This window comes from Sphingobium algorifonticola (assembly GCF_004005485.1).
GTDB classification, from domain to species: Bacteria; Pseudomonadota; Alphaproteobacteria; order Sphingomonadales; family Sphingomonadaceae; genus Sphingobium; species Sphingobium algorifonticola.
Map to the genome: position 1 here is coordinate 282037 of NZ_RZUL01000002.1, position 57671 is coordinate 339707.

Sequence of the window (57671 nt, forward strand, 5' to 3'; positions counted from 1 at the left end):
TGTCCGATCCGGCGAGCCGCGCCAGCGTGTCGGCGATGCAGCGTTCCGCCCCTGCATGCGTCACGATGGCGACCAGCACGCCCCTCTGGTCCGGGCTGTCGTCCGCCGTCGCCGTGCCGCGCTGGATCATGCTTTCGATCGACACGCCCGCGTCGCGCGTTGCGGCGGCGATTTCCGCCAGTACGCCGGGCCGGTCGGCGACACGGAAGCGCAGATAGCTGCGGCCCGTGCGCGCGCCCGTATCGGCTTTCGGCGCAGCGATCAGGGATGCGACGGGCATGGCGAAGGCGTCGCCATATTCGTCGCGCGCCACGTCGATCAGGTCGGCGACCACGGCGGATGCGGTCGGTCCGTCGCCCGCGCCCGCGCCCTGAAAGAACAGACGGCCGACGAAATTGCCTTCCGCCACCACGGCATTCAGCGATCCGTCGACATGGGCCAGCGGATGGTTGAGCGGCACCAGCATCGGATGAACCCGCTGGAAAAGGCCGTCCGGTCCGTTTTCGGCCATGCCGACCAGGCGGATGCGATAGCCCAGCGCCGCCGCCTCGGCGATATCGGCGGCGATCACATGGCGGATGCCGGTGATGTCCACATGGTCGAAGGCAAGCTGCGTACCGAAAGACAGGCTGGCCAGGATCGACAGCTTGTGCGCCGCGTCCACTCCGTCGATGTCGAAACTCGGGTCCGCTTCGGCATAGCCCAGCGCCTGTGCGTCCTTCAGCACATCGGCAAAGTCGCGCGGCTGCCCGGCGTCCTTCGCCTTTTCCATGGTGGTGAGGATGTAGTTGCAGGTGCCGTTCAGAATGCCATAGACGCGGCTGATCTCGTTCGCCGCCGCGCCTTCGCGCAGGCCCTTGATAACCGGGATGCCGCCCGCCACCGCCGCTTCATATTTCAACGCGACACCCGCGCGCTCCGCCGCCGCCGCGAGGCTGAGGCCGTGATGCGCGATCATCGCCTTGTTTGCGGTGACGAACGGCTTGCCAGCGGCCAGGCACTGGCGGGCCAGGGTGAGGGCCGGGCCGTCCGATCCGCCGATCAGCTCCACGACGGCATCGACATCGCTGCGCGTGACGAGGCGCGTCATGTCGTCCACCCATTCATAGGATGAGAGGTCTATGCCGCGATCCTTGGCCCGGTCCCGTGCGGAGATGGCCACGACCTCGATCGGCCGGCCCGACCGGCGGGCCAAGAGAGCGGCGTTGGTTTCCAGCAAGCGGATGACGCCACCGCCCACGGTGCCAAGGCCCACGATCGCAACCCGCAATGGCTTGGGCGCATGGGCCTGCTGTTCCGTCATACTCTGTCCCGTCCCCGCATTCCGTTCGACTGGCGGCGCTGATAGACGCGGGCCTGCCGATTTCCAAGGGCTATCGCCCCGATCCGCCAGCGCCCGATCCGCCAGCGCCCAATCCGTCAGCGCCCGGGGCGGGTGCGGCCGCAGGGACCCAGGCCGTCGATCACGACGCGATAGTCGGCGCGCGCCGCCTCCGCGTCGGCAACCGCCAGCGTGCGGACCGACGCCGCGGGCAGCGCAGGCGGCAGGAAGCAGGCAAGCCGATACCATAGCAGGCTGTCCCGTTTTGGCGCAGCGGCCGCCTCATCCACGATCTCGCCTAGCGCAACCGCCCATTGCGGTGCCTGGCCGGGCCGCCGCACGATGGAAAGCGACACCGGCTCACCGCTGTCCGTTTTCAGGAAAATCTGCGTTTCGCCCTCGCCCTGCACGGTGCCTGCGACATGAAATGCCTCGCCAAGGCCGGTGATGACGGGCGGCGTGCGCGCGCCGAGCAATTCGCCGGTGATCGCCCGCACCATCGATTCGCGCGGTTGAGTCCAGCCGATCTGCGCATCGGGCGCGATCAGCTGTATCTCGCCGGGCCGCCCGCCCGGCTGCGCAAAGAGCAGGACCGGCTGCTTCTTCAGCTTCGGCAGCTTGCCGCGCGAATCCAGCTGGATGTCGTAGAGATAGGAAAGATTCGGTGCCACGCCGCCCTCGCCGCGAATCAAGGCGACGGTACGGACCGTGATATAGGCGCGCCGGAAGCCCGCCGGAACGGTTCCCGCTTGGGCTGGCTTGAGCGGAATGACCTGTGTGATCTCACCCTTTAAAATGAGAGGTGCGCGCACCGCGAGGTCCGCCATGTCGGCATAGCCCGGCCCTTCGCGGGGCGCGCTCCCGACAGCTTGGGCGTTAACCGTCTGAGCCGTAGCGGCATGCAGCAAAAACTGCGGAAATGCTGCATTTGCGGCCAAAACAAGGCAGGCGGCGAGTGGGGCTGTAGACCGTTTCATGGTGGATTGTTTCCGCCTCTTCGTTCGACCTGCTGGAAGCCGTGGCGCTTGTGCCACAGGCAAGTCATTTTATCGTTTCCGGCCTGAGCGCGAACAGGCCCTCGATAAAGCGTTTGCGTCACGCGTTTGCTCGCGATAGGAGTTAGCGCGATAGCAAACAAGCGGACTGGGACCAAAAAGATGGACGGGTACTCCCGCTCACCTGCTGGTCTATGTTGGCCATAGGTCGTCAATTTTCAAGAAGCCGAGTTAAGGAGTGTCATTGCTGAATGGCTTATGCTGACCACTCAGAGGGTTCGAGTCGGACGGTTTCGATCGTCATCGTTGCCCTGATCCATGCTGTTCTCGGTTATGCTTTCGTGTCCGGTCTTGGCATGCAATATGTCAAAAAGGCGGCGGAGCAGCTTAACGTCGTGGACGTTAAGGAAGAACCGCCACCACCCGACGAAGAGCCGCCGCCGCCGCCGCCAGATCAGCCGATCGAGCCGCCGCCGGTCGTAGCACCGCCGCCGATCGTCCAGACGCCGGCCCCGGCGCCGCCGATCCAGACCGTGCGTACGCCACCGCCGGTGTTCAACCCGGTACCGGTCGCCGCACCGCCGCCCCCGCCCCCGCCCGCGCCACCGCGCGCAGCGGAAAAGGCGAAGCCGCGCGGCCAGCCGGGCAGCTGGGTGACGGACGCCGACTATCCCAGCCGGGCGCAGCGTGAAGAACGTTCCGGCACGACCGGCTTCCGCCTCGAAATCGGCCCAGATGGCCGCGTGACCAACTGCACGGTCACGTCGTCGAGCGGTCACCCGGACCTGGATGCCGAAACCTGCCGACTGCTGCCGCGCCGCGCACGTTTCACGCCGGCGAAGGGCACGGACGGTCAGCCGATGGCGGACTCGTTCAGCAGCCGCATCGTGTGGCGTCTGCCGCAATGATGGCAACGCTTTGAAGCTGATGTTTTAACTTACCGGGGCGATCCCGCCGCTCAGCGCAGGATCGTCCCAATTTACCGAACCCATTGAGAGGGAAGTCACGATCATGTTGATGTCTATCGCAGCCGCCGCAGCCGCCGCTCCCAAACCGGCAAACCCCTATGGCCTTATGGAAGCCCTTGAGCAGGGCGGTGTCATCGCCTGGTCGGTGTTCATCATTCTGGTGGGCATGTCCATCGGCACCTTCTTCATCCTGTTCACCAAGCTGATCGAACAGCAGAAGGTCATCAATCAGTACAAGAAGGTGCGCACCACCTTCTGGCGCTCGAACAGCCTCAAGGAAGGCGCCGCCAAGCTGGAAAAGAACACCGCCTACAAGCAGCTTGTCGACGACGGCATCGCCGCGCAGGAACAGCACAGCAAGCTGACCGATCCGGTCGAGGCGCATGACTGGCTGCACGGTTCGCTGGCCCGTTCGGAAAATGCCATCAACTGGAAGCTGGGCGGCGGTCTCGCCTTCCTCGCTACCGTCGGTTCGACCTCGCCGTTCGTCGGTCTGTTCGGGACGGTTATCGGTATCTACCGCGCGCTGATCAAGATCGGCGCATCGGGTCAGGCATCGATCGACGCCGTCGCCGGTCCGGTCGGTGAAGCGCTCATCATGACCGCGCTCGGTCTGGTCGTCGCGGTTCCCGCCGTGCTTGCGTACAACTTCCTGCAGCGCCGCAACAAGCAGATCGCGGAAGACCTCAGCTCCTTCTCGACCGACCTGCTGGGCTACATGGTGTCCAACGGTGCGGTGAAGCCGGTGGTTTCAGCGACGCCGACGGCCGCCACGCCGACGGCAAAGCCCGCCGTCGCCACGCCGACCAAGGCCTGATCGTTTCGGGCATCCGGGCGCGACCGGCTGCGGCGCGCCCGGACGCTCCGGTTCCCAAAGGGGCCGGAGTCTAGAAGACAGACATGTTAGGATACTGATACATGGCTATGAGCGTTGGACCCGGCGGCGAAGATGCCCCGATTAACACGATCAACACGACGCCGCTCGTGGACGTCATGCTCGTGCTGCTCATCATCTTTCTCATCGCCGTTCCCGTCGTGGTGCAGACCGTTGAGCTGGAATTGCCCAAGGTGGCATTCGAAGTGACGACCACCAAGCCGGAGAATGTCTCGCTCTCGATCAACGCGGGCGACGACGGCAGCTGTCAGGTGTACTGGAACATGACCAAGGTCGATTCCAGCGAGCTTCTGAACCGTGCCGTCGCGAAGCTGGAAGCGGATATCGCGAAGGTGGGCGGCATCGAGAACATGACGCCGGAAGATCTGCCCGAAGTGCATATCCGGGGCGACATCAACACCCCGTATCGCTGCATCGGCGGCACGATCTACACCATGCAGCGCGCGGGCTTTCCGAAGGTCGGCTTCATTTCCGAACCCGATCCCGGCTCGCTCAGCATCCAGCGCCTCTGATCGGGTGCGAGACGCATAGCGGGCGAAGCGGTCGCCGGATATAATTCCCTCCGTCCTGGGCATCGGCATGACTGCCGGAACAGGGCGGAGGACGCAGACAGGAGTTTAGACCATGGCAATGTCAGGTGCCACCGAAGACGGTGAGCCGATGATGGAAATGAACACGACGCCGCTCATCGACGTCATGCTCGTGCTCCTCATCATGTTCATCATCACCATCCCGATCCAGACGCATGCGGTGAAGATCGATCTGCCGCAAAACGCGCCGCCGACCGACAGCGTCGTCGATCCGATCAAGAACAAGGTGGCGATTGACGCGGCCGGCACGATCACGTGGAACGGTTCGCCGATCGATCTGCTGACGCTGCGCCTGTATCTCAAGCAGTCGCTGGCCATGCCGGTCGAACCCGAATTGCAGTTCCAGCCTGACGCGCAGACGCGTTATGTCGTGGTCGATCAGGTGCTTGCGGAAATCAAGCGCGCCAACGTGACCAAGATGGGTTTCGTCGGCAATGAGCAATATGGCAATTTCTGACCGGCCTTAAGCCACGCCACGGGCGTGGTGCATCATCCTGCCAGATCGAAAAGGGGGAGCAGCTGCGGCGGCTCCCCTTTTTTTTATGTGGATGCGCCGGGTTAACGGCTTGTTGAGGGTCGTTGGCTAGGTTCTGGCAATTGGTGACAGGCAGTGCGTAACGACCATGGGTATCCATAAGACTTTTACGACAGAGACCAGTCGCTCGGACCAGCGACACAATGTGCTGATCGGTGTCAAGCTGCGGCGGCCGGGTGAAACCTGGTTCACCAGCCGGGTATCCGATCTCTCGCCCACCGGCTTCCGCATCCAGACCTTCGTAAAGCTCGCGCCCGGCATGGACCTGTGGATCATGCTGCCGGGGTTCGAAGGTCGCCGCGCACAGGTGATGTGGGCGCGCGATCATGAAGCCGGCTGCAATTTCGAGCGCCCGCTGCACCCCGCCATTTTCGATCACATCATCCGCCTGGCGAAGGTGCGCAACAGCACGGCATCGAAACCGCTCTGACCGGCCGCGACGCCGCGATGCGCTGCCGCCGGTGCCTTAGCCTATCGCGGGTATGACCTCGGCCACGCAGGCACCGAATCCGATCGGCACATAGTCCGCCGCCTGCGCGCGCGCCCGCATGATGATGCGATCTCCATCCTCCAGGAAGCTGCGGCGCTCTTCACCCGGCAATCGCACCGGCGCGCTGCCGCCGCGAGTCGCCTCCAGCAGACTGCCAAGGCCGCTGTCGTCGGGGGTGGAGATCGTCCCCGTGCCCAGCAGGTCGCCCGGCATCAGGTTGCAGCCGTTGGAGGCGTGGTGCGTGACGATCTGCGCCGCCGTCCAGTACATGTTGCTGGCCGGTCCCTCGCCCAGAATGAAGGGCGGCACAGCGGCGGCGCGCATCGCGGCGGTCTCGATTGCGACGGACAGTGTTAGGCCCAGCGCTCCGCCGGACTGGTCCGCCGCATCCCACAGATAGGGTAGCGGCGCGGGATCACCCTCAGGCCGGGCAGGCTGCGCTTGCCGAAACGGCGCAAGGGCTTCCGCGGTGATGACCCAGGGGGAAATCGTCGAATGAAAGTTCTTCGCCAGAAAGGGGCCGAGCGGCTGATATTCCCAAGCCTGAAAATCCCGCGCCGACCAGTCGTTGAGCAGGCAGAAGCCCGCAATATGCTGCGCAGCATTTTCGATTCCGATCGGCTCGCCCAGCGCATTGCCGGGGCCGATCCAGATGCCCAGCTCCAGCTCATAATCGAGGCGGACGGAGGGGCCGAATATCGGCGTATCGCCCTCGGGACTCTTGCGCTGCCCGGACGGGCGGCGAACCGGAACACCCGACGGGCGGATCGATGAGGCCCGGCCATGATAGCCGATCGGCACATGCTTGTAATTGGGCAGCAACGGATTGTCCGGTCGGAACAGGCGGCCGACATTGGTGGCGTGGTGAATGCCCACGTAGAAGTCGGTATAATCGCCGATCGCAGCGGGCAGGCGCATCTCCACGGTGGCCGAATCGTGCAGCATCGGCCGCAGCACGTCAGCCTGCGACGGATCGGAGAGGAGCGCACTGAGCGCCTGCCGCAGCGCGCCGCGTTCGGCCGCAGGCAAAGCGAACAGAGCGTTCAGCACAGGCTCCGCCAGCGCCGCCTGAACCGGCTCCGGGACCAGCCGCGCCGCGCTCAGTGCCGCAAGGTCCAGCACGCAGTCGCCGATGGCCGTACCGATGCGGGGACGGTCCGATCCATCCGGCACGAAAACGCCGAGCGGCAAGTTCTGGATCGGAAAGTCCGCATGCCCATTGGCACTCTCGACCCAGCTTTTCCGGGCGGGATCGTGCGTCTCGTCAATGCGCGGAAGGGCAGGGGTCATGGCGACGATGTCTCCGGTGCTGCGGTGGCCGCCCCGCTTATCGTCAAATCGCATTTGGTGTCAAATGTTACTATGTGAAGCGGTCCAATCCGAACCGGTACGCACGGGGAAGCATACCGGTTCGGAAGGCGCCGTCAACGGGCGACGAAGCGGATCGCCTGCCCGCCACCGGGCGCCAGCACCAGCGACAGGCGGTCGCCGCGCCGCACCTGACGCGTCTCGATCACATGATGGTGCCGCGTATCGGTGCGGTAATCGGTATCGTCGGCATCGCGATAGATTTGGGCGGTATAGGTCTTGCCTGCATCCAGGAAGTCCAGCGTCACGTCGATCGTGCGCCCGTTTTCGTCGGTCCCCGCGCCCAGATACCAGTCGGCACTGTTGCGGTCCTTGCGGGCGATCGTGACATAGTCGCCGATCTCGCCGTTCAGCACGCGGCTGTCTGCCCAGTCTGTCGGCACATCCTTGATGAACTGAAACGGCTTCATGACCTTGGCATAATTTTCCGGCAGATCGGCCGCCATCTGGATGGGGCTATAGAGCAGCACATAGAGCGCCAGTTGCCGTGCGACCGTGGATTGCAGCGGCTGGCCGCGCCCCTCCAGGCTCAGCACGCCCGGCGTATAGTCCATCGGTCCCGCCAGCATCCGCGTGAACACCAGATTGATTTCATGTTCGGGCGGATTGGGCGGCGATCCCCAGGCGTTATACTCCATGCCCCGTGCGCCTTCCCGTGCGACCCAGTTGGGATAGGTGCGGCGCAGGCCGGTATCCTTGATCGGCTCGTGCGCGTTGACCGCGATGCGGCGCTTGGCCGCTTCGGTGACAACCTTCAGGTGATGGCGCGCGCTCGCCTGCCCGTCGTGCCATTCGAAACGCACCACACCGTCCGCCCCGCGCACCTTCATGCCGCCCGCATCGGCGACATAGCCGGTCTTGATGCTGTCGATGCCAAGCCGCCGGTCGAGATCGAGCGCCGCCTCAAGCTGGTCCTCATAATGGGCGACATTGGCCGAAGTCTCATGATGGCCGATCAGGTGGACACCCTTTTTGAGGCCATAGGCGCTCAGGCCCTCTATATCGAAATCGGGATAGGGCTGTGTGAAGCTGAAGGTCGATCCGTCGGCGAACCAGTCACCGTCCCATCCCTTGTTCCACCCTTCGACCAGCACGCCACGCATCCCGTTCTTGGCGGCGAAATCGATGTAGCGTTTCGTGTTGGCGGTGGTCGCGCCATGTTTCGCGCCGGATGCCCAGCTTTCGGTATCGAGATGCATGCCCCACCACACGCCGACATATTTATAGGGCTTCACCCAGCTGACATCGCCCAGCACATTGGGATCGTTCAAGTTGAGGATCAGGCTGGAATCGACGAGGCCACCCGCCGTGTCGCTGATCTGGATCGAGCGCCATGGCGTGTGGAAGGCACCGTTGCGGACGACCTTCGCCGGGCCGGAGGAAGGCGAGAGCGTCGCCTTGAACCGCACACCTTCGACATGCTGCAACCACATGGCCGAATAATCCACCAGCGCGGCTTCGTGAAACGAGACATGCGTGCCGCTGTCCAGCTTCATCGTCACCGGCGTATGCGCGCGGCCGATCTCGCTCACCTTGGTGCGATTGTAGAGATATTCGTAGCGGTTCCATTCACCGGCCGGGATCCACCATGCGGTGCCGTTCTCGGCCAGATTGAACTCGGTCAGCTCCTCGGCGATGTTCGCGGTCTTCAGCGCGTCCTGCTGCGGAAAGACATAGCGGAAGCCGAAGCCATCGTCATGGACGCGGAAGACGATGCTGATTTGCCGCCCCAGCGTGGTCTTTTCCTTCAGCGCCACTTTCAGCTCATTGTAGCGGTTGCGGATCGTCTTGCGCTCGCCCCATGGCTGGTCCCATGTTTCGTCAAAGGCGTTGGTCGCCTGGCTGGCAAGGGTGAAGTTGCGTTCCAGCTTGGGCGCGTCGGTCAGCAGGAAACCGAGGCGCGAAGGGGCGATCAGCGGCTTGCCCTTGTGCATCACCGCGTAGCTTGGCCGACCATCATTATCCAGATCGACGCTGACGGTGATGCTGCCATCGGGCGAGGCCGCCGTCGCCACTGTCTCCGCTGCGGCGGGGCTGGCCAGTACGCCTGCAAAGGACATGACTGGAGACAGGGCTAAAGCCCATGAAAAAGCGCGCATGATCGTAAACTCCTGATTTTTAACCAATAACGTCCGCAACCACCCCGCCGAAACCGGGCAGGCTGTCCAGAGTCGCACCGTTGACGCTTTCAACGATACGCAGATTGTTGGCGCCGGCCGGTGACCAGTCCAGCGGTGCCGCGCCGAAATTGAATGCGCAGAGCATCGTCTGCCCCTCGAATACCCGCTCGATCACCAGCAGGTCGTCGCTGGCGCGCAGCACGTTGAGCCGCCCCCATTTGAGCGCCGGTGTGGCGTTGCGCAGGGCGAGGATTCGCCGCGTGAGATTGAGCATCGATGCAGGATCGGCATTCTGCCGGTCGACCGCCAGCGCATCATGATCCGGGCCGGTAGGCAGCCAGGTATCGGCGCTCTCGCTGAAGCCCAGCGCGACCGCATCCGCCTGCCACGGCATAGGGGTGCGCGCGCCGTCGCGGCTCAAGGTCAGCGGCCAGTTGGCGATCGCCTCGGGATCCTGAAGCCGCTCGAACGGTATCTCCACCTGCGTGAGGCCCAGTTCCTCGCCGTAATAGAGGAAGATGTTGCCGCGCAGACAGGCGAGCAGCAGCATCTTCATCGCGGCGAAGGCGTGGCGCTGCTCCGGCGTGGCCCAGCGGGATATGGCGCGCGGCGCATCGTGATTTTCGAATGCCCAGCTCGGCCAGCCCACCCCCGGTTCGTCGGGCCATTGCGCCATCACATCGGCGATCACCTGCGGCGTGAGTTGCGGCGCATAAAGAAAATCGAAGCCATAGGCACTGTTGAACCGGCTCTCGCCCTGCGTGAACAGCTTCATTTCGCGGTCGGCATCGTCCCCGCCCACCTCCGCGACGGTAAAGCGCGCGCCATAGCGATCCGTCAGCGCGCGCAGTCGCTCGATGAAGCGCGGGATGTCGGCATGGCTCTGGTTGTAGATTTTGAGCTGATAATCGAACGGGCGCGTCCGCACCGCGCCCGTATCCGGCGCGGGCGGATTGTCGCGCATATCGAGGTCATGCATCGCGAAGTTGATCGCATCGACGCGAAAGCCGTCCACCCCGCGATCCAGCCAGAATTGCGCGGCATCGAGCAGCGCCTGCTGCACCTGCATGTTGTGGACGTTGAGCTGCGGCTGCGACGCGAGGAAATTGTGCAGATAATATTGCCGTCGTCGCCCGTCCCACGTCCAGGCCGGACCGCCGAAGACCGACTGCCAGTTGGTCGGCGGAGAGCCGTCGGCTTTGGCGTCGGCCCAGACATACCAGTCCGCTCGTGCGTTGACGCGGCTTGATCGGCTTTCGCCGAACCAGGGGTGCTGATCCGATGTATGGGCATAGACCTGATCGATGATGACTTTCAGGCCCAGCGCATGGGCGCGGGCGATCAGCGCGTCGAAATGATCGAGCGTCCCGAAAATCGGATCGACGCCGCAATAATCCGACACGTCATAGCCGAAATCCTTCATCGGCGAGGGGAAGAACGGGGAAAGCCAGATCGCCTCCACCCCCAGCGATGCGACATGATCGAGCCGCGCGGTAATGCCGGGCAGGTCGCCGATGCCATCGCCATTGGAATCGGCGAAGCTGCGCGGATAAATCTGATAGATGGCGGCGCCGCGCCACCAGGCGTCGGCAGCTTCGCTCTGTATCTCCGGCATGGCCTTGGCCGTCATCGTCATTTCCCCGCTTCGCACATGAGATAACCCAGCGCCGGGATCGAGAGCTTCACGCTGCCCGGTGCGACCGGGGCCGCGGGGCAGGTGCCGATCAGGGGCGCGAAGGATGCCGATTCCGGTGCCACTTCGACATGGCCGTCAAACTGGGTCGTTGCCGTGTTGAACGCAATCAGTATCTCCCGGCCGGTTGCCGGATCGATGCGCGAAACGGCAAATATGCCGGGTTTGTCGCTGTAGTTGCGGATGATCTGCTTGCCCCGGCGCAGCGCCGGGTGCGCGCCACGCAGCTTGGCGAGACGGGCGATCGCCTGATACAGCGGATGACCGGTGTCGAAGTTGGCGTCGGCCGTGGTCTTGTTCGTGCCCAGCAGGACATTGTCGTTATAGACCGCGACCTTGCTGGGGAACATGTCCTCGCGCGAATCCTGATCGTTGCCGTCCCCGGCAAAACCCTGTTCGTCGCCCGAATAGATGGTCGGCACACCACGCAGCAGCAGCATCATGGCGTGCGCCAGTTCGGTACGCTGCAATATCTCCGCGTCGCTCGCCTGCGGCAGCGCCTTGCGCGCATAAAATGCGAAGCGGCCCGCGTCATGATTGCTGACGAAGGTGGGCAGGCGATTGGCGGCGTCCGTGCCGCCTTCGTACAGCGCATCGCCGAAATAGAGCCGCTCGAAGATGCCGCTGCCCTGGGTGCCGCCTACCGCCTGGATGACTGCCGCCCGGAACGCAAAGTCCAGCACGGCCGGAAATGCGTCGACGCGGGTGTGACGCGCCAGCGTGCCGGGGTCCATCGCATCCTGCGCGACTTCGCCGAAAATATGGAAATGGGGAATGCCCTTTGCCTTGGCACGATCCAGCATCGCGGGGACGAACGCGGCCCAAAACTCCGGGTTAACATGGCGCGCGGTGTCGATGCGGAAGCCATCCACCCCATATGTGTCGATCCACGCGCCGTAGATATCGATCATCCCCTGCACGACGCGCGGATTTTCGGTCATCAGATCGTCGAGACCCACGAAATCGCCCATGGTGGAGCTTTCGCCCGAAAAGGTCGTGTTGCCGCGATTGTGATACAGAAGCGGATCGTTGAGCCAGGCGGGCGTCTTTGCGTTTTCCTCGCCTTTGGGAATATAGGGGGAATAAGCGAAACCCGGGTCCGTCAACTTGGCAAAATTGTCCTGCGTCAGGATGCGGTCGCCCGCGAAACCCGCGTTGATCGGCGCACCCGTCACGCCGCCCTTGCGCGCATAGGGATAATCCGCCCGGCTGCGATAGGGGCAGGCGTCGGTTTGGCATTCGCGATAGGCGATGACGTCGGCGGTATGGTTGGCGATGATGTCCATATAGACCTTCATGCCGCGCGCATGCGCCGCGTCGACCAGCGCCTTCATGTCCGCGCCGGTGCCGAAATGCGGATCGACCTGCGTGAAATCGGTGATCCAATAGCCGTGATAGCCTGCGCTTTCCTGCCCTCGCCCGCCCTGTACTGGCTTGTTCTTGAAGATCGGGCCAAGCCAAATCGCCGTCGCGCCCAGCCCTTGGATATAGTCGAGCCGCTGGATCAGACCCTTCAGATCCCCGCCGTGGAAAAAGCCCTTGGATGCCGGGTCGAAGCCGGTTTTCATCCGGTCGCCTTTGAAACCGCCTTTGTCGTTCGCCGTGTCGCCATTTTCGAAACGGTCGGGCAGCAGGAAGTAGATCGTTTCATCTTCCGGCAGGCGTTCGCGGTAACTGCTGGCGCGATAGTCCTGCGCGGCAAGCGGCGCTGCAAGGGTCGTCAGGAACAGGGTAGCGAGCAGGTGCTTGGGCAACATCAGGCGGGTATCCTTTGGGGTATCGGGGCCGCGCAGTGGGCGGCGATATAGGCTTCGTGCGTCGGCAGGGCAGCAGCCTGCTGGCTGGCCTGCGCCTTCGCCAGCATCATGAACTCGGCAAGGTCCGCCTCGCTCAAAGCATCGGCCAGCGGATGCCAGCCGCGTGGCCGGATGCCCTGACCCCAGAGCACCTGCAACCAGCCGGTTTCGGTGAACAATTCTTCGTTGAAGCGGGCGATGCGGCCATTGGCGCGGAACAAAGCGATCTTCTGGGCAAGGCTGTCGGGCAGGGCCATCTCCCGGCAATGCTGCCACATGGGCCCTTCCCGCTCGGTGGCGTGATAGTGCAGGATGATGAAGTCACGGATCGACGCAAACTCGAAATCCATCTGCGCATTGAAGGCGTCGCGATCCGCCGTATCGACCGTTTCGCCCGGCAGATATTGCAGGAAGCGGGCAATCCCAGCCTGGATGAGGTGAATGCTGGTCGATTCGAGCGGTTCCAGAAACCCGCTGGCAAGACCCAGCGACACGCAGTTGTTCTTCCATATCTGCCGCCGCTTGCCGGTGACGAAGCGCAGCGGTCGGGGATCGGCCAGCGCCGGGCCGTCGAGATTGTCGAGCAATATGCGCGCGGCCTCATCGTCGGACATATGGTCGCTGCAATAGACATGGCCGTTGCCGATGCGATGTTGCAGCGGGATGCGCCATTGCCAGCCTGCCGCGCGCGCGGTCGATTGCGTATAGGGCGTGATCGGCGACACCGATTCACACGGCACCGCCAGCGCCCGGTCGCACGGCAGCCAGTGCCGCCAGTCCTCATAGCCGCTGTTGAGCGCACCTTCGATCAGCAGACCGCGAAAGCCGGAGCAATCGACAAAGATGTCGCCTTCGACGCTGAGGCCCCCGTCGAGCGTCACGCTGACAATATCGCCGCTCGCGCTGTCCTGCGTGACGTCCACCACCTTCCCTTCGATCCGCTCGACCCCGCGCGCTTCGGCATAACGGCGGAGATAGGCGGCGTAGAGCGACGCGTCGAAATGATAGGCGTGAGCGATCGCGGGCGCAGGGCCGAAGCGGTTCTGCGCCGCCGCCTGTGCCGTCGCGGAAAAGGCCCAGAGGTCATCGGCCCCGTCTTGCACGCAATGCCGAAGCCAATAATGGTGAAAGGCAATCAGCCCCAGCGGTCGCCCGATGCCGCCGAACGCGTGGATATAGCGATGGCCGGGACGCAGCCAGTCGGCGAACACGATGCCCAGCTTGAAGCTGCCTTGCGTCGCGCGGACGAAATCGGCTTCGTCGATGCCCAGCCCTGCGTTGAAATGCTGGATCTGCGGTATGGTCGCTTCGCCGACGCCGACTGTCCCGATGTCCTCGGATTCGATCAGTCGGACGTACCAGCCTTCCCCCAGAAAGCGGGAGAAGGCGGCCGCCGCCATCCACCCCGAAGTGCCGCCGCCGACAATGACGATCCGCCGGGGGAGGGGAGCGGGCTGTCGAGTCTGCTCACGCATGGCGGCGGTCCTCCGGGGCTTGGACGGCCTTCCCCCGTGCAGTGGGAAAGGCCGTCCAACTGGTCATCAGAACTTGTAGCTCGCCCCCAGCAGGAAACGGCGACCATAGGACTGATAATCGATAACCTGGTTCGGCGCACCCGGATCGGTGGTGACGAACGGTTCGTTGGTCAGGTTCTGCCCTTGCAGGAAGATCGACAGGCCGTGCAGCGCGCTGCCTTCCTGGAAGTCATAACCAAGCTGCCCGTCGACGATCATTTCGCCGCGCGCCCGGCGGCGGGTACGTGCCGCGCCGAACCCGGAAAGCTCGCCCACGAAGGTCGAACGATAGCGGACCGAGCCACGCGCGTTGAAGCCCCATTTTTCGAAGAAGGCGGTGCCGTTGACGACCCACTTCGAATAGCCGGGCAGGTCGCGGGAATCCGAACCGGGCGTCGGCGCGATGCGCGTCTTGGTATAGGAACCGCCGCCGGTAATGCCGAAGCCGTCGAGCGCCTCGGTAATGCTCGAGAACGGGAAGGTTCCGGCAATTTCAACGCCGTAGAGCTTGCCGCCTTCGCCGTTGACAGGGATATTGAGGATACCGAAGGGCAAGATGGTAACGCCATTGCCCGGATTGGACAGCGGAATGGTCGATGTGTCGAACACCACGTCCTGATTGTAGATGTAGCTTTTAAGCTGCTTGTAGAAGAACTGGGCGGCGACATAGCCCTGACGGCCGAAATATTTCTCGAACGTCAGGTCGATGGCATTGGCGCGCCAGGGGCGCAGGTCGGGATTGCCTGTGTTGCCGCTGAGCAGCGCGGTGTTGTTCTGGATGTTGAAACCATAGCTCAGCGAAGCCCGCATGTCGTCAAGACGTGGGCGGATGATTTCGCGTGCCGCCGAGAGACGGATGACGAAGTCGCTTGCCGTGCGGAGCGAGAGATTGACGCTGGGCAGAACGTCCAGATAGTCGGTGCTTTCGCGCCGTGCAGTGGCGCCGATGTTCGGCGAACCATTGGCGTTCGTGCCAAGGAACGTCGCCGTCCCCCCATTGCTGTTCTGGTCGGTCCAGTTCGCCTGCACGCCGAAGTTGCCGGTGAGTGTTGAGGAGCCAAGTTCCGCCTTGATGTTGCCCTGCAGATAGGCGGTCATCACCTTTTCGTGAATGTCATAGGCCTTGACGACGACGTCGCCATAGGGGTTCTTCACCAGCCTGTAGATGCCTGCATCCAGAAGCTCGCGCGGATCATAGCTGATGACCGGGCCGAGGCCCAGGAAACCGAGGTTGGACGTGCCCTTGCGGAACTGCTCGGGCACCGTCACGCTGGTCAGGCCATCGGTGTTGGCGACAAGACCAAGGAAGGATTCGTCGGGCGTCAGTGCCTTTGTGCGGTCGGTATAATTCAGGCCGAACTGCACGCTGCGCAGGAAGCTGTTGTCCAGCTCCTTCTCGATTTCCAGCCGATATTGCTTCAGCTCATCCTTGATGAGGCGGTTGTTGTAATAGCCGTCCTGCCCGTTGAGGATCGCCGAACCATCGGGCGCGATCTGCGTGCCGCCCCAGCCGAGCGGGCTGGTCAGGCGGATAACGTTGTAATCGCCGTAATTCAGCGTCGGGTCGAACACCGTGCCGTTACGGCCGCTGGTGAAGCTGATCGTGTCCTTCGCGCCGACATTTTCGCCGCGCGCGGTGCCGGCGTTGCTTTCCAGCACCAGCTCGTTGCGGTCAGTCTTGGACAGGCTGAGGTCGAGGGTCACGTTCCAGCCGTCGTCGCCCTTCCAGCTGTTGTTCCAGCCGAAGGAGTAGAGCTTCGCCTTGCGCTCGAACACGTCGTTGCGGACGACGCCTTCGATATTGTTGAAGGTGCCGGAATTGACGAAGCCGTTGCTGACGGTGGTGTTGGTCAGCGTGACGAGATTGTTGCCGAACGCCAGTGGCAGTTCGACGCCGCGCTTGATCTGGTCGTCCTTGAAATCGGAATAGAAGGCGTCGACCGTAGAGGTGAAGTTGGGCGACGGGCGCCATTGCAGCGTGCCTTGCAGGCCAAGGCGGGTAAGCTGGGTGGATGTGATATAGGATTTCGATCCGCCGATCACGCGCGGTGCCGCGGCGCTGCCGTCACCGGCATAGCCCCAGGCGTTGAACTCCTGGATCTGATAAGGCTCGTCGAGATAGCTGGCCGACAGGGCGATACCGATGGTGTCGTTGGCGAACTGATCGACATAGCTGGCGTTGACGCGATAGCCCGTGTCCTTCGACCCCGCGTTGAGCTTGCCGATGTCGGTATAGGTGCCGCGCCCGCCGATCGAGATTGTCGGCTTGGCATAATCGAGCGGGCGAATGGTGCGCAGATCGACGGTGCCCGACAGGCCCTGACCCACGATGCTGGCCATCGGCGTTTTGTAGACGAGAACCTGGCTGACGACTTCCGAAGGATACTGGTCATATTCCACCGCCCGGTTGTCGCCTGTTGACGTCTGCTCGCGGCCGTTGAGCAATGTGGTGGAGAAATCCGGGGCGAAACCGCGGATCGAGATGGCGTTGGAGCGGCCCGAGACGCGCTGCGAGGTAAGGCCGGGCAGGCGCGCGATCGATTCGGCGATGGACGCATCGGGCAGCTTGCCGATGTCCTCTGCGGAAATCGATTCGACGACCTGATCGCGATCCTTCTTCGCGATGACGGCGTTTTCAAGGGATGCGCGGAAGCCGGTGACGATGATCGCGCCTTCTTCGGAAGGCTGTTCCTCGGCGGCCTGGGGCGCGGCGGTCGTGGCGGCGTCCTGCGCCTGCGCCAGACTGGCGGTCGCCATCGCAAAGGCGCACACCCCGATCGAAGCGACGGTCTTGACGGATAAAATGCTGCGGTTGTTCATGCTAGCCTCCCCTGCGTCCCCTCTGCTTCCGGCGCTTCGCGCGGCGCCGTTTCATCGGTGGGACTTTTTGAAACATCCAGTGCCGGGGCGCATCGCGACCCGATGGCTGTCATCTGCCTGCCGACTGTCGATCGGGCAATGAATGTGCATACGAATACGCTATGCATGCATGGCGGGGCGGTATCGTCGGCGCGGGTTTGCCCGCGGCTTCGTTATCTGCCACAATCGGTTCGCCGCCGCAGAGCGGGCATATGGGGATGACGAAAAGGCCGGGCCGATGACTGCGCCGCGCAAGGCGACTTCCTTCGATATCGCGCAGATTGCGGGCGTATCCCAGCCGACGGTGTCGCGCGCATTGCGCGGCAGCCCCTCGATCAGCGAGGAGACGCGCAAGCGCATCGCGGCCATCGCGCATCAGCTCAACTACAAGGTCGACAAAAACGCATCGAGCCTGCGCAGTCAGCGGTCGAATACGCTGGCTCTGCTGTTCTTCGAGGATCCGACGCCGGATGATTCGCACATCAACCCGTTCTTCCTCTCGATGATCGGATCGATCACGCGCGCCTGCGCGAAACGCGGTTTTGACCTGCTCATTTCGTTCCAGCAGTTTTCGAACGACTGGCACACCGAATATGAGGACAGCAACAAGGCCGATGGCATCATCCTATTGGGCTATGGCGATTATGAGGCCTATCGCGGCCGCCTTGAGCAGCTGGTGCAGCAGGGGACGCATTTCGTGCTGTGGGGATCGAGCAAGGACGGGCAGCCGGGCGTGACCGTGGGCTGCGACAATCGGCAGGGCGGCCATGATGCGGCGATGCACCTGTTCGGCCAGGGGCGGCGGCGGCTCGCCTTCATCGGCAACGCGACCAGCCATTATCCCGAGTTCTTCTCGCGCTGGCGCGGCTATGCTGAGGCGCATGCCGCGCGGGGCCTGGCCTGCGATCCCGCCCTCCAAGCCGACGCCCTCAATCTGGAGGAGGACGGCTATGCCGCGATGCGGACGGTCCTGTCACGCGACGTGCCGTTCGACGCCTTGTTATGCGCCAGCGACACGATTGCCATCGGTGCGTTGCGGGCGCTGCACGACGCGGGCCTGCGGGTGCCGGAAGATGTGGCGATCGTCGGTTTTGACGACATTCCCGCTGCGCGCCTCGCCAGCCCCCCGCTCAGCAGCGTGGTGCAGGACCAGAGCCTGGCTGGCGACGTTCTGGTCGAAACGCTGGTCCGCCAGATCGACGGTGAACCGGCAAGCGACACGGTGCTGCCCGTGCGGCTGGTGGTGCGGCAATCCTCTGGCGGGTGAGGTGCCCGGTGCGACCGCAAAGGCCGTTCACCTCATCGTTGTACCGACAGCTTATACACCATCACATGACGATAAGGTTTTCCGGGATCGACTCGGGCCGAAACGAAGGCGGGCTTGTTGGGCGTGTCGGGAAACTTCTGCGGCTCCAGCGCGATGCCGTCTCCCATGCGATAGAGATGGCCTCGCTTGCCGACGAGCGTGCCGTTGAGAAAATTGCCGGCGTAGAATTGCACCCCCGGTTCGGTCGTGAGGACGTCCAGAACCCTGCCGGACGCAGGGTCTTCCAGCCGGGCCGCCAGCTCCGGGGTCCGCGTGAGGCCCTTGTCGAGCGCGAAATTATGGTCATATCCGCGCCCCGCCACGATCTGCGGGTCCTTCCCGTCGCGGATGCCGTCGGCCACGGTACGCGGCGTGCGAAAGTCGAAAACCGTTCCGGCCACCGGCTGCAACGCACCCGTCGGAATCAGGGTGGCATCGACCGGCGTATAGGCCTTGGCCGGGATCGTCAGTCGATGCTGAAGGGCACCCTGGCTCGCCCCTTCTCCCGCCAGGTTGAAAATCGCGTGATTGGTCATGTTGACCACCGTGGGCTTGTCGGTCACCGCGTCGAACGCGATGGTCAATGCACCCGCTTCGTCCAACGTGTAGGTCACGGTCACGTCGAGCGTTCCGGGATATCCCGCATCGCCATTGGGGCTGCGATGGGTCAGCACGACTTCGGCGACCGGCCCGCCCTTTGCCGAAACCACCCGCCACGCGACCCTGTCAAACCCCTTGTCGCCACCGTGCAGCGACTGTCCGTTGTTGTTGGCCGGAAGCGCATAGCGCCGCCCGTCGAGCATGAATGCGGCATTGCCGATACGATTGGCGTAGCGGCCGATGGTGGTGCCGAAATAATTGGGGTGATCGACATAGCTTTTGAGATCGTCATAGCCGAGCAGGACATCCGCAAACTTGCCCTCGCGATCCGGCCCGATCAGCGATTGCAACGTCGCGCCATAGCTCAGGATTCGGGCGCTGACCCCGGCGCCGTTGCGCAGCGTCACGGCTTCGATCTGAGTACCGTCGGCCAGCGTTCCGGCAGGCTCGCGTTTCACTTCGCCTGCAAGCGCAGGCAGGCTTACGCCCAAGGCGATCGCCGCTATGGCCATCCGGTCGATGTTCATGGTCCTCATCCCCGCCAGGCGCCGGTTGACGCACCCTTTGCGCTTATATAGTCAGACAAAATAAGCCGGAGCAAGTCGTTTGACGTACGATATTGTCCGAATCAGAGGAGCAGGCAGTGGCAGCACCCGTTAATTTAGGTAGCCCCGTGGCGGCACAGCCGCCGACGACGGGGACCAGTTATCGCGCCGCGTTGACGCTGCTGGCCAGCCTCTTTTTCATGTGGGGCTTCATCACGGTCATCAACGGCACGTTGCTGCCCCATCTGCGCAGCGTGTTCGATCTGTCCTACACGCAGACCACCTTGATCGAATCGGTCTGGTTCATCGCCTATTTTTTCGCATCGATCCCGTCGGCCAAGCTGATCGAGCGGATCGGTTATCAGAAATCGATGGTTGTCGGCCTTGCGATGATGGCGGCAGGCGCACTGGTGATGGTGCCCGCGGCCCGCATCCCCTCCTATGGCGTGACGCTTTTCGCGCTGTTCGTTATCGCGTGCGGCATCACGCTGTTGCAGGTCGCCGCCAACCCCTATGTCGCGGTCGTCGGCAAGCCGGAAACGGCATCGTCCCGGCTGAACCTGGTGCAGGCGTTCAACTCCGCTGGTGCGACGCTGGCACCGCTGTTCGGCGGCTATCTCATTCTCGGTCGCACGACATCGGGGACAGCCGCCGCCGGGGCTGCGGCGCTCACCCCGGCCGAGCGGCTGGCCGACGCGCAGTCGGTCGTGCTGCCCTATATGATCGTGGCGGCGGTGCTGGCCGTGCTGGCGGTAGTCATTGCGCGTTTTCCCTTGCCTGCGATGGGCGCTGCGACGCAGCGGTCGGCGAAGGCCGATCGCAAGGATCAGTCGCTCTGGGCGCATCGCAATCTGGTGTTCGGCGTCCCGGCGATCTTCATCTATCTGATCGCGGAAATCGGCGTCGGCAATCTGTTCATCAATTTTGTCAGCCAGCCCGACATCGGCAATCTGACGCATCAGCAGGCGTCAAATTATCTGTTCCTGCTGTGGGGCGGCATGATGGTCGGCAGGCTGATCGGCGCGTTTGCGATGCAGAAAGTCGATGCGGGCCACGCGCTTGCCGTCGCGAGTATCGGGGCGGCGATCGTCATGCTCGTTGCGACGTTCACCACCGGCCATGTCGCGATGTGGGCCCTGATATCAGTGGGCCTGTTCCATTCGATCATGTTTCCCACGATCTTCACGCTCGGCATTCGTGGTCTCGGCCCGCTGACGGAGGAAGGATCGGGGCTGCTCATCATGGCGATCGCGGGCGGCGCGCTGGTGGTCGTGCAGGGCTGGCTGGCGGATATTTACGGTTTGCAGACGTCATTCCTGCTGACCGCGGCCTGCGAACTCTACATCCTGTTCTATGCGCTGTGGGGGTCAAAGCCCACCGCGGCTTTGCCCGAACAGCGGTTGTAACGCCGCACCGGCGCTATTGCGCCATCGAAGTCTGGGTGTCGTCCAGCGCCTGATCGACCAGCAGGCGCATGGCCTCGGATGCGGCCGCAGCATCACCGGCGGCAATGGCGTCCAGCACCGCGCGGTGATCGGGTATCGGATTGCGTGGCAATATGCGGGCGCGCAGTTTGAACTGTGTGGTCCAGGTGACGGCTGCTCCAATGCTGGCGCTCAACACCATCAGCGCATCATTGCGCGTCGCCCGCAATATCGCATCGTGGAAATCGCGGTCGGCCGCCCGCCCGGCGTCGGTCGCCAGCGAGTGACGCGACATGCCTGCCAGCGCCTCCTTCATGGCTTTCAGATCGTCGCGCGTGCGGCGTTCGGCGGCCAGTGCGGCGGCGGCCGGTTCGATGATTCCCCGCAGTTCGAACAGCGACCGGATGAAGGTGATGTCCGGCTCCCCGGCAAAGGCCCAGGCGAGCACTTCGGGATCCAGAAGGTTCCAGCGGCTGCGCGGCAGCACCCGCGTCCCCGCCTTGGGGCGGCTTTCCACCAGCCCTTTGGCGGTCAAGACCTGCACCGCTTCGCGATAGGCGCTGCGCGATACGTCGAGGGCTTCGGAAAAAGCGACTTCGCCCGACAATATGTCGCCCGGTGCGAATTCGCCGGACAGGATGGCGACTCCCAGTTTGTGGGCGATGGCACCGTGCAGACGGCGCCCAGTACCACGCGGCTTTTTCGTCTTCACTGCGTCCGCGTTGCTCACCCCGTCTGCCTCCTCGGCCTGTGCCTATCACCCGTGCCACGCAATCTCAAACATGGCATAGGGGACATGAGAGATTGCAATACCGCCGCCGAGACAATATGTCCGAGTAAATAGAAGAGGATTTCATGAACGATCAACATGTAACCGAACGCGCCGTATTTCATTCGGTGGATGCCGCGACCGGAGAGGCCTTTGGTCCCGGCTTTGCGGTGGACGATGCCGCCGCCGTGGATGCGGCCTGCGCGGCTGCCGATGCGGCATTTGACGTCTATCGGGCCACGGACGCGGGCGCGCGCGCCGCGTTTCTCGAACGCATCGGCGAAGAGATCGTCGGGATCGGCGACGATCTGATCGTGACGGCGATGCGCGAAAGCGGTTTGCCGCGGGCGCGGCTGGAAGGTGAGCGCGGGCGCACCGTCGGCCAGCTCAAAATGTTCGCCGGGGTGCTGCGTACCGGTGCGTGGCAGGGGGTTCGCATCGATCCTGCGCTTCCCGACCGCCAGCCGCTGCCCCGGCCCGACCTGCGCCTGCGCATGGTTCCGCTCGGTCCGGTTGCCGTATTCGGCGCATCGAACTTTCCGCTCGCTTTCTCGACCGCTGGCGGCGACACCGCCGCGGCACTCGCGGCCGGTTGCCCCGTCGTCGTGAAAGGCCATCCGGCCCATCCGGCGACCGGCGCATTGGTTGCCGACGCGATCCGCCGGGCCGTTGCCGCAAGTGGCCTGCCCGAGGGGGTGTTCGGCCATCTCGTTGGCCCCGGCAATGATCTGGGCAGTGCGCTGGTCAAGGATCCACGCATCACCGCCGTCGGCTTTACCGGTTCCCGCGCCGGCGGATTGGCGCTGGTCAGGCTCGCGCAGGCGCGCGACGTGCCGATCCCGGTCTATGCCGAAATGTCGAGCATCAATCCCGTCCTGCTGCTGCCCGAAGCCCTACGGTCGCGCGGGGCGGCACTGGGCACGGCCTTCGTCGGCTCGCTGACCATGGGCGCGGGCCAGTTCTGCACCAACCCGGGCATCGTGCTCGCCATCGAAGGCGAAGGGCTGGACAGCTTCATGACGGCGGCGGCCGAGGCTTTGGCCGGGGCGAATGCCGCGACGATGCTGACCGGCGGGATCAAGACAGCCTATGAATCGGGTGTCACGCACTTGGCGCAGCATGATGCGGTCGAAACTGTCGCACGGGGCTGCGCGCCTTGTGGCACGGGTGAGGCGCAAGCCGCCCTGTTCGCGACGGGGGCGAAGCAGTTCCTGGCCGACAGCGCGCTCGGCAACGAAGTATTCGGCGCGTCCTCCCTTCTGGTGCGCTGTGCCGATGAACAGGAATTGCGCAGCGTTCTGGGCGCACTCGAAGGACAGCTCACGGCCACGGTGCAGATGGATGACGGCGATACCGATCTGGCTGCGCGGCTGCTCCCCTTGCTGGAGAGAAAGGCCGGGCGCATCCTGGCCAATGGCTGGCCCACCGGGGTCGAGGTGGCGCATGCGATGGTGCATGGTGGCCCGTTCCCCGCGACGTCGGATGGGCGCACGACATCGGTCGGCAGCCTGGCGATAGACCGTTTCCTCCGGCCGGTTTCCTACCAGAATCTGCCTGCGGCGTTGCTGCCTGCTTCCGTGCGCGATGACACCGCCGTGCCTCGTATGGTCGACGGCGTTTTCACGCGCTGAACGGTACAAGGTGACCGTAACGGCGGCACCGATCTGGGAGAAGAGCATGACCTTGCGCCTGCTTCAGCACCGTTCCGAAGATGGTAGGCGATCGGTGATCGCCGCCACTAAGGCCGGTGCCTGGTTTCTGGCGGGCGCAACAACCGTGCGTGCGCTCGCGGCCCGCGCGATCGCCGAAGGGATTACCCTCACTGACGTGGTTGCCGCGACGGCACCCGGTCCGGCAGTGGACATCGCGGCCGAACTGGCGGCTAATCGCCTGATCGCGCCGATCGATCATGAAGACCCGGCCCATCTGGTCATGAGTGGCACGGGTCTCACCCATCTCGGCTCGGCGGAGGGTCGCGACCAGATGCATCGTGCCGCCGCTGCCGCCGCCCAATCCGGCACGGCGTCGTCAGGGGCGGGGCAAACCGATTCGATGCGGATGTTCCTGGAAGGCGTCGTCGGCGGGAAGCCCGCTGCGGGCGAGACCGGGCAGCAGCCCGAATGGTTCTATAAGGGCGATGGCACCGCCCTCGTAGCGCCGGGCGCGCCGCTCAGCATGCCCGCCTTCGCGCAGGATGGCGGCGAGGAGCCGGAGCTTGCCGGCATCTATCTGATCGGGCCGGATGGCACTCCGTTCCGCCTTGGCCTCTGCGTCGCCAATGAGTTCAGCGATCACGTCACGGAGCGGCACAATTATCTGTGGCTGGCGCATTCCAAACTGCGCCAGGCGTCGCTCGGCCCGGAGTTGCTGGTGGGTGCCGTGCCGGAACATGTCGAAGGCACAAGCCGCATCCTGCGCGACGGGGCCACGCTCTGGGAAAAGCCGTTCCTGTCCGGCGAGGCGAACATGTCGCACAGCTTCGCCAATCTGGAGGCGCATCATTTCAAATATCCGCTGTTCCGTCGTCCGGGCGACGTGCATGTCCATTTCTTCGGCACCGCGACGCTCTCCTTCTCCGATGGCGTGAAGACGCGCGAAGGCGATATGTTCGAAATCGAAGCTGCGCCGTTCACGCTCCCGTTGCGAAACCCGCTTGCACGCGCCGCGTCCGAGACGGTTCAGGTGCAGGTGCTTTGATGGACCCGATCCGTATTGCGGTCGTCGGCATGGGCAAGATCGCGCGCGATCAGCATTTGCCCGCGATTTCGGGCAATGTCGCGTTCGGGCTTGCGGCGACCGTCAGCCCCGATGACGCGGGCATCACCGGGGTCCCCCATCACGCCTCGCTCGATGCTCTGCTGGCGGACGGACCGGCCGTTGACGCCGTCGCGCTCTGCACACCGCCGCAAGTGCGTTATGCGCTCGCATCGCAGGCGCTGGCGCGGGGCATGCATGTGTTCCTGGAAAAGCCACCCGGCGCAACCTTGTCGGAAGTCGCCGTGCTGGAGGATCAGGCGCAAAAGACGGGCGCAAGCCTGTTCGCGGCCTGGCATTCGCGCTTTGCGGCCGGGGTTGCCCCGGCACGCGCCTGGCTGTCCGACCGGCGCGTCGATCGTGTCACGATCGTCTGGCGCGAAGATGTGCGGGTGTGGCATCCGGGACAGGCCTGGATATGGGAGCCCGGCGGCCTCGGCGTGTTCGACCCCGGTATCAATGCGTTGTCGATTGCCACATGGATTCTGCCCCGTCCCTTTTTCCTCGAATCGGCAACGCTCGCCCTGCCGGGCAATCGCGCCGCGCCGATTGCGGCCGATATCCTGTTTCGCGATTCGCGCGGCGCGCCGATTACGATGGACCTCGACTGGCGGCAGACCGGCCCGCAAAGCTGGGATATCGTCGTCGATACCGACGCAGGGACGCTGCGGCTGGCCAATGGCGGGGCGGTGCTGACCTTGCCCAGCGGCACCGACCATGCCGAGGATCGTGAATATCCCGGCCTCTACGCGCGTTTCGCCACGCTGATCCACACCGGGCGGAGCGAAGTCGATACCGCGCCGCTGCGGCTGGTCGCCGACGCGTTTCTGCGCGGCACACGTCTTGCCGTCGAGGATTTCGATGATTGAGTGCATCCGGGCAGCGTGCTTGCCGGTCCGGCATTCCGGTGTCGCATATGATCGGCACGCCCTAGCTATCCGGCGGGCGCGACGGATTCGCGTTATTGCTTTGGAATGCGGGCGGAGCTCCAGATTTCGGATTGCTTCGTGTTGACGGTCCTCTGGTCTGACGAGGGTTAACGAGGCCTCGCTGTCCGACGATCGCGATCCTGATGCATCCGGCGGGCCGGGAAAGGCGGCAAGACCGGTTCCTTCGCCGGGGGCCGTTCAGTGCATGGTGTTCGGGCGGCCGTCCAGCCGCCGTCCGATCCAGACACACAGATAGATAAGCGGCGGCACCAGCAGCGCAGACAGCGTGACCTTCGCAATCATCTGGCCCAGCATCAGTTCACCGATGGGAAAGACGCCCCAGAAGGCCAGGCTGATGAAGATCAGCGTATCGACTGCCTGGCTCAGCACCCCGGCAATCGCGCCGCGCAGCCAGAGCAAGCCGCCTTCGCCGCGCCGCAGCGCGTCGAAAATCGTGACATTGAGCGTCTGCGACACGCCATAAGCGGCAATCCCCGCCAGCATCAGGCGCGGCGACTGGCTGAGTACCAGCTGGAACCCTTCCAGCCGCGCGGCTTCCATGCTGGGCGCGGCAGGCAGAGCCAGCACCAGCTCGAACAGCACGATCGCGAAGATTAGCGGAATGAAGCCGAACCGTACCAGCCGGTTGGCAATAGCGCGGCCATGCAGTTCCGCCATCGCGCTGGAGATGACGACCAGCAGCAGGAAGGCGAAGATACCCGATTCGACGGACAGCGGCCCCACGCTGGCCTGCTTGTTTCCCAGCACACCCGCGATGCAGGTCATGCCGCCATACAGCACGGAAAAGACGAAAAGCGAGCGCGGCACAGTAGCAGCGGCTGCGGAAACGGGAGCGGACATCCCCGTTTCATATCGGCTTTTGCGGAAAGGGGAAGGGCGGGGGTGCAACTAAGCCCTTCTCCTTCAGGGGAGTGACACCCTCTAAAACTCCCCTCCCTTGAAAGGGAGGGGCCGGGGGTGGGTGCGATGGCACAGCAATTGCTGGCGAAGCCAATTGGTGCCGCGGACATCCCCCACCCCGACCCCTCCCCTGAAGGGGGGAAGGGCTCAATCTTTGGGCACTAGCCCAATCGGCGTCGCCCTGTATAAAACGCGTACTGCCGGGGGCACCGGCGCTGTTCCGTTCCGTCGCATCCGAAAGCATCCATGACCAGATTTCTGATCGGCCTCGCTGGCATCGCGCTTATTCTTGCCATTGCCTTTGGCCTGTCGTCCAACCGCCGCGCGATCCGTCTGCGCATCGTCGGCGCGGCCTTCGCATTGCAGGCGGGGATCGCCGTGCTGGTGCTTTACGTACCTGCGGGCAAGGCCGTCATTGCAGGCATGTCGCGCGGCGTCGCCAATCTGCTGGGCTATGCGCAGGCGGGCACGGACTTTATCTTCGGCCCGCTCGCGAAGCCCGAAATCGGCGGCGCGAGCTTCGCCATCGCTGCGCTGCCGGTCATCATCTTCTTCGCCAGCCTCGTCTCGATCCTCTATTATATCGGCGTGATGCAACTGGTGGTCCGCTGGGTCGGCGGCGCGATTCAGTGGGTGATCGGCGTGTCCAAGGTCGAATCCCTGTGCGCGGCCGCCAATATCTTCGTGGGGCAGAGCGAAAGCCCGCTCGTCATCCGCCCCTATCTGGCGGGGCTTACCCCGGCGCAGCTTTTCACGGTGATGACGTCGGGCATGGCGGGGGTCGCGGGAACGATCCTCGCTGCCTACGCCTCGATGGGGATCAAGATCGACTATCTGCTCGCGGCCAGCTTCATGGCGGCGCCCGGCGGCATATTGATGGCGAAGATCATGATGCCGGACAATCCCGACGATCCGCAGGTCGATCCCGTCATCCTGCCAGAAGGGAGCCATGACGAGGAGCGCGCGGCGAACATCATCCAGGCTGCGGCACAGGGGGCGCAGACCGGCGTGAAGCTGGCGGTAGCCGTCGGCGCGATGGTGCTGGCGTTCGTGGCGCTGGTGGCGCTGGCCAACGGCCTGCTCGGCGGGGTCGGCGCATGGTTCGGCTATCCGGCGCTCAGCTTCCAGCAGATATTGGGCTATCTCTTCTCGCCGATCATGTATCTGCTCAACATTCCATGGACGGAGGCGCAGGTGGCTGGCGGCCTGTTCGGCACGAAAGTCGTGCTGAACGAGTTCGTCGCCTATATCCAGCTCGGCACGGTGCAGGGCACGCTGTCGCCCGCGACCGTCGCGATCGTCACCTTTGCGTTATGCGGTTTCGCCAATTTCAGCTCGATCGCGATCCAGATGGCAGTCACAGGTAACTTGGCCCCCAACCAGCGCCCGATGATCGCGAAGCTGGGGATCAAGGCGCTGGTCGCAGGCAGCCTCGCCAATCTGATGAGCGCGGCACTGGCGGGCATGATGCTGGGGATGGGATAGGCCTGCCTCACAAAGGTCGTCATGCTGACGAGAGTAGTTAAAGCTTCCCGTATTTCGCTTCGAACCCGGCGACATCGCCCGCCGCCAGATATTTCGCCTGGTCGATCCACTGGTCGCGAACCGGGCGCCCCTTGAAATTGCCCAGTTTGGCGTCGATCGCGGCGAGGTCCGCATCGGTCCATGCGGCGATCTGCGCGAAGCGGGTAACGCCAAGGTCGGTCAGCAGCGCGGCCAGTTTCGGGCCGACACCCTTGAGTTGCAGCAGATTGTCGACCCCGTCCGTCGATGCAGCGGGCGCCGGTGCAGGCTCGGGCGCCGGACGGGCCGGGGTCGGATCGATCTGAACGGACGGAGGCGGTGCGGCGGCGGGGATCGGATCGATGACCGGCGGCACGGGGGTGGGCGTTACCACCGGCGGCGGCGCGCTTTCCACCTGCGGTTCGACAGCCTTCGACGGCTCCGCACCGTCCTCGGTCTGCGCCTTGTCCGCCGAGGCCTTGCTCGACATCAGATAGGTGATGGCGATGACGATCAGCAGAGCGATCACCAGCCACAGGCCATAGGTGGTCAGAAACTCGGTCATATTGTTCTCCTGTTTCGTATCTTTTCAGGCCCTGTTTTTCAGGCCGCGTCCTCGCGCGCGACTTCGCGCCAGCCGATGTCGCTGCGGGCAAAGCCGTCTGCAAAGTCGACGACCGAAAGCGCCTTATAGGCCTTCGCCTGCGCCGCGCGCACCGTCGGTCCGCTGGCCGTCACGTTGAGCACCCGGCCACCCGTCGAGATCAGCGTTCCATTGCGCATCGCCGTGCCTGCGTGAAACACTTTGGCACCGTCGGCTTCGGCGTCGGCGATGTTGCCGATCGTCCCGCCTTTCTTCGGCGTGCCGGGATAGCCCTGCGCCGCCATCACGATCGTCAGCGCCGGATCGGGCGAGAGCGTCACCGGCGGATGCGCCGCCAGCGTCCCCTGCGCCACCGCCAGCAGCAGCGTGACGAGATTGTCCTGCAATCGCATCATCAGCACCTGGCATTCCGGGTCGCCGAAGCGCGCGTTATATTCGATCAGCTTCGGCCCGGTGCGGGTCAGCATCAGCCCGGCATAGAGCACGCCGCTATAGGGCATCCCTTCCGCCGCCATCGTTTCGACCGTCGGCTTTATGATCTCCTCGATCACGCGCGCCTCCAGTGTCGGGGTCAGCACACGGGCGGGGCTGTAGGCGCCCATGCCGCCGGTATTGGGGCCGGTGTCGCCGTCGCCCACGCGCTTGTGGTCCTGCGCGGAGCCGAAGGGGAGGATCGTCGTCCCGTCGGTCAAGGCGAAAAAGCTCGCTTCCTCGCCGGTCATATATTCCTCGATCACGACTTCCGCGCCCGCCGCGCCGAAGCTGCCGGAAAACATGTCCTCGATCGCGGCCTGTGCCTCTTCGTGAGTCATCGCGATGATGACGCCCTTGCCCGCCGCTAGCCCGTCCGCCTTGATGACGACCGGCAGGCCGAAGGGGGCGAGCGCGGCATGGGCGTCCGCCTTGTTCGTCACCCGCGCATAGCCTGCGGTCGGGATATTGGCGCGGGCGCACAGATCCTTGGTAAAGCCCTTCGATCCTTCCAGTTGCGCGCCCAGTTTCGACGGGCCGAAGACCGGCACGCCCGCCGCCCGCAGACTGTCGGCGAGGCCATCGACCAGCGGTGCTTCCGGCCCGATGACGACCAGGCCTATGGCGTTGGCGGCGCAGAAGGACAGGACCGCGGCATGATCGGTCGCGTCGAGGTCGACCAGCGTCGCATGCTGCGCTATGCCCGGATTGCCCGGCGCGGCGAACAGCATGTCGCAGTTTGCCGATTGCGCCAGCTTCCACGCCAGCGCATGTTCGCGCCCGCCGCCGCCAAGCAAGAGGATGTTCATCGCCACCATGTCCCCGGAAGTTGAGTCTGCCTATGATCCGTCGGGCCGCCTGTTAGCGGAGGATGCGCCGGGCGACAACGCGCCGCCGCTCAGTGTGAGCGAATTGTCCGCCCGGCTGAAACGCACGGTGGAGGATCGCTTTGGCCAAGTGAAACTGCGCGGCGAGATTTCCGGTTTGAAGCGCGCGGCGTCCGGCCACGTCTATCTGGCGCTGAAGGACGAAAATGCGGTGATAGACGGCGTGATGTGGAAGGGCGGGGCCGGGCGGCTTGCCTTCGCGCCAGCCGATGGCATCGAAGTGATCGCGACCGGCAAGCTCACCACCTATCCCGGCCGGTCGAAATATCAGATCGTGATCGAGCGGATGGAGCTGGCCGGCGAAGGCGCGCTGATGCAGCTCCTCGAAAAGCGCAAGCAGAAGCTCGCCGCCGAAGGGCTGTTCGCAGCGGAGCGCAAGGTGCCTCTGCCGTTCCTGCCGAAGGTGATCGGCGTCGTCACCTCGCCCACCGGCGCGGTGATCCGCGACATATTGCATCGCCTCGCCGATCGCTGCCCCACGCATGTTCTCGTCTGGCCGGTGCTGGTGCAGGGAGACGGCGCGGCGGGGCAGATTGCGGCGGCGGTGCGCGGCTTCGATGCCATGGCCGCCGATGGCCCGGTGCCCCGCCCGGACCTGGTGATCGTCGCGCGCGGCGGCGGCTCGATAGAAGACCTCTGGGCGTTTAACGAGGAAGCGGTGGTGCGCGCGGTGGCGGACTGTTCCATCCCGATCATCTCGGCGGTCGGGCATGAGACGGACACGACGCTGTGCGATTTCGCCGCCGATGTTCGCGCGCCGACGCCGACCGCCGCCGCCGAAATGGCGGTGCCGGTGCGGGCGGACCTAATGGCGCTGCTGACCGAGCAGGGCCTGCGCGCGCAGCGGGCGGTGCGGCGCGGAGCTGCGCAGGCCCGCGAACGGCTGGACATGCAGATGCGCCTGATGCCCGCGCCCGACACGCTGCTGGAAACGCAGCGCCAGCGCGCCGACGATCTGGGCGAGCGGCTGGGCCGCGGCCTGCTGCACCGGGTGACCGGCGCGCGGGCGCGGCTGGCGGAACGGGCGGGGGCGTTGCGCCCCGCGCTGCTCGGCCAGCGGATCGCGCGCGACCGGCAGCGGCTCGATGCGCTGCGTCTGCGTCCCGACCTGCTTGTCCGCCGCCTGTCCGACGCGACGACTGCGCTCGACCGGCTGTGGCGGCTGGCGGCGTCGCTCGATCCGAAGCGTCCGCCGCGTCCCGGCTTTGCGTTCGTGACGGCGGGCGGGCGGATCATCACCAGCGCGGCGGATGCGCGCGCGGCGGGCACCATCACGCTGGGCTTTGGCGACGGCGATGTCGATGCCGTGACCGGCCCCCTTGCGCCGCCCGCGCCGCCATCGCATAATCCGCCAAGGCCTGCGCGCAAGACCGGGGTGCCCCCGTCGAGCCAGCATGATCTGTTCACATCCTGACCGGAAAGGCCGCCACGCGCGGATGCGACCCTTATGCTGATGTCCCATGGCAAACGCCCGGCGCGGCTGCACTATCTGCCGTACAGCTTTCGCGTCCTCAGCCCCGGCGATCATGTCACCTGCGCGGTTTCCGGGCAGGCGATCCCGCTGGAGGAGTTGCGTTACTGGAGCGTCGCCCGACAGGAGGCCTATGCCAGCGCCGCACTGTCGGTGGAGGCGGAACTGGCGGACCGGGCAAAGCGCGGACTGCCGGTGTGAAGGCCACGCGGGCCGGCCTGTGGCTGACCGTGTCGATGGCCCTCGTTGCCGCCGCCCATGCGCAGGAAACAGCGCCGCGGCCCTTGCCGCCGGAGGTCGTACAGCGGGATGGGCAGCCGGTTGCACGGGCCGATTTCGCCTTGCAGGGGCGGGCGGTGCAGGGCGGTGTGCTGACCGGTCTCGCGCCTGCGCGAACTGTTGCGCTCAGCCTGGATGGCATGCCCGTCCCGCTGGCGGCGGACGGCCGCTTCCTGATCGCCTTCGATCGGGATGCTGCGCCTCAGGCCACGCTGCGCGCGACTCGTGCGGACGGCAGCGATATCCTGCACAGGCTTACCATCGCGCCGGGCGTCTGGCGGATCGAGCGGATAGACGCGCCGATGCGCCCCACGCGCAGCACTGCGGCGTTCCTGGCCTTGCGCGCGCCGGAGCTGGAACGGATCGCCGCCGCCCGCACCATCCGCAGCGACAGCCAGGGCTGGCGGCAGTCCTTCCTCTGGCCAGTGCGCGGACGTATCTCCGGGCTGTTCGGGGCGCAGCGCGTCTATCGCGGCGAACCGGCGGCCTATCATGGCGGCGTCGATATTGCCGCCGCCACCGGCACGCCCGTCCGTGCGCCCGCCGATGGCGTCGTGATCCTGGCCGCGCAGGCTCCCTTCACACTGGAAGGGCATCTGCTGATGATCGATCATGGCGCGGGTCTCAACAGCGCGTTCCTGCATCTGTCCCGCATCGATGTGACCGAAGGGACACAGGTGCGGCAGGGGCAGGTGATCGGGGCCGTTGGCGCGACCGGCCGCGCGACCGGGCCGCATCTGCACTGGGGCATGAAGTGGAACGATGCCCGGATCGATCCGCTGCCGCTCGCCGGCCCCATGCCACGCTAGACGACAAGCCGCGCCAGGCGACGGGCCGCAGGAGCAGGGCGCTGCGACCGCCGGTCAGCCGACGCGCTTCATCCGCACCGCGCGCCCGCGCCCGATCTTGCCCATGTAACTGCCCAGCGCCGCCCGCTTGATAACGATGGGGCTGCCGACCTTGGGAAAGACGGATGTCACGGCCTCGGTCGTCTGCCACTCGGCGTCGTCCTCCAGCCGGAACCAGTATTTGCCATAGCCCAGGTCGCGCATCGCCTTGATCGTGGACTGGATTTCCGAAAATTCCGGCTTGCTGTTCTCCGCTTCGTCGTCATTGCCCAGGAAGGGCAGGCGGGGCAGCGAAAAGCCGAACAGCGACCGGCGGGTCTTGCGCACTTCGGCCTTGTCGAGCAGCACGACTTCATCGTCCTGCGCCGCGCGATCGAGCGCCGCCACCTGCGCATCATAGCAGGACAGGCGCGCCGTGGCGTCTGTCAGGGCACGGCAATCGAGCAGCTTGGTGAAGATTTCCGGGCGCGGCTTGGGCTTGTCTGCGGCGATGGCTGTGCCGGTGATCGCACCGCCGCCGATGCATAGCGCCGCGACGATCGCCAGCGTGAGCGGATGGCGGTATGACGATGTTATGGTCGCCGCCGTGGTGAATGCGGGCTGCTGCATGATTCCTCCCGTCGCGACCGATGGCCGCCGTCGTCTGTTGTCCGTTGCGATCACCATGCCGGGGCCCCAGGCGACGCGCAAGTCCTGCATCGCGCCGCAGATAATGTCGGCAGCAAGCAATTAAGTTCCACGCCTATTACAAATCCATGACTCTTTCTTTGTGTCTTTAGCGACACGGGGAAATGATGTTGCTCAATAGGTTGTGGCTGGGCCGCGCCTGGCCTGTTGCAAATATGCTACAACGCCGATCAAAAGACACGGTCTAGATGAACGTTGCCTTTACAGCCGATGGTCCCCCGCGCAGACTAATGCCAGCCCGTGCGAAAGGCGCAACGCTGTCGGGCCATTTTTCGCCTTTCGCACGCAAGCCATAGCAAGGCAGGCCAAAACCTGTCGAAACTCCAGAGCAAGGGACTGGATAGTGAAAACCATATCGAAAATCGCGCTGCTGCGCAGCGGCGTTGCACCGGTGATTCTGGGTGCAGCGCTTTTCGCCGTGCCCGCCACGGCACAGGATGTCGCCGCACAGGCGAGCACGGAAGAAGCCTCCGTAGACGAAGGTTCCATCGTCGTAACCGGTTCGCGCATCGCGCGTCCCGACCTTGAGGTTTCGAGCCCCGTTCGCGTTCTGGGTCGTGAAGAAATCACGCTCCGTGCGCCGACCACCGCTGAAGAACTGCTGCGCGACCTTCCGTCGGCTCGCCCCAACCTCGGGCCGGGCGTCAATAACGGCAGCGACGGCAGCTCGTCCATCGACTTGCGCGGCATCGGTCCGAACCGGACCCTCGTGCTGCTCGACGGACGCCGCATCGTGCCCTTCGGCCTCGATGGCATCACCGATCTCAACACCATTCCGATCGCCCTGGTTGACCGCGTCGATGTCGTCACCGGCGGTGCATCGTCGGTTTACGGTGCAGACGCCGTTGCAGGCGTCGTGAACTTCGTCACGAAGCGCGACTTTACCGGCATCGACCTCTCGGCCAACTATCGCATCACCGAGCGTGGCGATGCCGCCGCCTATCAGGCTGATCTTGTTACGGGCGCGAGCTTTGACGATGGTCGCGGCAATGCCGTGCTGGCATTCGGCTACACCAAGTCCGATCCGCTGAATCAGGACAGCCGTTCGTTCGGCGTCGCGGCGCTCAACACCGTCGATGGTCAGCCGCAGGGTTCGCAGACGGCAGTTCCGGCATTCCTGCTCGGTCCGGTTTTGCCGGGCGTGACCAACAACGGCCTGGGTTATGTCATCAACCCGACCACGGGTGCCTTCCAGACGGCTACGTCACAGGATCTGTACAACTTCAATCCTGACAACCTCTATCAGACGCCGCTGGAACGCTACAACATCTACGGTTCGGCGCGTTACGAAATCAGCGACGCGATCGAGATGTACTCGACCGCGATGTTCACCAGCAACAAGGTGTCCATCCTTTCGGCGGCATCCGGTACGTTCACCAACCCGTATTTCCTGCCGCTCAGCAACCCGTATCTGCCCGATGCGGCGCGTAATCAGCTTTGCTCGGCGATCAGCCTTTCGGCAGCGCAGTGCACCGCAGCAGACAATGCGACGAGCGCGACGGACCCGAACTATCGCGAAGTGCCCGTCACGCTGGCACGGCGTTTCGTGGAATATGGTCCGCGCTTCCAGAGCGTTGACACCACGCAGTTCCAGATTCAGGCTGGCCTGCGCGGCAAGGTGACCGAAGGCATCAATTTCGATGTTTCGGCCCAGTTCGGCGAAACTAACCAGAACCAGACTCGCGAAAACTGGGGTTCCTACTCCCGCGTGCAGCAGTCGTTGCGTTCGTTCAACACGACGACCTGCTCCAACACGGCGAACGGCTGCGTTCCGATCAACCTGTTCGGCCCTGCCGGCAGCATCACGCCAAGCATGCTCGGCTTTATCGATCTGGACAGCTATATCCGTCGTACGGTGCAGCAGACGGTCGTCACCGGCTCGATCAACGGTGACCTGTTCGGCGCGACCAGCCCGCTGACGGACTCACCGATCGCCTTCTCGATCGGTGCGGAATATCGCAAGCTGACCGCGGAATCGAACCCCGATGGGTCTGCGCGCATCCAGAGCGAAGTGCTCGGCACGGGTGCTCGTACGCCGCAGGATTTCGGTACTTACAACGTGAAGGAAGCCTTCGGCGAACTGATCGTTCCGCTCATCACTGACACGCCATTCTTCTACAATCTGACGCTGGAAGCAGGTATCCGTTATTCGGATTACTCGACGACCGGCACCAGCACGACGTGGAAGGCCGGTGGTAGCTGGGAGCCTGTGGAAGGCTTCAAGTTCTGCGGCATGTATCAGCGCGCCGTTCGCTCGCCGAACATCCAGGAACTGTTCCAGTCGCCGGTTACGGGTCTCAGCAGCCTTGCGGTTGACCCTTGCCAGTCGACACTGCCCGTCGGTAATGCCGCTCTGTCGGCGCTGTGCGTCGCCACCGGCGCACCCGCCGCCAGCATCGGCAGCATTCCGTCCCCGTCGGCGAACCAGATCAACGCCACGACGTCCGGTAACCCCAACCTCGATGTGGAGCGTGCGCGCACGATCACTTTGGGCGCTGTGTTTGCTCCGCGCTTCGTGCCCGGTCTGTCGATCACGGTCGATTACTTCGACATCCGCGTGACCGACGCTATCACGACCCCGGCGCAGGGCGACATCCTGAATGGCTGCTACTCGACCTCGCTGAACCCGACGCTGACGTTCAACAGCTTCTGCGCACTGATCGGTCGTAACCCGATCAACGGCAGCCTCAATGGTGCGGGCGAAACGCTGGGTGTGGTGCTGGCAAGCTCCAACCTGGGTATCATTGATACGTCGGGCGTCGATCTGAGCATCAACTACCGCATCCCCGTGGGCGAAGGCGCACTGTCGTTTGGCTTCAACGGCACCTATCTGGATCACTACACGTTCCAGGCGACGCCGAACGCTATTACCCGCGATTGCACCGGCTATTACAGCACCAACTGCACCAACCCGCGTCCGGAATATAAGTGGAACCTGCGGACCACCTATTCCAACGGCCCGGTCCGTGCTTCGGTTCTGTGGCGCCACATCAGCGGTGTCGATATCGAACCGGCCGCGCAGACGCCGCGTCCGCCGCTGACGACGCCGCAGACGGGTGGTCCCAACCCTGCAACGGTGTTCGATGCCTATGAATCGATCCCGGCGTACAACTACTTCGATCTGGCGCTGGGTGCCGATGTTGCGGACAACCTTGAGCTGAACCTGCTCGTGTCGAACCTGTTCGACAAGCAGCCGCCGATCGTCGGTTCGGGTGCGGGTGGCACGGCCTTCAACAACGGCAACACCTTCCCGACCACTTATGACGTTCTGGGTCGTTCCTACACGATCTCGGCACGCCTGAAGTTCTGATCGGGCAGGCAGCTCAGCAGCCTGACGCCTGAAAAAGGAAAGGGCCGGAGCATTGCTCCGGCCCTTTTTTGTATGCGTTTCAACGGGTCGCTCGAATGGCCGCCCCGTCCCCCTCACCCCACCGTCAGCAGCAGCGCGCCGTCACCATCCTGAACCCGCACCGTCGCGCCGTCGGGCACGTCGCCGCGCAGGATCATGTCGGCCAGCGGGTCCTGCAGATAGCGTTGCACCGCGCGTTTCAGCGGCCGGGCGCCATAGACCGGATCATAGCCCACCCGGCCGAGCCACGCGCGCGCGCCGTCGGTCAGGTCCAGCGTGACCTTGCGATCCTTCAGCAGCGCCTGGACGCGGCCGACCTGAATGTCCACGATCGGGCCCATATGGTCCGCCGCCAGCCGGTGGAACAGGATGATCTCGTCCAGCCGGTTCAGAAACTCCGGGCGGAAATGCGCGCGGACGATGTCCATCACCTGCGGCTCGACATCGGCGGTCGTCTGCCCCTCGGTCATCGCCGTCAGAAACTGGCTGCCCAGATTGCTGGTCAGCACGATGATGCTGTTGGTGAAGTCGACCGTGCGGCCCTGTCCGTCAGTCAGGCGGCCGTCGTCAAGCACCTGGAGGAGGATGTTGAACACGTCGCCATGCGCCTTTTCCACCTCGTCGAACAGGATCACCTGATAGGGGCGACGGCGGACGGCTTCGGTCAGCACGCCGCCTTCCTCGTAGCCGACATAGCCCGGCGGGGCGCCGATCAGCCGCGCGACGCTGTGCTTTTCCATGAACTCGCTCATGTCGATGCGGACCATCGCATTGGGATCGTCGAACAGAAACTCGGCCAGCGCCTTGGTCAGCTCCGTCTTGCCGACGCCGGTCGGGCCAAGGAACAGAAAGCTGCCGAGCGGCCGGTTGGGGTCCTGTAGCCCCGCGCGGGCGCGACGCACCGCCGTAGAGACGGCCCGTACCGCATCGGCTTGGCCGATCACCCGCCTGCCGATGGTTTCCTCCATGGCAAGCAGCTTCTCGCGCTCGCCCGCCAGCATCCGTTCGACCGGAATGCCCGTCCAGCGGGCGACGACTCCGGCGATGTCCTCCGCCGTCACTTCCTCGCGCAGCATCGCGCCTTCGGAGGCAGACGCTGCGGCCTCAAGCTGCTTTTCAAGGCCGGGAATGGTGCCGTAGGACAGCTCGCTCATCTTCGCCAGGTCGCCCGCGCGCTGCGCCTGCTCCAGCTCCAGCCGGGCGGCGTCGAGCTGCTCCTTGATTTTCGCTTCGCCGGCGATCTTGTCCTTTTCCGCCTGCCAGCGCGCGGTCAGTTCGGCAGACTGCTGTTCCAGGTTCGCCAGTTCCGCTTCCAGCGCGGTCAGCCGGTCGGCGCTGGCGCGGTCGGTTTCCTTCTTCAGCGCCTCCCGCTCGATCTTGAGCTGGATGATCCGCCGGTCGAGATTTTCGATTTCCTCGGGCTTGCTCTCCACTTCCATGCGCAGGCGGCTCGCGGCCTCGTCCATCAGGTCGATGGCCTTGTCGGGCAGAAACCGGTCGGTGATGTAGCGGTGGCTGAGAGTCGCGGCGGAAACCAGCGCGCTGTCGGTGATCCGCACGCCATGGTGCAGCTCATATTTCTCTTTGAGGCCGCGCAGGATGGACACCGTATCCTCAACGGTCGGTTCGCCCACGAACACCGGCTGAAAGCGGCGTTGCAGCGCCGGGTCCTTCTCCACATGCTTGCGATATTCGTCCAGCGTGGTCGCCCCGATGCAGTGCAACTCGCCCCGAGCCAACGCGGGCTTCAGCAGATTGCCCGCGTCCATCGCGCCTTCGCCCTTGCCCGCGCCGATCAGCGTGTGCATTTCGTCGATGAACAGAATGATATGGCCGTCCGCGCCCTTCACTTCGTCGAGCACGCCTTTCAGCCGCTCCTCGAACTCGCCGCGATATTTGGCCCCCGCGATCAGCGCACCCATGTCGAGCGCCATCAGCGCGCGGTCCTTCAGCGTGTCGGGCACGTCGCCATTGGCGATGCGCAGCGCAAGCCCTTCCGCGATCGCGGTCTTGCCGACGCCTGGTTCGCCGATCAGCACGGGGTTGTTCTTGGTCCGGCGGGCGAGAATCTGGATGGTGCGGCGGATTTCCTCGTCACGGCCGATCACCGGGTCGAGCTTTCCGTCGCGCGCCGCCTGCGTCAGGTCGCGCGCGAACTTCTTCAGCGCATCATAGCGATCCTCGGCGCTCTGCGTGTCCGCCGTGCGCCCGCCGCGCAGCTGATTGATGGCGGCATTCAGCGCCTCGGCCTGCACCCCCGCCGCCGCGAGCGCCTTGCCCGCCGCCGTGGTGGTGGACAGCACCAGCGCGAGCAGCATCCGCTCTACGGTAACATAGCTGTCGCCTGCCTTTTGCGCGACCTGCTCGGCAGAATCGAGGACGCGCACGGCATCATTGTCGAGGCCCGGCGTCTGCTGCGCGCCGCTGCCGGAAACGGCAGGCACCTTCGCCAGCGCGGCGTCGGTCTCGCGCAGGGCCGTGGCGGCGTCGCCCCCCGCTGCGCCGATCAGGCCCGATGCCATGCCCTGCTCGTCCTCCAGCAGGGCTTTCAATAGATGTTCGGGGCTGATCCGCTGATGGCTCATGCGGATTGCCACGGTCTGCGCCGATTGGAGGAAGCCCTTCGCGCGGTCTGTAAACTTTTCGAGGTTCATATCGATGCCCTAGCTGGATGTAGTCACGATATGGTGTTGCCAAAATAGCACACAAGGGGTGGTGACATTTCTGCGTCTCTTACAACCCTGCTCCGTTCGGTTCGAGCTTGTCGAGAACCCTTCGCACGGGAAGAGTTCTCGACAAGCTCGAACCGAACGGGTTTAGGGAGACTGGTTCACGGCATCTTCGCCTTGGGCGCCCCTGGCGCGAACACATCGCCGAAGAAGTCCTTTTCATACCACAGCGGCGTGGCGGGCGCATTGGCGATGTCGCGGGCGATCAGATAGTTGATCTTCGCGAACTTGGCCGCCGCCTTCCAGTCGAACGGCAGGTCGATCTGGTCCGACGGCTTGTGATAATGCGTCTTCAGGAAATCCTCGAACTGCTTCTGCCCTTCGCCCGCAAAGCCGGTCATCAGGAACACCGACGGCACGCCTTCCTGCACGAAGCGATAATGGTCCGACCGGGTGAACAGCCCTTCGGCGGGCAGCGGATCGGGCGACAGCTTCACGCCCGCGGATGCCGCAGCCCGACCCACGAGCGGGCCGAGCGTCGAATGTTCCGCGCCGAACGCGATCACATCCTGAAAGTCGTACAGCAGGATGGGCATGTCGAGATTGACCACGCCGACCACCTTGCCGCCTGCGGGCAGCACCGGATGCTTGGCCAGATATTGCGATCCGAGCAGGCCGTCCTCCTCCGCTGTCACCGCCGCCAGCATGATGGGGCGCTTGGGCTTCGCCCCGGTCGCCATGAAGGCGCGCGCCACTTCCAGCAGCGTCGCCGTGCCCGCCGCATTGTCCATCGCGCCATTGTAGAGCTTGTCCGGGCCTTCGGCGGTTTCCTTGATCCCTTCATGGTCGAGATGCGCCATCAGCAGCACATATTCATTGGCGAGCGCCGGGTCGGACCCCGGAATGATGCCGATGACATTCTGGCTCTGCGCGGTGCTGACCGTCGACGCGCGGGTGATCGTGACCGTTGGTTTCAGCGCAAAGCCCTTGGGCTTGCCGCCCTGTTTGGCGGCAATGTCCAGCGCCGATTGCAAGCTGCGCGGCGCGCCCGCGAACAGCGCGTCCGCGGCCTTGCCCGTCACGGTCGCGGACCCGCGCATGCCCGGCGCGCGGACATAGGGCTTCCCATCGGTCTCGATCCAGCTCACCACGGGGCCTTGGCTGTTGGCGACATAGCTTTTCCACGGACGGCGACCCAGCGCCTCGGGCGTCGGGATGGAGATGATGCCGATTGCGCCTGCCGCCTGTGCCATCATCACCTTTTCGGCGTTCAGATGCGCGCCGATCTCGCTTTGCATCCCCTTGGGAAAGCCGGAGAGGACGACCACGAACTTGCCCTTGACGTTGAGGCCCGCATAATCGGTCATGCCGTTTTCCGGCGACTGGATGCCGAAGCCCGCAAACACCGCGCCTGCGCTCAATGTCTGGTCCGGCTCGCGGGCAAAGGCCGTGACGATCGCATCGGTGCCGTTGTCGAAACTCGTTTCGCCAATGCTGATACGCGCGGGCGCGCCGTCCTTCAGGTTCGCCATCGACAGGGTGACGGGCTGATACCATTTTCCGTCGACCGCCGGTGTCAGGCCCAGCCCTTCGAATTGCGTGGCGACATAGCGCGCGGCGATGTCGAAGCCCCGGCTGCCTGCGTTGCGCCCTTCGAGCAGATCGTCGGCGAGGAAGGCGACATGCGCCCGCATCGCCTCGGGCTGCACCTCGGGCACAGTTGCGTCCTGCGCCAGCGCGGTGGTGGACAGCAGCGTCAGGGCGACGGCGGCGGCGAACGGGCGAAGGGTCATGATGGCGGTCTTTCGTGGCAGAGATAATCCTGTGGCATGCGAAACTATCGTGCGACAAGCGGCTGTCCAGCGGAAAGCGTATTGCGTCGCTAAAACGCTTCGCTATTCTGCGCCATCTGCCGGTGGCCGTTGCGCCTGCCGGGCACATGCCGTGTGAAGGATTGCCCCTGATGTTTCGTACTTTCGCCCCCCGCCTTGCGCTGGCCCTTGCGGTGTCGCCGCTGGCGCTCGCCGCGCCCGTCTATGCCCAGGGTACCGCCGCCACGAAGCCCGCGCCGGTCGAAACGCTCGTTTCGGCGGTGAAGATACCCTATGAACAGTTCACCTTGGCCAACGGCCTGCGCGTCATCGTCCATACCGATCGCAAGGCGCCGGTGGTGGCCGTGTCGATCTGGTACGATGTCGGGTCGAAGCACGAGCCGAAGGGCAAGACCGGCTTTGCCCATCTGTTCGAGCATCTGATGTTCAACGGGTCGGAAAACAGCCCCGGCGATTTCTTCGAGCCGCTGCAACAGGTCGGCGCGACCGATTTCAACGGCACCACCTGGTTCGATCGTACCAATTATTTCCAGACGGTGCCCAAGTCCGCGCTGGAGGTTGCGCTGTTCCTCGAAAGCGACCGTATGGGGCATCTGCTGGGCGCGGTGACGCAGGAGAAGCTGGATAACCAGCGTGGCGTCGTCCAGAATGAAAAGCGGCAGGGCGACAATCAGCCTTATGGCCTGGTCGAATATGTCCAGCTTGAAGGGCTGCTGCCGGCGGGCCATCCCTATGCCCATTCCACGATCGGGTCGATGGCTGATCTCGATGCCGCCAGCCTCGCCGATGTGAAGAGCTGGTTCACCGATCATTATGGCCCCAACAATGCCGTGCTGGTGCTGGCGGGCGATATCGACGTGGCGACCGCCCGGCCGCTCGTCGACAAATATTTCGGCGACATCGCGGCTGGCAAGAAAGTGCAGCCCGTCAATGCGCCGGTGCCCAGCCTGCCCGCGCGCAAGGACATGGTGATGAAGGATCGCGTCGCGACGACGCGGCTCTATCGCTGGTGGGCGGTGCCGGGCCTCAACGATCCCGACGCGACGCCGCTGGAAATCGGCGCGTCGGTGCTCGGCGGTCTCGCCAGCTCGCGGCTCGACAACGAGCTGGTGCGCGGCGAACAGATTGCCGTGGGCGTTACCGCTCAGTTGCAGGAGTTCGCGCAGCTTTCCTTCTTCGAAGTCACCGCCGATGTGAAGCCCGGCGTGGATGCCAAGCTGGTGGGCGAACGGCTCGACGCGCTGCTGGCCGACTATATCGCCAAGGGGCCGACCGCGGACGAAGTGGCGCGGGTCGCTACATCCAGCATTTCCGGCACGATCGGCGGCCTTGAATCGGTAGGCGGCTTTTCCGGCAAGGCGGTGACGCTGGCCGAAGGCGCGCTCTATTCGAACGATCCGTCCTTTTATGCGAAGCAGCTCAAGGAACTGGCGCAGGCGACACCGGCGCAGGTGACGGCGGCGATGCAGAAATGGCTGACGCGCCCGGTGTTCGCGCTGACGGTCGAGCCGGGGGAGCGCGACGCCTATCAGGATGCCGGTGGCAAGGTTTCGGTGCGCAGCGGCGTGACCAGCGCGCCCGCTTATTATCGCATGCCCGAAGACGGCGGCCTCGGAAAGGCCAGTATCAGCATGCCGGCGCAGGCCGTCGCCGCGCCTGCCGATGCCGGTCCGGCGTCCGCGCCGGGCGGGCCTCGCGCGGCGGTCGATCGCAGCAAGCTGCCCGAAGTCGGCCCCATTCCCAATCTCGATTTCCCCACGGTCGAAACGACCACTTTGTCGAATGGCATCAAGGTGCATTTCGCAAAGCGCGATACCGTGCCGACGCTGCGCCTGTCGGTCGTGTTCGATGCGGGCAATGCCGCCGATCCGCATGACAGGCTGGGCACGCAGGCGGTGATGCTCGCGATGCTCAAGGAAGGCACGAAAACGCGCAACGCCGTTCAGATCGCCGAGGAGCAGGAGCGGCTGGGCGCGAACATTTCGGTCGGTGCCAGCATGGATCGCACCACCGTGGGCCTCTATGCGCTGATGCCCAATCTCGCGCCCTCGCTCGATCTGATGGCCGACATCATCAAGAACCCCGCGTTCGACGCCAAGGAACTGGACCGGGTGCGCAGCCAGCAGCTCTCGCGCATCGCGCAGGAGCTGACCCAGCCGCAGGCGCTCGCCAGCCGCACACTGCCGCCGCTGCTGTTCGGCAAGGATCATCCCTATGGCGTGCCGAGCAGCGGCACCGGTGATCCGGCAGTGGTGAAGGCGCTGACGCCGCAGGATCTTGCCGGGTTCCACAACAAGTGGATTCGCGGTGACAATGCGGAAATCTTCGCAGTCGGCGCGACTACATTGGCGGACCTCAAGCCGATGCTGGAGGCGCGCTTCGGCACATGGCGCATGACGCGCGACCTGCCGGGCAAGAAGAACTTCGATGTGCCGACGCCGCCCGCGCAATCGCGCATCGTGCTGGTCGATCGCCCGCAGTCGCCGCAATCGGTCATCTACGGCGGGCAATTGCTGGACGCGAAGGGCAGCGACGATCTCGTCACCTTCCTTGCCGCCAACGACATATTGGGCGGCAGTTTCCTCAGCCGGATCAACATGGACCTGCGCGAAACCAAGGGCTGGTCCTATGGCGTGTTCTCGACGATCAACCGCTTTGCCGGCCGCTTGCCCTATATCATCGTCGCCCCGGTGCAGGCGGACCAGACCGGCCCGTCGATCACCGTGCTCAAGACGCAGTTCAAGGATTTTCTGGGCGTGAAGGGCGTGACCGCCGCCGAGCTGGAGCGGACAGTCAACGGCAGCACCCGCGAACTGGCGGGCAGCTTCGAAACCTCCGCCGACGTGCTGGGTGAAATGCAGCGCGACGTGCTGTACAACCGGCCGTTCGATTATGTCGAGACGCTGGCCGACCGCTACAAGACGTTGACCGCCCCGCAGCTTGACGCCGCCGCGCGCAAGCTGATCGACCCCGACAAGGTGACCTGGGTCGTCGTCGGCGACAAGGCGGTTGTGATGCCGCAGCTGGAAAAGCTGGGCATGCCGATCACCGTCGTTGACAGCGCGAGCATCGCGGCCAAATAAGCCGAAACCCTGTTACGGAGAGAGACGATGGCAACAGTAGACGGCGCCTATGATTGCGTAACCAAGACCCCGATGGGCGACCAGAGCAGCGTGTTCACCGTCATCAGCAACGGCGACAGTTTCCACGGCACCAACGCCGGACCGATGGGATCGCTGGACGTGACCGACGGCAAGGTCGATGGCAACCGCCTGACGTGGAAGATGGAAATGACCATCCCCATGCCGATGACCCTGGAAGCCGAAGCGATCATCGAAGGCGACACGCTGACCGGCACCATCCAGCTCGGCGCCTTCGGCAGCGCCGCGATGACGGGCACGCGGCGGGGGTAAGTGCTCAGACGTTGAAAACCGTCATTTTTGAACAACCTGGTGACTATATCCTCGGCCAAGTCATCACCCGTTCCCCTGCTTTCGCAGGGGAACATCACAGATATCCTCGAAGGGGATAATCGCCAAACAAGTTCAGGATGACGAAGTGTGCGTTGCCACGGTAACGAAAAGGCCCGCCGGTCTTTCGATCGGCGGGCCTTTTTGCGTGCTATGCGATCCGGTCAATATTGCACGGTCACTGTCACGGCGCGGCGGTTCTGTGCCCAGGCGCTTTCGTCGGAGCCGAGCGCGGCGGGGCGTTCCTTGCCATAGCTGATCGTGGTGATACGCGACGGGTCGATGCCCAGCGAGGCCAGATAGTTCTTTGCCGAATTGGCGCGCTTTTCGCCCAGCGCCAGATTATAGTCGCGGGTGCCGCGTTCGTCGGCATGGCCTTCCAGCGTGACGCGGACGGTCGGGTTGGCTTGCAGCCACTGCGCCTGGCTTTGCAGGATCGCCTGGTCTTCGGCATCGACGTCGAACGCGTCGGTACCGAACAGGATACGGTCGGCCGCGACGCTGGCGACGAAATCTTCCTGGCTGCCCTTCACCGGGCCGGTCGGTGCGGGCGGAGTCGCCTCCGTCTGGGTCGTGCTGTCCACCGGCGCAGGCGGCAGTTCCTGCGGGGCCTTCTTGGCGCAGGCGGCCAGCGACACCAGCGCCGTGGCCATCAAGAGGCTGCGGGTCAATCTGTTCATGATCGTCTCCTTCATGGGGGGCAGGCGGGGCGGGGGGTGCCCCGGAAAATCGTTACGCAGTCATGACGACTACGCGCGATGCGGGCAAGTGTTCCGCATCCTCATGGCAGCAACGGGCCCCAGGCGGGGTCCGATCCGCTGAGCGGCGTGGGAATGCGGCGCTCGTTCACGCCGGTCAGATCGACCTGCCACACCTGGCTGGCGCCCTGGCGACCGGGCGACGTACGGAAGAATTGCAGCACGCGGCCGTTGGGCGACCAGGTCGGCTGTTCGTCCTGCCAGCCGTTCGTCAGGATGCGTTCGTTGTCGCCGCCGGGCGTCATCACCGCGATCTTGAAATCGCCGCTAATCTTGGTGAAGGCGATCAGGTCGCCGCGCGGCGACCATTCGGGCGTGGCATAGCGGCCGCCGCCATGGCTGATCCGCTGCTGGCCTGAGCCATCGGCGTTCATCGTGTAGACCTGCTGCCCGCCCGACCGGTCGCTTTCGAACACGATGCGGGTGCCGTCGGGCGAATAGCTGCCGCCGACGTCGATCGCGGGTGAGGTCGTCAGGCGTACCGGCGTGCCCCCTGCGGCGGACACGCGGTAGATGTCCGTATTGCCCGCCACCGCCATGGAAAACAGGATGTTGCGTCCATCGGGCGACCAGCGCGGCGCGAAGGTCGGATTGTTGCTTTCGGTCACTAGTCGCTGCTTGCCGGTGCCGATGTCGTACACATAGATGCGCACCCGGTTGTTCAAATAGCTCACATAGACGATTGACTTGTAATCGGGCGAGAAACGCGGCGTCAGCGCGATCGACTGGCCATTGGTGATGAAACGGTGGTTCGCCCCGTCGCTGTCCATGATGGCGAGGCGCTTGACGCGCTTATCCTTCGGCCCGCTCTCGGCGATATAGGCGATGCGGCTGTCGAAGAACGGGCTTTCGCCCGACAGGCGCGCATAGATGGCGTCGGCGCATTTGTGCGCGGCGCGGCGCCAGTCGCCGGGCGCGACGACATAGCCTTGGCGGGTCAGTTCGGACTTCAGCGCCACATCGTAGAGATAGCAGCCCACGGTAATGTCGGCCGCGCCGCCCGTCGAACGGACGAAGCCATGCACCAGCGCCTCGTAACTGCCCCATTTGTCGAACGAGGGGAAAGTGACTTCAGGCACGGTGACGGAAGGCACGCCCGCCGGTCCCGAAGGCTCGAACAGGCCGGAGCCTTTGAGGTCCGACGCAATCACCTCGGCGATCTTGCGACCCAGTTCCTCGGTGGTCCCGGCGGGCGTCTGCACCGATTGCTGGGTGGGCAGGGTCGGCACCGCGATTTTCAAGCTGGAGGCGCTTTCATCGGTCACATCGACGCTGAGCTGCGCTGCGGCCGGTGCCGCCACCAGCGCAAGCGCCATGGCCGTGGTCGCGGCGAGAGTTTTCCAGGGGATCATTGCGATAGCCTCTTGTCGAAGGAGATGCGGAGGGATTTCCAGCCGTCATAGAGATCGGGGGGCAATTTGAACGGCGCGGCGAGGCGCACGGCCTTCACGGCCAGTTCCTGATGCAGCTTTACCTGCGCGCGGTTGCTGGCGGTCGTGCCGGTCGTTTCCACCACTTCGGGCGCACCGGCCAGCGCGCCGCTCTGCGTCAGTTCGACGGCCACCACGGTGCGGAGCTGTTCCGCGTCGGCACCGGTAGGCGCTTTCCAGTGGGGTTTGAGCTGCCGCCGTATCTCGGCATCGAGCGCGGCTTTCTGGCGCGGGCCGACGCTGCTGGCGGCAGGCGCGACCGGCGCGGCGGCGCGGGGTGCCTCGGTATTGATGCCCTTGAGGAAATCGGGGCCAAGCTGTGATCCGCGCGGCTTGTCCGCCTTGCCTTTCCCGGTCGCTGCCGCCGGCTTGGGGGGAGCGGGCTTTGCCTTTTCTTTTGCCGGTGCGGCCTTGGTCTTTTCAACCGGAGGCGCAGGTTTGGCGGGCTTGGCCTTTGCGGGAGCGGGTTTCGGCGCGGGCGGCTTGGGCGCGGCGCGCTCGACCGGCTTTGTGGCAGGCGCGGGTTTGGGGGCGGGTCGGGGCGCAGGGGGCGGCGGCGCGACCACTGGTTCGCTCGGCGCAGCGATACTGGGCGCAGGCTCGGCCGTCTCGCCGGTTTCCGGGGCGACGCTGGGCGGGGGCGGGGTCGTCGAAATCTGCGGCGCGGTTGACTTCAAGTCGATTTCGTCGACCAGGCTCACGTCCATCGGCGGCGAATTGAGCTTCAGCGGATTGGGTGTCGCGAGAAAGCCGGTCGAGAGCAGCCCGAACAGCAGGACATGCCCCGCCGTTGCAACTCCCAGCCCGATTTTCTCCGTGCGCTCCATCGCTGACCGGCCCTAGTTCGGCATGTCTGAACGGGCGCTGACCCCGGCCGAAGTGTTGCTTTCCGCCGTGCTGACCAGTGCGACCTTGTTGAGGCCCGCCGCGTTCAGTTCTCCCATCACCTCCATCACCCGGCCATAATCGAGCGCCGTGTCCGCGCGCAGGAACAGTTGCGGCGTGTCGAGGCCCGCGTTCGCCGCCTTCACTTCCGCAAGGCGGCCGGGCAGGTCGGCCATCGCGACTTCGCTTTCGTCGATGAACACCGCGCCGTTGCGGTCGATCGACACCACCACCGGCTTCTGGTCCTGGTCCAGCCCCTTGGCCTTCGTCTCCGGCAGGTTGACTGGCACGCCCGTCACCAGCAGCGGGGCCGTCACCATGAAGATGATGAGCAGCACCAGCATCACGTCGACCAATGGTGTCACGTTGATGTCCGCCATCGGCGCGCGCCGTCCGCCACGGCGGGAGGAAGGGGGGCCGGACATGCTCATGCGTATGTCACCTTAATCGTCATGCCAGCGAAAGCTGGCATCCCTGGCGTCCGCGCGCTGTCGCCTGAGACCCCAGCCTTCGCTGGGGTGACGGGTAAGGGGGCGTTCGTCCTCACCGCGGTGCCTCCAGCTCGCGGCTCAGCGTCGCATAAAAGGCATCGGCGAAGCGGTTCAACCGCGCTTCCAGCCGGTTGATGCCATGGCTGAACCGGTTGTAGGCGATGACCGCCGGGATCGCCGCGAACAGGCCGATGGCGGTCGCGAACAGGGCTTCCGCGATCCCCGGCGCGACGACGGCGAGGCTGCTGTTCTGTTCCGCCGCGATCGAAGTGAAGGCGCGCATGATACCCCACACCGTGCCGAACAGGCCGACGAAGGGCGCGACGCTGCCGATGGTCGCCAGAATGTTGAGCCGGTCCGACAGGCGGTCGATTTCCGCCGCCGATGCGCTGCTCATCGCCGTGGCTAGCCTGTCGCGGGTGCCGTCGCGATCGATCGTCTTGGCCGCGGTCGATCGCCGCCATTCCGCCACACCCGCCGCCATCACCTTGGCGCTTGGCAGGTCGGATTTGGCGCGCGTTTCGTAAAAACGATCGATGTCCTCCGTCTGCCAGAAATCGTTCTCGAACTTCGCGCAGCCCTTGCGTGCCCGGCCGAGCGAGACGCCGAAGCCGATGATGATCGCCCAGGTCCAGATGCTGGCGAGCAGCAGGCCCGCCATCACCCCTTTCACGACGATGTCGGCCTGAAGGAACAGGGCGAGCGGGGATATGGTCGCAGCATCGGTGGCAAGCGTAAGCGCAGGCATGGTCATGAACTGAGGTCTTCCCCTTGGGCAAGGCGCGTGAAAATGGCGATCCAGGGCTTTGGCTGCCGCTGCGGGCGGCCCTGGGGTGTCAGATAGGCGGCGGTCACGTCCGCGTCGGTCACTATGTCAGGCCCTCGCATGACCGTCTGATGAATGGCGCAGGTGGCCGCGCCGATCGCCGTCACATGGCTGCGCACGATCAGGTCGTCGTCCAGCCGCGCAGGGCGTTTGTAGGCGATACGGACATCGGCCACCGCATAGACGCCTGTCCCCCCTTCATGGTTCCCGCGCTGGTCGATCCCCGCGAGGCGCAGCATGTCGGACCGGGCACGCTCCATATAGCGCAGATAATTGGCGTGATAGACGACGCCCGACAGGTCGGTATCCTCGAAATAGACGCGCACCGGAAAATAATGCACGCCGCCCGCAAAGCGCCCGGCGGCGGGGCGGATGTCGGCTGGTGGATCGGGCAGGAGGAGGGGAGCGACGCTCATGCCCGCCGTTTAACCATGATCGCCGGGAAGGGCAAAGGCGGAAAATGGCGGATGCGTAACCATTTGGTCCGGGAGGGAGGGCGGCTGGTCCAAAAAGCCCCTTCTCCCTTGAAGGGAGAAGGATACGAAGGCTTGCCAGCTTGCTGGTTAACCGCAATTGGATGAGGGTGAGCGGACCTTTGGTCCGCGCGGTTTCGATGGAACCGCATACCCCTCACCCAGCTACGCCCCGGACCTGATCCGAGGCTGCGCAACCCTCTCCCTCAAGGGGAGAGGGAAAACCCCTCAATCGAACAACCCCTCCTGCGCCCCTTCCGGCGGGTTGAGGCCCAGATGCTTCCACCCGCCCGCATTGAGGCAGCGGCCCCGCGCGGTGCGGGCGATGAGGCCGAGCTGGATGAGATAGGGTTCGATCACTTCCTCGATCGTGTCGCGCGGCTCGGAAAGCCCCGCCGCCAACGTCTCCACCCCTACTGGTCCGCCGCGATAGATGTCCGCGATCATCGTCAGATACCGCCGGTCCATCAGGTCCAGCCCCAGATGATCGACGTCGAGCCGCAGCAGCGCGGCGTCCGCGATCTTCGCGTCCACAGCAGCATGGCCCGCGACATTGGCGAAATCGCGCACCCGGCGCAGCAGCCGCCCGGCGATGCGCGGGGTGCCGCGGGACCGGCGGGCGATCTCGGTCGATCCCTCCGCCGTGACGTTGAGCCCAAGCAATGCGGCGGCGCGGCGCACCACCAGTTCCAGTTCGGGCACGGTATAGAATTGCAGGCGGATGGGAATGCCGAAGCGATCGCGCAGCGGGGTCGTCAGCAGCCCTTGTCGTGTCGTCGCGCCCACCAGCGTGAAGCGCGGCAGATCGATGCGGACCGAGCGGGCGGACGGCCCTTCGCCGATCATCAGGTCCAATGCGCGGTCCTCCATTGCAGGATAGAGGATTTCCTCGACCGCCGGGGCGAGCCGGTGGATTTCGTCCACGAACAATACGTCGCCCTCATCGAGATTGGTGAGCAGCGCGGCGAGGTCGCCCGACTTGGCGATCACGGGGCCGGATGTCGCGCGGAAGCCCACGCCCATTTCCTTGGCAACGATCTGCGCCAGGGTCGTCTTGCCCAGGCCGGGCGGGCCGAAGAACAGCACATGATCGAGCGCCTCGCCCCGCTGCTTCGCCGCCTGGATGAAGATACGCAGATTCTCCCGCGCGCCTTTCTGCCCGATGAACTCGTCCAGCGTCTTGGGCCGCAGCGCGGCGTCCGCATCCTCGGCGATCCGCGCAGGGGTGATGAGACGGTCTGTGTCAGTCATGGGTGATCGGACGCGGGTAGCTGGATCAAAATCTGCTCAATGATTTCCTCCGGTTCGATATCAAGGACGCCCGAAGCTCTCCCCTCTTCGATCAGCGCGCGAAGCAATTGTGTATCTTCTTGCTCTTGCATTACCACTACCTTGTCATGCTGAACTTGTTTCAGCATCCATCGCGCCCCGCGCTCGGAACCAACGGCGGCAGGCCCAGCCCCACCGCCAGATCGATCCAATGCGGATTTTCGGACTCGATCAGATTTATCTTCCATTGGCGATGCCACCGCTTCAACTGCTTCTCCCGCATGATGGCCTGCTCCATCGTATCGCAAGGCTCGAACCGAACCAGCCGATAGACGCCATATTGTGCAGTGAAGCCCAGCACTGCGCCGCTGCGGTGCTGCATCAAACGACCGATCAGGTTGGAGGTCACGCCGATATAAAGGGTGCCGTAAGGCTGGCTCGCCAGAATATTGACGCATGGTTCCTTCACCTCACCGGCGACTGCGCGTGCGGCGTAATGGATGCTGAAACAAGTTCAGCATGACGGCAGTGGCGAGGGCAAGGGATCACTTTGCCGCCTTCCGCAGCGCCAGCCGCACCAGCGCGTCGAGGCCCGCGCCTTCGCCAAGGTCCGCCTCTGCCGCCGCGACGGCGGTGCTGGCTTCGGCGGGGCGGAAGCCCAGGTTCTGGAGGGCGGAGACGGCGTCGGCCGCGTGGCTGCCGCTGGGAAGGGGGGCTAAGCCCGCCGCCAGCGCCGCGCCGGCCGGGGCGACGCCGATCTTGTCCTTAAGCTCATTGACGATCCGCATCGCGAGTTTCGGGCCGACGCCGTTCGCCCGCGCGACCATCGCCTTGTCGCCCATGGCGATCGCGCGGTGCAACTCTGCGGGTTCCAGCGCGGACAGGATGGCCAGCGCCACCCGCGCGCCGACACCCTGCACACCGGTGAGCAGGCGGAACCAGTCGCGCTCGTCCGCGCTGGCGAAGCCCATCAGGCGGATGGCGTCGTCGCTCACCAGCATTTCGGTGTGGATCGTCACCGCCTCGCCTACCCGGCCCAGCGCCGACAAGGTGCGCGAGGACGCGCCGACCAGATAGCCGACGCCGCCGACGTCGATCACCGCATGGTCGATGCCGGTGCTGTCGAGGCGGCCTGAAAGTTTCGCGATCATGTTATGTTCTTTAGCCGCGATCGTCGCCATGGCGCAAACGGTAAAGTTGCATAAGTTGCGGCGTTGAAACCCGCAGAAAAGCGCCGTTTCCAACATATCCAACAGGATGCGGCGGAAACGCGAAAGGCCGTCGGCTTTGCGTTCGGCTTGCGCGCCCGCCGCCGCCGTGGCGGGCGGGCCGCTGGCGGGTCACTCGATCCCGGTAAACACCAGCTTCTGCACCCGCCGCCCGGTGCTGACTTCGGTGGCGTAGAGATTGCCGTCCGCATCGGTGGCGATGCTGTGCAGCCAGGTGAACTCGCCCGCATAGCGTCCGTTGCGGCCGATCGCGGCGAGCACCTGATGCGTCTCGCGCAGCAATATCCAGATGCGGCCGTTCATCATGTCGGCGATGTAGACATATTTCTGGTCCGGGGAGAAGGCGATGTCCGTCACCGTGCGCGTACCGCCGGTTTCCGGCGCGATCACGATGTCGCGCACGAAAGTGACGGCGCCTTTGGCATCGCGGCGGAACAGTTGCGCGCGGTTGTTGCGCCGGTCGCAGACATAAATATGCCCGTCCTTCGTCGGTACGACGCAGTGGACTATGTCGCCGAACTGGCGCGAAGCAGGATTGGGTCCGCCGTCGCTGGTGCTGGTCGCCTGCGACTGGTCGAAATTGCCTTGGCGCGTCGGCGCGTCGGGCGCGACGCCATAGGCGCCCCAGAAGCGGCCGAATGCGCCGCTTTTGTTATCAAAGCCGATCACGCGCTTGTTGATGTAACCATCGGCGACCAGCACTTCGTCATCCTCGTGCCAGACATCGGCGGGGTTGCCCAGCGCCGCCTTGTCCAGATTGCCCTTGGTCTGGTCCCGGCGGCCATAGCTTTTGATGAACTTTCCGTCGGCGGTGAAATTGAGGATGGCGTGGTCGCCGTCGCCATTGCCGCCGAACCAGACGGTCTTTTTGGCGTCCACATACAGGCCATGGCCGCTCTTGGGCCACTGGCTCACCCCGTCGATCACCGGCCCGGTCGCGGGCGTACCCCAGCCGTCCAGATAGGCCCCCGCCTGGCTGAACCGCACGATGGTGGGCGCGGGGCGGCAGCATGTGGCGATCGGCGGCGTCTGCGCCAGGCCATTGTCGGTAGCGGTCAGCGAATGGGGGCGGTGGATAACCCACACGTCGTTGTCCTTGTCCACCGCGACGCCGCTGACCTGCCCCAGCATCATGTCGTCGGGCAGGGTCGGCCAGGCGGCATCCACCTTGAAGCGTGGGACCGGTGTGCCTTTGGGCGCGAGGATTTCGGTATAGAGCGGGGCCAGCGCCGGGGGGCGGGGCGTCGTGACGGGCTTCGTGCCCTGGGCATGCAGCGATGCGCCGATCAGCAGGGCGGAAAGGGCCGCAGCATAGCGCCAGCCGATAACCGGAAAGCCGTATTTCATGACGCGATTCTCCCTTTAAGCACAGGAGACTATCGCACTGCGGCATCACCTCAACCCCTTATTGTGGGGGTGGGCGGTTTTCCGGGGGAACGGGCTGGGTAGGAACGACGCGTGGTCCGGGTCCGGGGCCAGGCGTCGGGCCGGGGGCAGGCAGCGGCGGCGCGTCGGCATCGCCCGTGCCATCGCCGTCCAGCCCCAGGTTGACGCCATCGGGACCGATGCCGATGCTGACATTGCCGATATCGGTCGCGACGCTGATATTGGCGATGGCGTTCACGATATCGGCGGCATTGTCCGCTTCCTCCACAACGGCGTCCGGCTCGTCGATGGCGCGCGCCATGAAGTCCCGCCAGACGCGGGCCGGCACGCCGCCGCCGGCAAAGCCGGGCAGGGGGCTGTTGTCGTCATTGCCGACCCAGACGGCAGTCACCAGGCCACCGGCATAGCCCACGAAAATGGCGTCGCGATTGTCCTGCGTCGTGCCGGTCTTCCCGAAGGTGCTGGTGCGCAGCGCCGCCGCGCTGCCGGTGCCGCGATTGGCCGCGGAAGAGAGCAGATCGCGGATCATCTCCAGCTCGCTGCTGCGGAACGATTTCTGCCGGTCGATGATTGCGGCCACCCAGCTGCGTTCCTCGGGCGGCAGGCCGTGCGCTTCGACCGGATAGGCCCCGGCGGCGATCGCGGCATAGGCCTGCGTCAACTCAACGAGATTGACTTCGGACGTGCCGAGCGCGGTGCTCAGATTCTCCGCGATCGGGCTGGTGATGCCCAGGTCGCGGGCGACCTTGATGACGTTGCGGATGCCGACCTGCTGCGCCAGCCGCACCGCCGCGACATTGCTGGACACCGCGAATGCCTGCCGCAGCGAAATGCGCCCGCGATAGCGCCGGTCATGATTGGCGGGGCGATAGTCCCCTTCGGTGATCGGCGTGTCGTCGATCATGTCCTCGGGCGTCATGCCCGCCCGGAAGGCGGCGAGATAAACGAACAGCTTGAAGGTCGAACCGGGCTGCCGCTTTGCCTGCGCCGCACGGTTGAAGCTGCTGGCCTTGTAATCCTTGCCGCCGACCATCGCGACGACGGTGCCGTCGGGCTGCATAGCGACGATCGCGATCTGCGCCTTGCCCAGCGGCGCGCGGCGGACCGCGCCTTCCGCCTGTTTCTGCAAGCGGCTGTCGAGCGTGGTCACGATTTCCTGCGCGCCATAGACGGCGCCTGCCCGGTCGCGCGCCTCGGGCAGCACCCAGTCGGCGAAATAGGTGCCGCTCACCGATTCGGGCGCATTCTGCACATCGAGCCGGGCCGGGCGCAGCGCGTCCTTCTCCGCCTGCGTCAGATAGCCGGCCTCGACCATCGCCTGTTCGACCAGCTCGGCGCGGGCGCGGGCGCCGGACAGGTTGGTGGTGGGGGCAAGGCGCGAGGGAGCCTTGAGCAGCCCCGCCAGCATCGCCGCCTGCGCGACCGTCAGCCGGTCCGGCCGCCGGTTGAAATAATGATGCGCCGCCGCGCGCAGGCCATAGACGTTATCGCCGAAATAGACGTTCGACAGATAGCGTTCGAGGATCTGGTCCTTGGTCAGCCAGGCTTCCAGCCAGAAGGCGATCAGCGCCTCGCGCAGTTTGCGGCTGGCGGTCCGGTCACTGTTCAGGAACACGCCCTTGGCAAGCTGCTGAGTAATGGTGCTGCCACCCTGCGACGCGCCATCGGACCAGATATTGTGCCAGAAGGCGCGGGCGATGCCCTTGGGGTCGATGCCCCAGTGGCTGTAGAAGCGCCGGTCCTCGATCGCCATGAACGCTTGCGGCACATGGGCGGGCAATTGCGCGACGGTCACCGGCTGGTCGATGATCGCGCCGCGCCGGGCGATCACCACACCATCGGCGGACATCAGCGTGACGCTGGGCGGCGCAATCGGCTGGAGCGAGCGGGACAGCGGTGCCGTGATCGCCAGCCAGGCAACAAGGATCATGAACAGCGCGAGCATCCCGGCCAGAACCCAGCCCAGTATGCGCAGCTTGCGGCGGAAGGGCGCGCGGGTGGCGAAACTGTCCGGCGGACCTGCGCCGAACGCCGTGGGCGGCGGAGGCCCCGGAGCGGCGGGGATTGGATCGGGAATGGCGTTCATGTGTGGCGGCCATACTGTATTGCGCAAATCATACAGTCAAGGGTGTCGGCCATGCGCATCGCGCGCCGCGATAGCGGTTTCGTCGCAGAACATCCATGGATTATGTCATATGTTCCCCGGCGTTCGCCGGTGCACAGCAGGTGTAGATGTACTTCGCGCTTGCCCGCCGGTCCTGCAATCCTATCTTGACCCCATGCATATAGATCGTCAGGGCCGTCAGCTCACATCCGCCGAACGGGCCATGGCGACGAGCGTCTTCGGTGATGCGATCGCGCTCGATGGCGTGCGGCTTTACCGGCGCGTCTGGTTTCCCTTCCAGCCGCGCGGCGTGACGATGGCACCGCGCGGCCACATCCATTTCCATCCGAAGGGTGACAGCTATTGCGATTGCTTTGCCAGCAGCACGCTGGGGATGCAGGGCCATCTGATTCATGAGCTGACCCATGTGTGGCAGCATCAGCAGGGCATCAATCTTGTACTGCGGCGGCACCCCTTCTGCCGTTACAGCTATGCGATCAGGCCGGGCTGGACCTTGGAGCGATATGGCATCGAGCAACAGGCCGAAATCGTGCGCCATGCCTTTCTGCTGCGACAGGGTGTGACCGTGCCGGGCGCGCCACCCCGCGAAACGCTGGAGAGCATATTGCCGTTTGGGGTTTGACCTGCGGCCTCACATCCCGTTCGCCCTGAGCGAAGTCGAAGGGTTCCCCTGAACATAGTGAAGGGGCTTCGCGTGCGGGTTGGCCTGACCCTTCGACAAGCTCAGGGCGAACGGGTTTGTTTGTCTAGAGGTTCTCCCAAGGCCGAAAACCTTATCCCCGGTTGACCGCAGACCCGCAAAGCGCCGATCATGACGCTATGAGCAATGCCAGCACGCCGCCCCCTCCTTCGCGCCGCAACCGGCTGTTCGCCATTTTTGGCGGGTCCGCGGGCAATCTGGTGGAATGGTACGACTGGTATGTCTATTCGGCCTTCGCGCTCTATTTCGCGCCCATTTTCTTTCCCGAAGGCGATAAGACCGCGCAGTTGCTGAATACCGCCGCGATATTCGCGGTCGGCTTCTTCATGCGGCCCATCGGCGCGTGGATCATGGGGGTCTATGCCGACCGCAACGGGCGCAAGGCAGGGCTGACGCTCTCCATCGGGCTGATGTGCGCCGGGTCGCTGCTGATCGCGGTCGCGCCGGGCTACGCGCAGATCGGCTACTGGTCGCCTGCGCTCCTCATTCTCGCGCGGCTGATGCAGGGGCTGAGCGTCGGCGGGGAATATGGCGCGAGCGCGACGTATCTGTCCGAAATGGCGAGCCAGAAACATCGCGGTTTCTTCTCCAGCTTCCAATATGTCACGCTCATCATGGGGCAGTTGCTGGCGCTCGCCGTGCTGATCGCGTTGCAGGCGGCGATGAGCGAGGCGGCGCTGGAGGCATGGGGCTGGCGCATCCCCTTCTTCATCGGCGGGGCGCTGGCAGTGAGCGTCCTCTATCTGCGGCGGCGGCTGATGGAGACGCAATCCTTTGCCGCGGCAAAGGGACATGACGGACCCAAATCCAGCATGTTCGCGCTGTTCCGATGTTATCCGGGGCAGGCGGCGCTGGTCATCGCGCTGACCGCCGGGGGCACGCTCGCCTTCTATGCCTATTCCACCTACATGCAGAAGTTCCTGGTGAACACATCGGGTTTCAGCCGGGAAACCGCAACGGCGATCATGGCCTGCGCGCTGTTTGTCTATATGCTGTTGCAGCCGGTGGTGGGGGCGCTGTCCGACCGGATCGGGCGGCGGCCGATCATGATCGGCTTCGGTGTGCTGGGCGTTGCCGCGACGGTGTGGATATTCCGCTCGCTCGAAAGTGTGGATGATCCGGTCGCGGCCTTCTTCCTCGTCCTCTTCGCGCTGGCGATCGTCAGCGGCTATACCGCGATCAACGCGGTGGTGAAGGCGGAACTGTTTCCGGCGCACATCCGCGCTCTGGGCGTCGCGCTGCCCTATGCCATCGCCAATGCGCTGTTCGGTGGCACGGCGGAATATGTGGCCTTCTATCTGAAGGATATCGGGATGGAGCAGGCGTTCTACTGGTATGTCACCGGCATGATCGGCGTGTCGCTGATCGCCTATCTCACGATGCGCGAGACGAAGCGGCACAGCCTGATCGACCGGGATCTGGATTGACGAAAAATCCTCCCCTGCAAGGGGAGGGGGACCGCGCTCGAAGAGCGTGGTGGAGGGGTATCCCAATCACGATAGGGGGACACCCCTCCGTCTGGCTGCGCCAGCCACCTCCCCTTGCAGGGGAGGATTTACGAGCCCATCACCTCCGCCACCCATTCGGGCACCAGCTGGCTTGCCGGGCCGATGCGCGTCTCGTGGAAATAGATGCTC

The 57671-nt window shown here is 64.7% G+C and carries 48 protein-coding genes (2 of these 48 only partly in view); 19 read left to right on the forward strand and 29 right to left on the reverse strand.

Annotated elements, in window-relative coordinates:
• Together ENE74_RS06440 and ENE74_RS06445 are read right to left on the reverse strand one after the other, a co-directional pair.
• Window positions 1-1303 carry the 5' portion of a homoserine dehydrogenase gene (locus ENE74_RS06440; protein WP_127690005.1) on the reverse strand. The gene continues 41 nt to the left of window position 1, outside the view, so only the first 1303 of its 1344 coding nucleotides appear in the window; its start codon is at window positions 1301-1303; its stop codon lies off the left edge, out of view.
• 116 nt (window positions 1304-1419) lie between these two features.
• On the reverse strand, window positions 1420-2148 hold the full coding sequence (locus ENE74_RS06445) for a hypothetical protein (RefSeq protein WP_127690007.1): 729 nt from the start codon (window positions 2146-2148) through the stop codon (window positions 1420-1422).
• A 419-nt stretch (window positions 2149-2567) separates the two neighbouring features.
• Here ENE74_RS06445 and ENE74_RS06450 point away from each other — a divergent pair, with 419 nt between their 5' ends.
• The 5 genes from ENE74_RS06450 to ENE74_RS06470 all read left to right on the forward strand — a co-directional run bounded on the left by ENE74_RS06450 (window position 2568) and on the right by ENE74_RS06470 (window position 5734).
• Window positions 2568-3224 (forward strand): energy transducer TonB, encoded by a 657-nt coding sequence (locus tag ENE74_RS06450; RefSeq protein WP_127690009.1) that lies wholly within the window; start codon window positions 2568-2570, stop codon window positions 3222-3224.
• Between the two features lie 109 nt (window positions 3225-3333).
• Complete coding sequence (locus ENE74_RS06455; protein ID WP_420902577.1) at window positions 3334-4101, forward strand: MotA/TolQ/ExbB proton channel family protein; 768 nt, start codon at window positions 3334-3336, stop codon at window positions 4099-4101.
• 101 nt (window positions 4102-4202) lie between these two features.
• A complete protein-coding gene (locus ENE74_RS06460; RefSeq protein ID WP_127690013.1) occupies window positions 4203-4691 on the forward strand; it encodes an ExbD/TolR family protein in 489 nt (162 codons plus the stop codon).
• Window positions 4692-4803: 112 nt separating this feature from the next.
• Window positions 4804-5226, forward strand: a complete 423-nt coding sequence (locus ENE74_RS06465) for an ExbD/TolR family protein (protein WP_127690015.1) — start codon at window positions 4804-4806, stop codon at window positions 5224-5226.
• Between the two features lie 166 nt (window positions 5227-5392).
• Entirely contained in the window at window positions 5393-5734 is a 342-nt protein-coding gene (locus tag ENE74_RS06470) for a PilZ domain-containing protein (RefSeq protein ID WP_127690017.1), read from the forward strand.
• A 36-nt stretch (window positions 5735-5770) separates the two neighbouring features.
• Here the strand turns inward: ENE74_RS06470 and fahA are convergent, their stop codons facing one another.
• From fahA to ENE74_RS06500, 6 genes are all read right to left on the reverse strand, one after another.
• A complete protein-coding gene (gene fahA, locus ENE74_RS06475; RefSeq protein ID WP_127690019.1) occupies window positions 5771-7084 on the reverse strand; it encodes a fumarylacetoacetase in 1314 nt (437 codons plus the stop codon).
• A 134-nt stretch (window positions 7085-7218) separates the two neighbouring features.
• Window positions 7219-9222, reverse strand: coding sequence for a glycoside hydrolase family 97 protein (locus ENE74_RS06480; protein ID WP_241241862.1), 2004 nt, complete (start codon window positions 9220-9222; stop codon window positions 7219-7221).
• 58 nt (window positions 9223-9280) lie between these two features.
• Window positions 9281-10912 (reverse strand): alpha-amylase family glycosyl hydrolase, encoded by a 1632-nt coding sequence (locus ENE74_RS06485; protein WP_127690023.1) that lies wholly within the window; start codon window positions 10910-10912, stop codon window positions 9281-9283.
• 2 nt (window positions 10913-10914) lie between these two features.
• Entirely contained in the window at window positions 10915-12732 is a 1818-nt protein-coding gene (locus ENE74_RS06490) for an alpha-amylase family glycosyl hydrolase (protein ID WP_127690025.1), read from the reverse strand.
• A complete protein-coding gene (locus ENE74_RS06495) occupies window positions 12732-14246 on the reverse strand; it encodes a tryptophan halogenase family protein (RefSeq protein WP_127690027.1) in 1515 nt (504 codons plus the stop codon). The genes ENE74_RS06490 and ENE74_RS06495 overlap by 1 nt, the downstream gene beginning before the upstream one ends.
• Window positions 14247-14312: 66 nt before the next feature.
• Complete coding sequence (locus tag ENE74_RS06500; protein ID WP_420902578.1) at window positions 14313-17042, reverse strand: TonB-dependent receptor; 2730 nt, start codon at window positions 17040-17042, stop codon at window positions 14313-14315.
• Between the two features lie 340 nt (window positions 17043-17382).
• Between ENE74_RS06500 and ENE74_RS06505 the strand changes: the two genes are divergently transcribed.
• On the forward strand, window positions 17383-18411 hold the full coding sequence (locus ENE74_RS06505; RefSeq protein ID WP_127690574.1) for a LacI family DNA-binding transcriptional regulator: 1029 nt from the start codon (window positions 17383-17385) through the stop codon (window positions 18409-18411).
• A gap of 32 nt (window positions 18412-18443) precedes the next feature.
• Here ENE74_RS06505 and ENE74_RS06510 read toward each other — a convergent pair whose 3' ends face one another.
• Entirely contained in the window at window positions 18444-19586 is a 1143-nt protein-coding gene (locus ENE74_RS06510; protein WP_127690031.1) for an aldose epimerase family protein, read from the reverse strand.
• Window positions 19587-19723: 137 nt separating this feature from the next.
• On the opposite strand from ENE74_RS06510, the gene ENE74_RS06515 reads away from it, so the two are divergent.
• Window positions 19724-21001, forward strand: coding sequence for a sugar MFS transporter (locus ENE74_RS06515; protein ID WP_420902579.1), 1278 nt, complete (start codon window positions 19724-19726; stop codon window positions 20999-21001).
• Between the two features lie 13 nt (window positions 21002-21014).
• Here ENE74_RS06515 and ENE74_RS06520 read toward each other — a convergent pair whose 3' ends face one another.
• Entirely contained in the window at window positions 21015-21749 is a 735-nt protein-coding gene (locus tag ENE74_RS06520) for a FadR/GntR family transcriptional regulator (protein WP_127690035.1), read from the reverse strand.
• A 125-nt stretch (window positions 21750-21874) separates the two neighbouring features.
• Between ENE74_RS06520 and ENE74_RS06525 the strand changes: the two genes are divergently transcribed.
• The 3 genes from ENE74_RS06525 to ENE74_RS06535 are packed head-to-tail and all read left to right on the forward strand — an operon-like array spanning window position 21875 to window position 25411.
• Window positions 21875-23419, forward strand: a complete 1545-nt coding sequence (locus tag ENE74_RS06525) for an aldehyde dehydrogenase (NADP(+)) (protein ID WP_127690037.1) — start codon at window positions 21875-21877, stop codon at window positions 23417-23419.
• 46 nt (window positions 23420-23465) lie between these two features.
• Window positions 23466-24485: an AraD1 family protein gene (araD1, locus tag ENE74_RS06530; protein ID WP_127690039.1), complete on the forward strand. Its 1020-nt coding sequence runs from the start codon at window positions 23466-23468 to the stop codon at window positions 24483-24485.
• On the forward strand, window positions 24485-25411 hold the full coding sequence (locus tag ENE74_RS06535) for a Gfo/Idh/MocA family protein (protein WP_127690041.1): 927 nt from the start codon (window positions 24485-24487) through the stop codon (window positions 25409-25411). Before araD1 ends, ENE74_RS06535 begins: the two co-directional genes overlap by 1 nt.
• Before the next feature lie 258 nt (window positions 25412-25669).
• On the opposite strand, the gene ENE74_RS06540 is transcribed toward ENE74_RS06535, so the two are convergent.
• Complete coding sequence (locus ENE74_RS06540) at window positions 25670-26332, reverse strand: queuosine precursor transporter (protein WP_127690043.1); 663 nt, start codon at window positions 26330-26332, stop codon at window positions 25670-25672.
• A 306-nt stretch (window positions 26333-26638) separates the two neighbouring features.
• Between ENE74_RS06540 and ENE74_RS06545 the strand changes: the two genes are divergently transcribed.
• Window positions 26639-27877: a NupC/NupG family nucleoside CNT transporter gene (locus ENE74_RS06545; RefSeq protein WP_127690045.1), complete on the forward strand. Its 1239-nt coding sequence runs from the start codon at window positions 26639-26641 to the stop codon at window positions 27875-27877.
• A gap of 37 nt (window positions 27878-27914) precedes the next feature.
• Here ENE74_RS06545 and ENE74_RS06550 read toward each other — a convergent pair whose 3' ends face one another.
• Together ENE74_RS06550 and purD are read right to left on the reverse strand one after the other, a co-directional pair.
• Complete coding sequence (locus ENE74_RS06550) at window positions 27915-28460, reverse strand: hypothetical protein (RefSeq protein ID WP_127690047.1); 546 nt, start codon at window positions 28458-28460, stop codon at window positions 27915-27917.
• A 38-nt stretch (window positions 28461-28498) separates the two neighbouring features.
• Complete coding sequence (purD, locus tag ENE74_RS06555) at window positions 28499-29779, reverse strand: phosphoribosylamine--glycine ligase (protein WP_127690049.1); 1281 nt, start codon at window positions 29777-29779, stop codon at window positions 28499-28501.
• A gap of 7 nt (window positions 29780-29786) precedes the next feature.
• Here purD and xseA point away from each other — a divergent pair, with 7 nt between their 5' ends.
• The 3 genes from xseA to ENE74_RS06570 are packed head-to-tail and all read left to right on the forward strand — an operon-like array spanning window position 29787 to window position 32416.
• On the forward strand, window positions 29787-31271 hold the full coding sequence (xseA, locus tag ENE74_RS06560; protein ID WP_127690575.1) for an exodeoxyribonuclease VII large subunit: 1485 nt from the start codon (window positions 29787-29789) through the stop codon (window positions 31269-31271).
• A 33-nt stretch (window positions 31272-31304) separates the two neighbouring features.
• A complete protein-coding gene (locus ENE74_RS06565) occupies window positions 31305-31529 on the forward strand; it encodes a DUF2093 domain-containing protein (RefSeq protein WP_127690051.1) in 225 nt (74 codons plus the stop codon).
• Between the two features lie 35 nt (window positions 31530-31564).
• On the forward strand, window positions 31565-32416 hold the full coding sequence (locus ENE74_RS06570; RefSeq protein ID WP_127690576.1) for a M23 family metallopeptidase: 852 nt from the start codon (window positions 31565-31567) through the stop codon (window positions 32414-32416).
• Between the two features lie 54 nt (window positions 32417-32470).
• Here the strand turns inward: ENE74_RS06570 and ENE74_RS06575 are convergent, their stop codons facing one another.
• Entirely contained in the window at window positions 32471-33064 is a 594-nt protein-coding gene (locus ENE74_RS06575; protein WP_241241864.1) for a hypothetical protein, read from the reverse strand.
• 421 nt (window positions 33065-33485) lie between these two features.
• Here ENE74_RS06575 and ENE74_RS06580 point away from each other — a divergent pair, with 421 nt between their 5' ends.
• The gene (locus ENE74_RS06580; protein WP_241241865.1) at window positions 33486-36452 is read left to right on the forward strand and encodes a TonB-dependent receptor plug domain-containing protein; all 2967 of its coding nucleotides are present in this window, start codon (window positions 33486-33488) and stop codon (window positions 36450-36452) included.
• Window positions 36453-36565: 113 nt separating this feature from the next.
• Here ENE74_RS06580 and clpB read toward each other — a convergent pair whose 3' ends face one another.
• Together clpB and ENE74_RS06590 are read right to left on the reverse strand one after the other, a co-directional pair.
• Window positions 36566-39145 carry an ATP-dependent chaperone ClpB gene (gene clpB, locus ENE74_RS06585; RefSeq protein ID WP_127690053.1) on the reverse strand — a complete coding sequence of 860 codons (2580 nt, stop codon included), beginning with the start codon at window positions 39143-39145 and terminating at the stop codon, window positions 36566-36568.
• A gap of 176 nt (window positions 39146-39321) precedes the next feature.
• Window positions 39322-40953: a M28 family metallopeptidase gene (locus tag ENE74_RS06590; RefSeq protein ID WP_127690055.1), complete on the reverse strand. Its 1632-nt coding sequence runs from the start codon at window positions 40951-40953 to the stop codon at window positions 39322-39324.
• Window positions 40954-41123: 170 nt separating this feature from the next.
• Here ENE74_RS06590 and ENE74_RS06595 point away from each other — a divergent pair, with 170 nt between their 5' ends.
• Entirely contained in the window at window positions 41124-44075 is a 2952-nt protein-coding gene (locus ENE74_RS06595) for a M16 family metallopeptidase (protein ID WP_127690057.1), read from the forward strand.
• A gap of 27 nt (window positions 44076-44102) precedes the next feature.
• Window positions 44103-44405, forward strand: coding sequence for a hypothetical protein (locus tag ENE74_RS06600; RefSeq protein WP_127690059.1), 303 nt, complete (start codon window positions 44103-44105; stop codon window positions 44403-44405).
• A gap of 221 nt (window positions 44406-44626) precedes the next feature.
• On the opposite strand, the gene pal is transcribed toward ENE74_RS06600, so the two are convergent.
• The 12 genes from pal to ENE74_RS06655 form a co-directional block, all read right to left on the reverse strand.
• Window positions 44627-45142, reverse strand: a complete 516-nt coding sequence (pal, locus tag ENE74_RS06605) for a peptidoglycan-associated lipoprotein Pal (RefSeq protein WP_241241866.1) — start codon at window positions 45140-45142, stop codon at window positions 44627-44629.
• 101 nt (window positions 45143-45243) lie between these two features.
• Window positions 45244-46572 (reverse strand): Tol-Pal system beta propeller repeat protein TolB, encoded by a 1329-nt coding sequence (gene tolB / locus ENE74_RS06610; RefSeq protein ID WP_127690061.1) that lies wholly within the window; start codon window positions 46570-46572, stop codon window positions 45244-45246.
• Window positions 46569-47477 (reverse strand): cell envelope biogenesis protein TolA, encoded by a 909-nt coding sequence (locus tag ENE74_RS06615; RefSeq protein WP_127690063.1) that lies wholly within the window; start codon window positions 47475-47477, stop codon window positions 46569-46571. The genes tolB and ENE74_RS06615 overlap by 4 nt, the downstream gene beginning before the upstream one ends.
• A gap of 12 nt (window positions 47478-47489) precedes the next feature.
• Entirely contained in the window at window positions 47490-47966 is a 477-nt protein-coding gene (gene tolR / locus ENE74_RS06620) for a protein TolR (RefSeq protein ID WP_127690065.1), read from the reverse strand.
• A 112-nt stretch (window positions 47967-48078) separates the two neighbouring features.
• Window positions 48079-48780, reverse strand: coding sequence for a protein TolQ (tolQ, locus tag ENE74_RS06625; protein WP_420902566.1), 702 nt, complete (start codon window positions 48778-48780; stop codon window positions 48079-48081).
• Window positions 48777-49268 (reverse strand): YbgC/FadM family acyl-CoA thioesterase, encoded by a 492-nt coding sequence (locus ENE74_RS06630; RefSeq protein ID WP_127690067.1) that lies wholly within the window; start codon window positions 49266-49268, stop codon window positions 48777-48779. The genes tolQ and ENE74_RS06630 overlap by 4 nt, the downstream gene beginning before the upstream one ends.
• A gap of 285 nt (window positions 49269-49553) precedes the next feature.
• Window positions 49554-50576 (reverse strand): Holliday junction branch migration DNA helicase RuvB, encoded by a 1023-nt coding sequence (gene ruvB, locus ENE74_RS06635; RefSeq protein WP_127690069.1) that lies wholly within the window; start codon window positions 50574-50576, stop codon window positions 49554-49556.
• Entirely contained in the window at window positions 50573-50743 is a 171-nt protein-coding gene (locus ENE74_RS18170) for a hypothetical protein (RefSeq protein WP_164847390.1), read from the reverse strand. Before ENE74_RS18170 ends, ruvB begins: the two co-directional genes overlap by 4 nt.
• On the reverse strand, window positions 50737-51063 hold the full coding sequence (locus ENE74_RS06640) for a GIY-YIG nuclease family protein (RefSeq protein WP_127690071.1): 327 nt from the start codon (window positions 51061-51063) through the stop codon (window positions 50737-50739). The genes ENE74_RS18170 and ENE74_RS06640 overlap by 7 nt, the downstream gene beginning before the upstream one ends.
• Before the next feature lie 76 nt (window positions 51064-51139).
• Complete coding sequence (gene ruvA, locus ENE74_RS06645; protein ID WP_127690073.1) at window positions 51140-51745, reverse strand: Holliday junction branch migration protein RuvA; 606 nt, start codon at window positions 51743-51745, stop codon at window positions 51140-51142.
• A 189-nt stretch (window positions 51746-51934) separates the two neighbouring features.
• Window positions 51935-53170, reverse strand: a complete 1236-nt coding sequence (locus ENE74_RS06650; protein ID WP_127690075.1) for an NHL repeat-containing protein — start codon at window positions 53168-53170, stop codon at window positions 51935-51937.
• Between the two features lie 58 nt (window positions 53171-53228).
• Complete coding sequence (locus tag ENE74_RS06655; RefSeq protein ID WP_127690077.1) at window positions 53229-55295, reverse strand: transglycosylase domain-containing protein; 2067 nt, start codon at window positions 55293-55295, stop codon at window positions 53229-53231.
• A 193-nt stretch (window positions 55296-55488) separates the two neighbouring features.
• Between ENE74_RS06655 and ENE74_RS06660 the strand changes: the two genes are divergently transcribed.
• Complete coding sequence (locus tag ENE74_RS06660; protein ID WP_127690079.1) at window positions 55489-55956, forward strand: vgr related protein; 468 nt, start codon at window positions 55489-55491, stop codon at window positions 55954-55956.
• 197 nt (window positions 55957-56153) lie between these two features.
• Window positions 56154-57461: an MFS transporter gene (locus tag ENE74_RS06665; RefSeq protein WP_127690081.1), complete on the forward strand. Its 1308-nt coding sequence runs from the start codon at window positions 56154-56156 to the stop codon at window positions 57459-57461.
• A 128-nt stretch (window positions 57462-57589) separates the two neighbouring features.
• Here ENE74_RS06665 and ENE74_RS06670 read toward each other — a convergent pair whose 3' ends face one another.
• Window positions 57590-57671: the 3' end of an NAD-dependent deacylase gene (locus ENE74_RS06670; protein WP_127690083.1), read on the reverse strand. 620 nt of this gene lie beyond the right edge of the window; only the last 82 of its 702 coding nucleotides appear in the window; its start codon lies beyond the right edge, outside the window; its stop codon occupies window positions 57590-57592.

Excerpts from the sequence above, each read along its gene's own strand:
- ENE74_RS06445 (WP_127690007.1), bottom strand. The coding sequence starts at position 2,148 with ATGGCGGACCTCGCGGTGCGCGCACCTCTCATTTTAAAGGGTGAGATC.
- ENE74_RS06450 (WP_127690009.1), top strand. The coding sequence starts at position 2,568 with ATGGCTTATGCTGACCACTCAGAGGGTTCGAGTCGGACGGTTTCGATC.
- ENE74_RS06455 (WP_420902577.1), top strand. The coding sequence starts at position 3,334 with ATGTCTATCGCAGCCGCCGCAGCCGCCGCTCCCAAACCGGCAAACCCC.
- ENE74_RS06460 (WP_127690013.1), top strand. The coding sequence starts at position 4,203 with ATGGCTATGAGCGTTGGACCCGGCGGCGAAGATGCCCCGATTAACACG.
- ENE74_RS06465 (WP_127690015.1), top strand. The coding sequence starts at position 4,804 with ATGGCAATGTCAGGTGCCACCGAAGACGGTGAGCCGATGATGGAAATG.
- ENE74_RS06470 (WP_127690017.1), top strand. The coding sequence starts at position 5,393 with ATGGGTATCCATAAGACTTTTACGACAGAGACCAGTCGCTCGGACCAG.
- fahA (WP_127690019.1), bottom strand. The coding sequence starts at position 7,084 with ATGACCCCTGCCCTTCCGCGCATTGACGAGACGCACGATCCCGCCCGG.
- ENE74_RS06480 (WP_241241862.1), bottom strand. The coding sequence starts at position 9,222 with ATGTCCTTTGCAGGCGTACTGGCCAGCCCCGCCGCAGCGGAGACAGTG.
- ENE74_RS06485 (WP_127690023.1), bottom strand. The coding sequence starts at position 10,912 with ATGACGGCCAAGGCCATGCCGGAGATACAGAGCGAAGCTGCCGACGCC.
- ENE74_RS06490 (WP_127690025.1), bottom strand. The coding sequence starts at position 12,732 with ATGTTGCCCAAGCACCTGCTCGCTACCCTGTTCCTGACGACCCTTGCA.
- ENE74_RS06495 (WP_127690027.1), bottom strand. The coding sequence starts at position 14,246 with ATGCGTGAGCAGACTCGACAGCCCGCTCCCCTCCCCCGGCGGATCGTC.
- ENE74_RS06500 (WP_420902578.1), bottom strand. The coding sequence starts at position 17,042 with ATGGCGACCGCCAGTCTGGCGCAGGCGCAGGACGCCGCCACGACCGCC.
- ENE74_RS06505 (WP_127690574.1), top strand. The coding sequence starts at position 17,383 with ATGACTGCGCCGCGCAAGGCGACTTCCTTCGATATCGCGCAGATTGCG.
- ENE74_RS06510 (WP_127690031.1), bottom strand. The coding sequence starts at position 19,586 with ATGAGGACCATGAACATCGACCGGATGGCCATAGCGGCGATCGCCTTG.
- ENE74_RS06525 (WP_127690037.1), top strand. The coding sequence starts at position 21,875 with ATGAACGATCAACATGTAACCGAACGCGCCGTATTTCATTCGGTGGAT.
- araD1 (WP_127690039.1), top strand. The coding sequence starts at position 23,466 with ATGACCTTGCGCCTGCTTCAGCACCGTTCCGAAGATGGTAGGCGATCG.
- ENE74_RS06535 (WP_127690041.1), top strand. The coding sequence starts at position 24,485 with ATGGACCCGATCCGTATTGCGGTCGTCGGCATGGGCAAGATCGCGCGC.
- ENE74_RS06540 (WP_127690043.1), bottom strand. The coding sequence starts at position 26,332 with ATGTCCGCTCCCGTTTCCGCAGCCGCTGCTACTGTGCCGCGCTCGCTT.
- ENE74_RS06545 (WP_127690045.1), top strand. The coding sequence starts at position 26,639 with ATGACCAGATTTCTGATCGGCCTCGCTGGCATCGCGCTTATTCTTGCC.
- ENE74_RS06550 (WP_127690047.1), bottom strand. The coding sequence starts at position 28,460 with ATGACCGAGTTTCTGACCACCTATGGCCTGTGGCTGGTGATCGCTCTG.
- purD (WP_127690049.1), bottom strand. The coding sequence starts at position 29,779 with ATGAACATCCTCTTGCTTGGCGGCGGCGGGCGCGAACATGCGCTGGCG.
- xseA (WP_127690575.1), top strand. The coding sequence starts at position 29,787 with ATGTCCCCGGAAGTTGAGTCTGCCTATGATCCGTCGGGCCGCCTGTTA.
- ENE74_RS06565 (WP_127690051.1), top strand. The coding sequence starts at position 31,305 with ATGCTGATGTCCCATGGCAAACGCCCGGCGCGGCTGCACTATCTGCCG.
- ENE74_RS06570 (WP_127690576.1), top strand. The coding sequence starts at position 31,565 with ATGGCCCTCGTTGCCGCCGCCCATGCGCAGGAAACAGCGCCGCGGCCC.
- ENE74_RS06575 (WP_241241864.1), bottom strand. The coding sequence starts at position 33,064 with ATGCAGCAGCCCGCATTCACCACGGCGGCGACCATAACATCGTCATAC.
- clpB (WP_127690053.1), bottom strand. The coding sequence starts at position 39,145 with ATGAACCTCGAAAAGTTTACAGACCGCGCGAAGGGCTTCCTCCAATCG.
- ENE74_RS06590 (WP_127690055.1), bottom strand. The coding sequence starts at position 40,953 with ATGACCCTTCGCCCGTTCGCCGCCGCCGTCGCCCTGACGCTGCTGTCC.
- ENE74_RS06595 (WP_127690057.1), top strand. The coding sequence starts at position 41,124 with ATGTTTCGTACTTTCGCCCCCCGCCTTGCGCTGGCCCTTGCGGTGTCG.
- ENE74_RS06600 (WP_127690059.1), top strand. The coding sequence starts at position 44,103 with ATGGCAACAGTAGACGGCGCCTATGATTGCGTAACCAAGACCCCGATG.
- pal (WP_241241866.1), bottom strand. The coding sequence starts at position 45,142 with ATGAACAGATTGACCCGCAGCCTCTTGATGGCCACGGCGCTGGTGTCG.
- tolB (WP_127690061.1), bottom strand. The coding sequence starts at position 46,572 with ATGATCCCCTGGAAAACTCTCGCCGCGACCACGGCCATGGCGCTTGCG.
- ENE74_RS06615 (WP_127690063.1), bottom strand. The coding sequence starts at position 47,477 with ATGGAGCGCACGGAGAAAATCGGGCTGGGAGTTGCAACGGCGGGGCAT.
- tolR (WP_127690065.1), bottom strand. The coding sequence starts at position 47,966 with ATGAGCATGTCCGGCCCCCCTTCCTCCCGCCGTGGCGGACGGCGCGCG.
- tolQ (WP_420902566.1), bottom strand. The coding sequence starts at position 48,780 with ATGACCATGCCTGCGCTTACGCTTGCCACCGATGCTGCGACCATATCC.
- ENE74_RS06630 (WP_127690067.1), bottom strand. The coding sequence starts at position 49,268 with ATGAGCGTCGCTCCCCTCCTCCTGCCCGATCCACCAGCCGACATCCGC.
- ruvB (WP_127690069.1), bottom strand. The coding sequence starts at position 50,576 with ATGACTGACACAGACCGTCTCATCACCCCTGCGCGGATCGCCGAGGAT.
- ENE74_RS18170 (WP_164847390.1), bottom strand. The coding sequence starts at position 50,743 with ATGCTGAAACAAGTTCAGCATGACAAGGTAGTGGTAATGCAAGAGCAA.
- ruvA (WP_127690073.1), bottom strand. The coding sequence starts at position 51,745 with ATGATCGCGAAACTTTCAGGCCGCCTCGACAGCACCGGCATCGACCAT.
- ENE74_RS06650 (WP_127690075.1), bottom strand. The coding sequence starts at position 53,170 with ATGAAATACGGCTTTCCGGTTATCGGCTGGCGCTATGCTGCGGCCCTT.
- ENE74_RS06655 (WP_127690077.1), bottom strand. The coding sequence starts at position 55,295 with ATGAACGCCATTCCCGATCCAATCCCCGCCGCTCCGGGGCCTCCGCCG.
- ENE74_RS06660 (WP_127690079.1), top strand. The coding sequence starts at position 55,489 with ATGCATATAGATCGTCAGGGCCGTCAGCTCACATCCGCCGAACGGGCC.
- ENE74_RS06665 (WP_127690081.1), top strand. The coding sequence starts at position 56,154 with ATGAGCAATGCCAGCACGCCGCCCCCTCCTTCGCGCCGCAACCGGCTG.